Source organism: Spirochaetota bacterium, assembly GCA_017999915.1.
Taxonomy (GTDB): Bacteria; Spirochaetota; UBA4802; order UBA4802; family UBA5550; genus RBG-16-49-21.
In genome coordinates, this window is the sequence record JAGNKX010000016.1 from 57,672 (window position 1) to 115,342 (window position 57,671).

Sequence of the window (57,671 nt, forward strand, 5' to 3'; positions counted from 1 at the left end):
CCTCGATCTGGCCCTGATCCATGTAGAGCTTGGCGAGCTTCTTGCGAACGTCGCTCTCCTTAAACTGGTCGCCGTATTTCCCGTATTTGAAGACCTGGCGGTACTCGACGATGGCGAACTTGACATTGCCTTCCTTGAGGTAGGCCTCGGCCAGGAGATAGTGCGCGTAGGAATTGCGGTCGTCCTTTTCCAGTAAATCGGTAAGTTTTTTGATCGCCTGCCGTGTCTGGCCCGCCTCTATCATGCGGGCGATTTCCTCGATTTTCCGCGGGAGAACAAAGGAGTTGATAACGTACAGCATGATCCCCGCGAGGATTATAATGAAGAGAAAAACGATTACATAGGTCAGTATCATGAATACGCCAATCCGTAGAGTGACTTTTGTATATTGTAGTACCGGCTGGTCATTCTGTCAAGATTGTATTTTTCCATTGTTAATGGAAGACCCGGGCAATCCAGACAAAAATAACCTGACATTATTATCGGAGTATTGGGTCAGGATATGAATATCATTATATTACAATGAATATATTCAACCATGGAGCGTCAGAAAAAACCTCAAGGCCTGAGGAACTCAAACAATAATAATTACTGAAGGTGAAAAAATAATATTGACAAAAAAGGGCATTTCAAATAATTGAAAATTTCTGACCGGGGGCGTAGCTCAGTTGGGAGAGCGCTTGAATGGCATTCAAGAGGTCACGAGTTCGATTCTCGTCGTCTCCAATCTTCACAGCCGGCAGTTGACCGGCTTTTTTATTGCTAACCCTTATATTTTTCTTCCAGAATATTTCCGTGGATGGTGACTATCTTTTCAACGTAGTACTTCCTGGTCCCCGCGGGGATCACGGCCTCGACCGTTTCACCGACCTTCTTGTTCTGCATGGCGTTGCCGATGGGCGAAGATAGCGATATCTTCCCCGCCGAGGGGTCCACCTCGTTGGGCGCAACGAAAATGAATTCCATCCGGTCATCGCTGTCCAGGTCGATAACGCTGACCGTGGCGCCGAAGCCGATCCGGTCGTCCGCTATATCGTCGGGGTTAAGGGCCTTCAGCTGGCCGAGCTGGGCGTTTAGCTGGGATATCAAAGCCTGGACAAAGGACTGCCGCTCCCGGGCCGCGTGATACTCGGCATTTTCCTTCAGGTCGCCGTACGAGCGCGCCTCGGCTATCCTTTTGGGGATCTCCACCTTGAATTCATAATTCAGTTTATCCAATTCATCCCTGATGGATTGCCGTTTTGCTTCAATATCGTTTGCCATCTCGCTCACCTGCTTTTCTGCGAAACAATGCCCCGTGTCCCCCCCATCAGCGTGGGACACGGGGCATGTCTCTAGTCATTATTCGACAACTTGATAAGTATCTTAACGTTCCTGTTGTCGTCTTTCTTTACTTCAAAACCGTTCTCTTTTAACGTTTTTTCAATCCGATAGGTCATTAAATCAATTACTTTTTTACTCATGCGGTTCATCCTTGAACTAATTTTCCATATTGAGGGCTTCGCCCTCAACCCTCCTGCCGCAGGAGAGACCCTGCGGGGCTTTTAAGGGGCTTCGCCCCTTTGACCCTGTAAATATTTAAACGAAATACATAAGAAATACGCATTAGCACTATACACGATCCGTAGTAAGGGCTACGCCCTCAACCCTCCTACAGCAGGGTAGACCCTGCGGGGCTTTTTAGGGGCTTCGCCCCTTTTACCCTATAAATATTTAAACGAAATATATAAAAAATAAGGATTAGCACTATACACGCTCCGTAGTGAGGGCTACGCCCTCAACCCTCCTGCCGCAGGGGAGACCCTGCGGGGCTTTTAAGGGGCTTCGCCCCTTTGACCCTGTAAATATTTAAACGAAATACATAAGAAATACGCATTAGCACTATACACGATCCGTGCTTCCGCGCGCGTCTCTATTAATGTCGGAATATCGCCCTGCCGGATTAAGCTTTCAACCGCAATTAATTGACCCGCCCCTCCGCGTTATGTCTACCATCCGGGGTTCGGCGACTTTTTTTTTCTTCATTAGGGCTGACGCGGCCAGCGAAAAGAGGACTGAAAGGATCAGCCCCGCCGCGCCTCCCCCTATCAGAGGGAGATCGCCCTTAAGTCCGAAGGTTGCTCCCGCTGATGCCCCCAGTATGATGCCGCCAATGAGCATGGCAGCCGGGACAAGGTACACGACGACGGCGCTCATGACCACCGCCGCGCCGGCGATACGGAAGGCCACCTCATCGCCGACCCTGGCGCCTCCGTCATTGTCCATCCAGAGGCGCCGCTTCGCTCCGTCCGAGCCGATGAGGCAGGAATGGCCGGCTGCGCAGCCCTCGCAACTGGAAGAGACTCCGGTCTCCACCAGGGCCATGCCGTCCCGTATTTCAATTACGATGCCCTGTTCCATGTTATTGCTTTCATCATTATCCCCTCACCCCCTTGATCCCCCTCTCCCATTAAGAATTGAAGAAAGGCGAGGGGGGTTGGCATGATTAAATTTTATTTTTCAAAACCCTCTCCTTTTTTTCAAGCTTAATGGGAGAGGGTGCCCCGGAGGGGCGGGTGAGGGGCAGTAATTATTTAATGATAACAACTTCCCCGAATTTTTTCAAGTCCGGAATCACCGATTCGTTTCCAACTACAACAGTGACAAGGCCGGTATCGAAGAGCATCCCCGCCTCCGCGAGGACATCTTGCGCCGCCACCGCGTTGATCCTGCCGATGTAACCGGTGAAATAATCCTCCGGCAGGTTGTTGTAGGCGATATACATGTAATTGGAAAGAATATTCATCGGCGTATCGAACTGGAACACGAAGCTGTTGGTGGTCGATTTCCGCGCCCATTCCATCTCTTCACCGGAGATCTTCTCATGGGCGATCCTGTCTATGTTCTGGTTCAGGAGACCCAGGGCCTCGCCGAGGGTCTTGTTCTCCACCTGGGCGAAGGCGAGGAAGACCCCGGTTTTATAGCGAAACTTCATGATGGACTGCACCGCGTAGGCGAGGCCGCGCTTGACCCTGATCTCGGTCATAAGGCGGGAGTTGAATGACCCCCCTCCCAGGATAAAGTTCATGATCTCGAGGGCGTATCCGCCTGCGTAAGACACATCGGGCGCCACGGTGCCCACGATGACCATGGACTGGGGAATGTCCTTTTGATAGAAGAAAATCTTCCCACGGGAGGCCTTCACCCGGGCGAGGATGGCGGTCCGGTCCGCGTCGTAGGAACTCCCAAAGCCCGGCGCGACGGCGGAAAAATGCTCGCGGCAGAGGCTGTTCGCCTCGGCGCAATCCATCGACGACGATACGCCTATCATGATGTTGCGGCCGGCGCAATAGGTCCCCCAGAGACGCTTCACGTCCTCCACGGTGTAGGCGCCGACCTTCTCCGCCGTCGGCATCGATCCGTATCCCTCACCCCCGAATATGATGTCCCTGACCCTTTCGAAGCCGATCTCCGCCGGGTCATCGTACTTCCGCCTGATCGAATCGGCTACAAGGCCCTTGGCAGTATCCAGGGAGCGCTGGTCGAAGGCGGGATTGGCCACGAGGTCCGCGACGATGGCGAAGGCTTCCTTCTTGAAGCGCTCCAGCACTTTCAGGGAAATTACCGTTCCCTCCCATGACGACGCCACGGACAGGCGCCCTCCCATGGAATCGACGGCTTCATGGAGGGCCGGACCCGGATAGTTCTTCGATCCGCCCAGGGAAATGGCCCTGGCGATCACATCGGAGATCCCGGCGCTTTCCTTTTTTTCGTAGAGCTTGCCGAAGCCGATCGACGCGATCACCGTCACCTGGGGAAGCTCGTCCCTGATGCAGAAAACGCGGATGCCGTTTTTCAGGATGGACTTTTCCACCGGCGGGAGCTTGATCGCGTCAGGCGAAAACTGCGCCGAAGCGGGACGATCGGCGCCCCAGGACAGGACAAGCGCGAGCAGCACGGCTATCAATGGTATCCGTTTCATTTTTTACCTCCGGCGACGCGGCTGTCCACGAGTATGCCCACGGTCCTGTTTGATTCAGTAAAATACCTGTCCTTCATGGCTTTCACGTCCTTGATGGAGACTTTCTTTATCATGGCAAGATAATCGGCCGCGTATTTCCAGCTGCCGTATATGGTCTGGTAGTAGCTCAGGATGCCGGCGATACCCTTGTTCGTCTCGAGATCGAAGACGACCCCCGACTCGATGCCGTTGATCACCTTGCGCAGCTCCGCTTCCGAGACGTCCTCGAAGAAGCGGCCCATCTCGTCATAGATGGCCCGCTCGAGCTCCTCCGCCGTGTGGGGCTGCCGCGGCGTCGCGAAGATGGTGAAGAGATTGTCGTAGCGCGACCCCGGGGCGCCGTTCCAGGCGCTCACCGACGAGGCGATCTTCTTCTCCAGCACCAGGGCCCGGTAGAGGCGGGACGATTTCCCACCGGTGAGCATCTCGCCGATGACCTCGCAGGCCAGGTCGTCGGTCGACGGGAACGCGGGCTTGTGCCAGCCGATGATGAGATAGGGGTTCGCCTCGAAGGCCATGGTGAAGCGCCGCTCACCGGTCTGCCTCGGCTCCTTCACGGTCACCGGGGCCGGGGCGGGGCGCTCCTCAATGGCGCCGAAATATTTTTCCAGCACCTCGACGGTGCGCGCCGTGTCCTGCATCCCCACGATGGTGATGGTCATGCGGGACGGGACGTAGTTGTCGCGGTAAAATTTCCGCACATCCTCGATCGACAGAAAGGGAATATTGGACCGCCATCCGATGATGGGGTGCCGGTACGGATGGGCGACGAGCGCCGTGGCCATGAATCTTTCATAGATAAGACCGGTGCCGATGGAGTCGTAATGCATGAGCCGCTCCTGGAGCACGTTGTTTCGCTCCAGGTAGAATTCCCGCAGCACCGGGCTGATGAGGCGCTCCGATTCCATCTTCGCCCACATCTCCAGCTTCGACGCCGGCAGCTGGATATAATAACCGGTCTTGTCCTTGGAGGTCGAGGCGTTGAATCCGACTCCGCCGTTCTCCGCGTAGATGGCGTCGTAGGGCGTGCTCACGACCAGCGCCGCCTGTTCCTTCTGGAGGCGCTTCAGCTCGGATTCCAGGGCCGGCAGGCGCGCGTTCTTCGGGTCGGTGAGCTTCAGGCGGTCGATGGTCTCCCCAACGGCCTCCATCCTTCCCTGGATGGCCCGCTCCCTGCCCCAGTCCCTGGTGCCGATGGTCTCGGTCCCCTTGAAGAGCATGTGCTCCAGCAGGTGGGCGGCGCCCATGGTGCGGTAGCTTTCCTCCACCGATCCGACGCGAAAGGAAATCTCGAAAGCCAGTACCGGCGCATACCCGCGGTTGAGGAGAATCACGGTGATGCCGTTTGAGAGCTTTTTCGTCACCACGTTCTTTTTCAGGTATTCGCCGGCGTCCCGGATGGCGCCGTGGCCCGGGTCAGCGGCAATCATTGCGGCAAGTATGAACGCCGGTATCAGCATGGTCCTTTTCATGAAATACTCCTGGAGGGTATGATGAAACGAGTTCAATGGTGGCGGGATAGGGGAAGTTAAATCAAGAATAATTTTTCAGGGGATTGGATTGTAAAGCCGGATAGTTATCGGTGATCTGAGGGTGTCAGAGTAACGTCCAGGCCGGGCATCTCGGGGTCAGAGTAACGGCTAAACCTTATTTTCGGGGTCAGAGCAGTTTCAACGCCGATAGTTATCGGTAAACAAATGTTCAGATTTTCATGGGTCAGAGTAAATGATAACTGGATAGTTATCGGTAATATCGGGGGCTGGGCCTCCAATACGATAGTTATCGGTTCTTTAGGGTGTCGGAGCAAAATGCAGCACCCTCGTTCAGGGGTTTTCACTCTCTGCGATAAAATACTGGACAGGTTCAGCATAATCAATTATACGCGGAAACATGAAAACACGACATTCAACAACACGATATGCATCCATCTCTCTCTCCATCTTACTGCTGGTGATCGCGGGGAGCGGTGCCGTGCGGTCGAACGAAAAGAACGTGATACTGAAGCAATTTCCCACGAAGTACCACGTGAAAATGACCCTGAAGCTCGACAAAAACGCCTATGATTTCTCCGGGGCCGGGGACTTCAGGCTCTACCTGCTCAGCCCCGTGCCGACCACGAACCAGTACCACGACGTGGGACTGGTGTCATTCAACAAGGGGAAGCTCATTCCCTTCGACAACGATAACCAGCGCATACTGGTAAACCAGGGAGTAAACAGCCTCCCCGACGACATCCAGCTTGAATACGACATCACGGTGTACAGCGTCCATGTAGACTTCAATTCCATCGGCGAAATCTATCCCTACGATAAGACTACCGATGAATACAGGAAAAACACCCGCGATTACGGCTCCATTGAGATCAACCATCCGAAAATCAAGGAGATGGGGAATTCCCTGCGCAAGACATCGAAGAACGACCTGGAGTACGCGCGGAACGCCTTTCAGGCTTTGCAGAAGGCCCTGAAATGGAAAACCACGGGTAAGTACGGGAACCTCACCGACATATTCAACAACCGGGGCGGAGATTGCTGGGCCCTCTCCACCGTGTATATCTCCCTGCTGCGCCACCATGGCATCCCGGCCCGGTATGTCACCGGCGGATCGAAAAATGACAAAGCTGAGTTCAGCGGTCACGTGTGGCCCGAATTCTACCTGGAGCGCTACGGATGGATACCGGTGGACGTGTCCATGACTTCCGCGGTCCCCTATTTCGGCTACTTCAGCGGAACCCTGATCGGCTTCTACCGCGGCAACGATTTTCTCTACACCCTCGACGGGGTCCAGAGAAAAACCGACGAGGTCCAGACCTGGGGACGTGAGTTCAGGTGCGGCGGCCGCTGTCCCACGGGAACATATTCCTATAACGCCCGCTTCGATATTACGACTCTGAAGCAATCGAACATAGGGGATGAATACAACAGCGACGGAAACCGCCGCCGGAGAGCCGCCGCCCTGATGCAGATGGTGAACGCGGAAAGGCGCGGCAGGGGCCTCAAGGAATTCACCAGATCCGAGAACCTGGACAGTGCGTTAAAGCAGTATATAATCGAAAAAAACGTAAACGGAAGAGAGCCGGACATTTGGAAGGAAATGGCAAAGCAGCACTATGCCACACAGGGGCTATACTACCGGTGGAATGCATTATTTGACGCTGACCTTAACCTGGAGCCCTATATACTTAAGGATGTGAAGGATATAAAAGGCCTCTTTGATCCGGCGTTTACCGAGATAGGCATAGGCTACTTCTACGATCAAAATAAGGGCCTTCATAATTACATGGTTGCACTGACCATTCCCAAGGAACCCTGCGCGATTTCCGCGAAGGACCTGGGGGCCGCCCCTGGAGAAACCCTGACTTACGATTGTCCGGCAGGGTGCCGGGGCGGGTCCCTCTGGGGCACCGACACCTACACCGCGGACTCCTCGATCTGCGCCGCCGCGCGCCACAGCGGCGTCATCGGCGACAGGGGCGGCCGCGTCAGGATCAAGATCGTCCCCGGCCTGGAATCGTACAGCGGGAGCGAACGCAACGGCGTGAGGAGCGAAAGCTGGAAGGCCTTTGAAAAAAGCTTCACCGTGGAAAAGGACTGATATCGTCCCGCTCCGGTAAAAGCCTACAGAACCTTCGCCATCGCCCTGCGGACGCGTAATTCGATTTCCGCGATGCCGTCTATATCGATCGTCAGCGAGGGCCTGAACACCACGCTGTTCGCGGCCACCTCGCCCTGGACCGCCAGGAGACCGATTTTGCGGGCTTCGCGGCAGAACCGCGCCGCCGTGGCATCATCCCTAAACAGGAGCGCCTGCAGCAGGCCTATGCCGCTGACGGAAACCTTCCCGTGAGTTCCGGCGGCTATACCGGACAGGGCTGCGTGTAGCTTTTCGCCCATCAGGACCGCGCTCTCCCAGGGCTTCGTCTCCTCGTACAGGTCCAGGGCCTTCATGGCGACCCGGCACCCGATGTCGTGCCCGCCGAAGGTGCACATGTGAATCAGGGGGTGCGCGTCAAAAAACTTCCTGGTCTTGATGGTAAACATGAGGGCCGTCATGGGGAACACGCCGCCGCTCATGGCTTCACCAAGGATAAGGATGTCCGGCACGATATCGTAATGCTCGTAGGCGAACTTTTTTCCCGTCCTTCCGAAACCGGTCTGGGTCTCGTCGAATATCAGGAACGCTCCCTTTCTATCGCAGATCCTGCGCAGCTCACGGTAATATTCCGCGCCGGCCCGGCGGCAGCCATTCTCCGCCTGTACAGGCTCCATGATGACCGCCGCGGTCTTCCGCGAAACGGCCCTCTTCATGGCGCCAATGTCACCGAAGGGGACCGTCGCCACCGCGGGAATAAGCGCCCCGAACATTCCCTTACCGGTCCGCTCAGACAGGGTTACCGCGAAGCCGGTCTGCCCGTACCATCCTCCGTCGACCGTTACAAGCTCCGGCCGGCCGGTGTGTCCCCGGGCAAGCTTGCAGGCGGCATCGACCGGCTCGCCGCGCACCACCGTGTACAGGACCGACTCCAGGTTCCCGGGAACAAACCGGGCAAGTTTCTGACCGAGAAGCGCCTTCTCCTCGGAAAGCATGATGAAATTGCCCTGGTCGACCTTCCGGACCGAGGCCTCCAACTCCGAGCGCAGCTCTTCGTTATTGCGCCCCAGGTTGTAGATCCCGGCCGAGGTGTAGCAATCGATATAGCTCTTCCCGTCGGTATCGCACAGGATGACGCCCGCCCTTTCTCCTTCAAGTACATCAAGGCCTTTTTCGGCAAGGGCCGCCACCAGGCCCTTCGAGAAAACCTGCTCGGCCGTTCTCATCAGTGATTGTTTATTAACACGTTTCACATTCATTGCATGGCTCCTTTTTATGAGAATAACTCTTCGAGATCCCTCAGGAAATTGAACGCCTTTATCTGAACATGCATGTTGTCGAGCATCATCCTGATGAACGGGATTCTCGCCATGGGGAAAAAGATCACCAGGTACGGTTTCATCCTCCTCACCGCCTTGCGTATCCGCACCAGGAGGTCCTCGATCTCCTCCATGGTGACCATGATCGGGATCTGAAAGCGCATGACCTGGGGGGCGTTCCCGGAAAAGACCGCCCATACCCCTTCCCGCGCGAGGCAGTCCGCCATGAGAGCGCCGATAAATTCGTACTGATATTCAACGCCGATCATCAGGCCCTGGCCGCGGACCTCCTTCACGATCCTGGGGTTCTCGCTGGTGATCTCGTTCAGTCCATCCTTGAACCGCTTGCCGGCCCGCGCCGCGTTTTCCCAAACTTTGTTTTCTACCAGGTAATCGATGACCTTCGAGGATACGCGGCACCCGAGGTCCGTGCCCCCGCCCGAGGACACGTGGAAAAACGGGTTCTTGTTCACAAAACCGGTCAGGAGCGGGATATCGCGGTAGACAAGCGCGGCGTTCGGGTATACGCCGCCGCCTATCGACTTGGCCACCATCATGATGTCGGGCACGACGCCGGAGTGCTCGGAGCCCCAGAACTTCCCGGTACGGCAGAACCCGGTCTGCACCTCGTCGAAGAGCAGCATGATCCCGAGATCATCGCAGAGCCCACGCAGTCCCCTGAGATATTCGGCGGTCGCCACGTGGATCCCCCCCTCCCCCTGCACCGGCTCGAGAATGATCGCGGCCGTGTTCCGCGACGCTACCTTCTTCACCTCGCCGAGGTCGCCATGATGGACAAACCTGAAATCGGGCATGAGGGGCCGGAACATTTCCTTGTAATAGTCCTTGCCGTTCGCCGAAAGGGTAAAGCCGGAATGGCCGTGATAGGCCTTATCCATCGAGATGATCTCTTTCCGTCCGGTGGCGCCAAGGGCGAGCTTGAGGGCGCCCTCTATGGCGTCGGCCCCGCTGCCGGCATAGAGCATTTTATTCAGGTCGCCCGGGCAGATCGAAACCAGCTTTTTGGCGAATTCTATCTTCTCGGGGGAGAGCAGGAGCGCGCTCCCCATGTCATACTCCCTGGCGGCGCCGGCGAGCTCTTCGATGACATACGGGTTTCCCCTGCCGACGTTAAAGCATCCGGCGGAGGAAAACGCGTCGATGATCGGCCTTCCGGTCTCTTTTTCGATGAATTTGATCCCCGACCTGCGGTCCTCGTGCATGTCAAGGTGCGCGCATCTCAGATAGCGGACCTGTCCGTGCGAGATGTGCCTGCCGAACAGCTTCAGCTTTGCTTCCTTTTCAGCCCTGTTCTTCTTTTTGTATTCACGAAGGCTCATCGGCATCCTCCTCATTATGATGATTTAAATACGGCTTCTGCGGTGTTCGAGATAGATCGCGGCGCCGGACCCGTCCGGAATGCGGGCCGGCAAGATATTTTTTAGTTAGTCATCCAACTAATTTATAGCAGGACATCGCCGGAGGTCAATATCTTTTTCTATCTTCCCGGTTTTTTTCATTTGCTTTTCTTTATTTTTATTCTTTTCTTGACTATTTGTTTGCGATACGCGACAGAATGGATATATTAATAGCACAGAACCGCCGCCCGGAACACACCATCGCTGGCGCGGCGGAACAAGGTGACGGCCATGCCCCGGAAAAGCGTTCAGGAAGAGAGGCGGATACAGATTTACAAGGCGCTCACGAGATGCCTTCTTAAAAAATCATTCAGCGAAACATCCATCAAGGATATAGCGAAGACGGCCGGCGTCAACCACGGGGTCCTCCACTATTACTTCAAGAACAAGGAAGACATCTTGCTGAACTATATCGATTGGGTCGTGGTGCACTATCACGACATGTACCAGGAGTGGGTTGATTCGCACAGCAGGCGGAAGATCGACAAGAAGGCGTATTTGCGGGACTTCGCCGAGTTCATGATGGACCGCCTCTCCCTCGACGACACCCTGTCGCGCGTGTTCGTCGAGATATGGGAGATCGCCATGTACAATAAAAAGGTGCGCCTCAAGCTCCAGAACCTCTACCGGGAATGGTTCCGAACAATCAAGCAGGTGATCGACCATTCTTTTCCCCGTTCCGCCGAGGCCAAAAAAATCAGCCTTCTGCTCGTGCCTTTCAGCGAAGGCATGTCGCTCTTCTCGGTTCTGATGCCCAAGGACGAGATCAACCCGAAGGAACTCATGATGTGGATGCTCAATCTCATTATTGGCGTGATGAACAAGGAATGAATGCATAAAAATGTATTGACAAACCGGACCATATAGTTTAGTTGGTTGACTAACTAAACTATATGGAACCGCGCCGTTCGTTTCCAAGCGTCGATTCTCAAGCAAGGAGCGTGCGTATGAACTTTAAAGGCCTGATCGTAGGGATACCAAAAGAGATCATGGAACATGAATTCAGGGTGGCGGCCATCCCCGACACCGTGAAAAAGCTCGTCGCCCAGGACGCCCGGGTGGTGATCGAGTCGGGGGCCGGCGCCGGCGCTCACTTCTCCGACGATGAATACCGGTCGGCTGGCGCGGAGATAGAGCCCGATTGCGAAAAAATCTATGCCGCGGCGGACATCATACTGAAAGTCAAGGAGCCCGTCTTCAACGAGGCCAGGGGCCGGCACGAGGTCTCCATGATGAGGAAGGGCCAGGTCCTCATCAGCTTTCTCCACCCCGCGTCGCCGGTCAACCACCGGATGATCCGCGACCTCGCAAAGCAGGGCGTCACCGGGCTCACCCTCGACGGCATACCGCGGATAACGCGCGCCCAGGCCATGGACGCGCTCACCTCCATGAGCACCGTGGCGGGATATAAGAGCATCATCATGGCCGCCGGGGTCTTTACCCGGTTCCTCCCCATGATCGGCACCGCGGTCGGCGTGATACAGCCGGCCCAGGTCTTCGTGATCGGCGCCGGCGTTGCCGGTCTCCAGGCCATCGCCACCGCCAAGCGGCTCGGCGCCGTCGTTACCGCCGCGGACGTGCGGCCCGACGCCATCGAGCAGGCGAGGAGCCTGGGCGTGAAGGTGGTCGAAACCGGTGTTCCCCCCGAGGTCGCCATCGGCCGCGGCGGCTACGCCCAGCACCTGTCCGACGAATGGATCTCGAAGGAGCGGCAGGCGATCCGCGAGGCGGTGGCCGCATCCGATATCCTCATCCTCACCGCCCTCGTGCCGGGAAGGATCGCGCCCATGCTGGTGACAGGGGACATGGTAAAATCCATGCGTCCCGGCTCCGTGATTGTCGACATCTCCATCGACCAGGGAGGCAACTGCGAGCTGACGAAGTTCGGCGAGACCGCGGTGGAGCACGGCGTCACCATCTTCGGCACAAAGAACATCCCGGGCTCCGTGCCGACGAGCTCCACCTGGATGTTCGCGAACAACATACTCAATTTCGTGCAGTACGTCGTAAAAGACGGCGCCATCAGCCTCGACCGCTCGGACGAGATCATCGCGTCGTCTCTCACAGCCATCGACGGGGAGATCGTGCACGCGGGCGCCCTCGAGGCGATGGCCGAAGTAAAGTAACGCGGAAATGCCGGAACGGTTCCGCGTGAAAACCATACGACCGGAGGAAGTCCCATGACAGAACTGCTGATTATGATGTCCGTGCTCGCTTTCTCGTTCATCGTCGGGTACCTGTTCATATCCCGGGTCCCGCCCCTTCTCCACACGCCCCTCATGTCCATGACCAACGCCATTTCCGCCGTCACGATACTGGGAGGGCTCATACTCTTCTCGGTGGAGACGACCGCCGCGGAGAAAGCGGTGGCCGCCGTGGCCCTCGCCATGGCGGCCTTCAACCTGGTGGGCGGCTTCGTGATCACGGCACGCATGACGGCCATGTTCAGGAAAAAATAAAATACACCGCGGCACGGCTCCGGGGTTTGCGCGCGCTGCGAACGAACCGGACGCCCGATAACGGCGGGCCCGCCCGGTAGAGGCAGTATCACAAGGAGGACAGGATGACCGAACCGACCACCATCGCAAGCGATCTCATGATAATCGTGCTGCTCTTCGCCGGCATATACCAGTTCAGGTTTCCCCGGGCGGCGCGCTTCGGCAACCTGACGGCCGCCGTCGCCCTGGGGTGCGCCGCGGGCCTGGTGCTGTACCGGAACGGCGTGGAGGACCCGGCGATCGTGGCGGCAGCCGTGGCAGCCGGCTCGGCCGCGGGATGGATCGTGGCCGCGAAGGTCACCATGATACAGATACCGGCCATGGTCGCGTTCCAGCACGGGGCCGGCGGCGTCGCCGCCTTACTCATCTCGTACATCGAGCTCACGCGCGCCGGCGCTGCGGTCAGCTCCGTGGGGCAGGTGTCGGGCCTCCTGGGCATGGCCATCGGCGCGGCCACCTTCAGCGGCAGCATGGTGGCCGGCGGCAAGCTCGCCAATAAGATAAAGCAGACCCCCGTGGTGTTTCCGGCGCACAACCTGATGCTGGCGGGCCTGGCCCTCGCCGTCGCAGGCGCGGGATTCGGCGTTCATTACACCACCGATCCGCCCGCCCCCTTCGCCGTGGCCATGATCGCCCTTTCTATCGCCTTCGGAATCGTGTTCGCGGTGCGCATCGGCGGCGCCGACATGCCGGTCCTCATTTCGTTCCTCAACGCCGCTGCCGGGCTCGCTGCCGCCTTCTGCGGCGTCATCATGCAAAACAGGCTCCTGGTGGTCTGCGGCGCCACCGTGGCCGCTTCTGGCTCCATCCTTACCCAGGTCATGTGCCGGGCCATGAACCGGAGCCTCGGCAACATCTTTATCGGCATCCGCAATCAGGCGGCGGCAGCGCAGAGCGCCACCCCGGCTCCCCCGCCGAAAGCGCCCGCGGAGCAGGGCAATCGCGAAGACGCCATGGCAGGGGCAATCGGCGCCCTGGCTGAGGCGAAGAGCGTCATCATCATACCGGGCTACGGGATGGCCCTTGCGCAGGCGCAGCAGAAGGTAAAGGAGCTCTATGACCTGCTGGAAAGGCGGGGCGCCGAAGTGAAGTTCGCCATCCATCCGGTGGCGGGAAGAATGCCGGGGCACATGAATGTGCTGCTGGCCGAGGTGGACATTCCCTACGATCATCTCTGCGAGATGGAAGCGATCAATCCCGAATTCTCCGCGGCCGATGCGGTCCTGGTGGTGGGCGCCTGCGACGTGGTGAATCCGGCAGCCATTACCGCCGAAGGGACCCCCATCTATGGCATGCCGATCCTCAGGGCCGACGAGGCCCGGACCGTGATCGTGTGCAACCTCGATACCAGGCCCGGCTATTCAGGCGTTGAGAATACCCTTTACTCCAGGCCGAATGTAAACTTTCTGGCCGGCAATGCCGCCGAAACGATAGCCCGCATCATCGAGGGACTGAGGCAGTGATCGTGGAAGTATTCACTCCCGGCCGGGATTGAGGACGCAGTCATAATTGACGCAATTGGGACACCCGGTAATCCTGAGATGAAAAAACCAGTATGACACGAAGATCATCCCGTAGATGATTCCCCATGGCCATAGTTGATACTGGACAATTATGACCCAGGGCACGGCTATGCGGAGCATGTATGCGGCCGAAGCCCAGGCGAGCTGCATCATGCCAAAGGGCTTATCGGCGCGATTAAAGAACCTGTGCACCATCCCTCCTTCCAGGACGACCGGGCAGGGTTTGCCGTAATTGGCGCAGTAGCGGCAGGTGCCGGCGAATATGACCGGGTAAGATACAATCCAGAGCGCCAGGTATGCGCCGATGAGCCATGTTTCATAGGGATATATGACCGCAATGCCACCGGCGAAGAGCGCCATTAACAACAATGTCGAGACAAGCTTCCGCCGCAGGGGAAACTCGCCGAGATGATTTTTTCTTTTTGGCTTAACCATGATTATTCCTTTAATATTTTGCGACTGACCATTGTTGCCTGCCGGGCATATTGTACTCGACAGCCCCTTTCGACTCAATATAAAATGGTATCCGGCCGGCATCCACAACCGGATGTAACATCGGAGGTGAAATTTCAATGATACGACAATGGAGCGCCAATACTTTTTTTCTTTCAAGCATAATAACGGCATTACTGCTCCTTTTCACGCCGTCAGCACTCCCCACGGCAGGCTGGGGGACCTCGCAGATTCCCGCCGGAGGCCGGCACTGCGGAGATGCCATGGCGGCGACGGACCGCAGCGGCGGCAGTCTCAGGGTGGAGCTTGCCTTCACCAGGGGGGAAACCAGCAAGGACGGCCATCAGCACGTCTACTCGTGCCGGATATCCGGAGGCCGTGTGACCTATTACGGCCCGTACGGTAAATGCGAGCGCGGGGAATGCCCCCACAGGAAAACCGAGTTTGTCCTTACAGCCGACCAGGAAGCCGCGTTGATCAAGGGCGCTGAATCATGGGGGCTATTTAAAAATTATAATGAGACCCGACCCCGCAACAACATCGGCACATGGTTCAAGGTCTCCCTTTCCATTGCGGCGAAGGAGCGCGCAGGGGAGATACGCATCGAGGGTATGGATAATAACTGGAACATGAGCGGCATCAAATCTGCCGAAATCAGCGGCCCGGCAAAGGAGAAACTGGCGGCCGTGGACCGCCTCCGGAGGGCCATCATGGATATAGCCGTGAAACATTACCCGAGATATCATAGCTAGCCGGATATTTCCTCCGGCCCGCAGGCACCCTTAAGAATTGCAACCGAACGTTGTGGCGACTAAAGGGATCTACTTATTGAACTTCCCCTTCCCCTTGCCTGTTCCGGGTCCCTTGCCGGCGCAGAGCTCATCCATCGTGAGGTATCCATCGTTGTTTTTATCCTTTGCCTTGAAAACTTCCTTGGTATTGCCGTGGGGATGCTTCACCTTTTTGAATTCATCGAAAGTGACCTTTCCATCCTTGTTCACGTCCATGGCCTTGAATCGCTCCTGGCATTTCATATGGGGTCTATCCTTCTTTTGAGCAAAGGAAGAATCAATGCCAAAGAACATCACAAGAGCCACTACGACAGAGAAAACGATCTTGAACATTTTCATCATGGAACCTCCATTTTTTTTCAGTACGACTTAACGGCAACAGCCAGGGCTGATCAGGGAACAATGTAATAATGTTTTGAGTGGATTTCAATATATTCCCCATGATGTTTTGAAAAAAATCACTAATTGCAGGCCCTGTACCTTCCGGGAGACACCTCCCGTATTCTCCCGTCATCGGCGAGGCTGCGCAGGGACAGGTCGACCCAGCCGTCGGCCATGTAGCGCTTCATCATTCCCTCACCGCGGTAGATGGCGCGCAGCACATCATCCTTGGAGATGCCAGCGCCGCCGCCCTTCCTGACCGCCTCAAGGACATGGTCAAGGCGTTGCCTGCGCCATTGGATGATCTCATCGATGCGCTCCCGGGGATTGTCCACGGCGCTCCCGTGGGAGCCCAGGATGACGCTGAGGCGCGGCAGGTCCCGTATCGTCTCCAGGGTGCGGATGTAGTCGTCCAGGTCGGATTTTGGCGGGCCGAGCCAGGTGGTGACGCTCCTGAGCACGTTGTCGCCGCCCAGGAGAATACCCGACCCTTCGTCGTAAAGGGAGATGTGGTCCGGAGAATGTCCCGGCGACGCTTTGACGCGCCAGCTCCTGCCGCCGATGTCCAGCGCGGCGCCCTCGCCGACGATCTCATCGGGATCGGCTATGAACCGGGTCCCGTACAGGGCCTCGTAAAAACGCGACACCACGGGGCCGATGACGCGCTCGACGGCGATGCGAGCCAGGGCGTTGCGCCGCTCCTTATCGACCCGGTACGATTCCCGGTACATCTCCCGTGACCCGATGGTGTCCGTCATCATCCTCGTGAGCAGTATCTTCAGGCCGAGCTCGTACCTGAGGGCGCAGAGGCCGGAGAAATGGTCCGGGTGGGCATGGCTCGGCAGGACCCTGGTGATGGAGCAGGCCTCTCCCCGTCCACGACAGAGCTCCTCGATGCTCCGGATCTCACGGACGAGATATCGTACCGACCCGCCGGTGCCGTAACCGGCGTCGTAGACCAGGCCCTGTTCGCCGGTCAGGATATAGATATTCATTGGAGGCCGCATGGGCCCCCACCCGCCCCGTTCCGTGACCAGGAATATGCCGGGATACAGTTCCTTCATGGCGGCCATGAGACGATATCGCTTTGATGCTGGCAAGTAAAATGCGCCTCTTCGATCCGGTGATCCGGTTGCAGCGCCCTTCCATGCCTCACTTGTAGTATATCACGATATCATCCACCAGAAGCGGCGAGCTCGTTATGTTCATATCGGTATACACGATGGTGACGCTGTTGATAGTCCCCGGCTCCCCGAAATAAATCAAGTAACGGAGGAGCCACGACCCGCCAGGCTGGGTCTGGTTGAAAAACCTGATCCAGCCGGTGTCATCGGATGGATTGGTGTTATTGATATAAACACGCACCTCGCCGCCGCTCGCAATTTGCCGGTAGAACCGGAGGCTGACGCTGACATAGGACGCGGCAGTTGCAAAGTTCTTTGTCATAATGACCTGGTTGCCGAATCCGCATCCGGAGGGACATGTGGGCTCTGTCACCGACAGACCCCAGGTGCCTCCGTAACCGGAGCCGTTGACCACCGCGTAGGTTGTCGTACCGGCGCCTGTCACGGAAGTCCAGTCAGTGGAATAGGCTCCTGTTTCAAAATTATCGGTAAGAACATTGGTGGCGCCGGCGTACCCAATGTTCGCCTTGCTCAAGGGGCTCGTGATGGGGCCGTTCTTGGCGACCACTTTGTAATAATATATCGTGTCAGTGGTTACGCTGCTGTCCCGGTATCCGGTCCCGGTGATGGTGACGGCATTGACCGCCGTATAGGCCCCCGTCAGGGTGGCCGACCGCAACACGTCATATCCGGTGGCGTTGGTCACCGGGTCCCAGGTGACATCTATATAGAAGGGATCGACCCCTTTCGTGGCGTACACGTTCTGGGGAGAATTCAAAAAGCCGTTTTCGGCAATGATGCTCTGGATCTCGGCCTGGGAGAGCTCCCGTCCATACACTCGAACGTCGTCCAGGACACCTTCGAAATAGGTCACCGAGAGAGGATGCTTGAAGAAGTACATATCGTTCCCCGCGGTGGTGGTCGCCAGGGTTGCAAAGGTTCCTTCGCCGTCCTTGAAGCCGTCAACATACAGCGTGATCGTATTTCCGTTATTGGTGACCGCCACGTGGTACCACCGGCTGGCCTGCAGGTACGTGGTCCCTATGACATATTCGCTTCCCTCGCTGAAGATAAGCGTCTTTGTGAATTGTTCTACTAAGAGCATATATGCATTAAAAGCGGCGGCGTCACCGTACCCGAACAGGTATTCATTGGCGGCGTGATGGGCGTTGATATAAATCCATCCCATGATGGTCCTGTTGGCGCTCCCCGTGGGGAATCCGCCGGTGTTCGCCTGCACATAACTCGTTGCGTTTGCATTCTGGATGGCACCGGTCGGGTTAGCCGGGGTAAGCCTATCCACTGAATAGGATATGCCGGCGCCGTTGATGGATCCGCCATTACCACCCGGTCCAGAATCGACGGTATTGCCGTTGAATTCCCAACGGCTGATGAGGCCGATAGTCTGGGTATAAATCCTGAACCCCCCTGCCAATGTCGCGGACCCGGTATCGCTGTTTGTCACCGTCACCGACCAGTTACCAGCCGCATAGCCGGTGAGGTCAAAATAAGCGTCGATGGCAGTGCTGTTGATATAATTCACCGATGCCGCGGTGATGGTCGTCGAGCCGTCAAACAAGGTCACGACCGGCGCCGAGGGAGAGTTCTTGAAATTCGTCCCGGTGATGGATATTCTGTAAAAGCTGTCCGTATCGGGCCCGCTGTTGGGATTGACGTATCCGATCGTCGGCGCCAGCACATACTGTGCGGAGGCTTCCGCGGAGTCGTACAGGGGCGCCAGGTAGGCGTAGGCGCGGACCAGCATCGTATCAGGAACGGAAATGACGGTATCATTGGGCGTATCGGTTCCGAAAAACACGGGGTCCGATCCGTCGGTGGTGTAGCGGATTGTGGCGCCGGCCGTATCGGTATGTAGCGTCACCGATTGTGGCGTCGTGTAATGACCGCCGATGGGACTGAAGGAAGGCGCCGCCACCTGGTCATAATCAACGGTGGTGAAGCTCCACAGGAAAGGGGATGCCAGCGTTTTTCCGTTCGAATCAGTCACCCCATCCGTAAGGGTCACTGTGTAAGCGGCAAGATTGATCAGGGGCACGTCTGGCCTGAAGGTCACGCTGTTGGTCCCGAAGCTGAAATAGCCGCCCATGGCCGCGCCATTGACGAGAAATGTGGAGTCGTTAATCGAGAGAGGATCGATATTCTTGTTGAAGGTGACCGTGATGGTTGTGGATATGGAAATGCCGGTGCTGCCGTCATCCGGTGATACGCCGGTTACGGCCAGGGGTATTAAAGCATCCACCCCAACATAGGAAAGGGGAGTTGTCGAGGAGGTTTGTATCCCGTTGCCACAGTTTATTAACAAAACCGCGATCGCCGAAACCAGCAGTGATGCGCTTTTCATCAGTGTACTCATAGAAACTCCTTAATCAGCTCCAAAAAAAGGTATAGGATTGCCGGGTTGCTATTATAACTGTATTAACCTGAGCCAATTAAGGAATAATTAATTATTAAGCTTCATCAGCCTGATTCATCTTCCTCCTTTAATCTAATAATACTAAAATTGTACACAAAAGACAATAAATATTCTGTTAAATTACCAGCATGAGTTTTTTATTGATATTAACGCTAAAATAACTATTTTATTTTTATTATCGATTATCTAATACCGGCATGAATGACATAATTACCACGTCGACCGGAGCAGCTCCTTTTTCCCTGGGGTGATGGGGCCCTTGTCCCGCCATGCGCCGCCGGTAAAAATTTCAATGCCGGTTATGCGGGCCTCCACGCAGAGGTTGTCACGCATGACCTGGAAATGAAGATGCGGAAAATCCACGTACCGCCCCGACGAGCCCACCAGGGCGATCTGCTGCCCCTTTCTCACGGTGTCGCCCTTCTTGACGACGGACGATCCCTTCCTCAGATGGGCGTAATAGGACAGCTCGCCGTCGGGATGGCGGATCATGATCCTGTTGACCTCAAAGGGACCGTTCTTGCCCGGCTCCGTGTCGGGACTCCCGTCATAGACGCTGTCCACAATCCCATCCCGGGCCGCGTAAACCGGCTGGCCGAAGACAAGATGGTCCTCCTTCTTTTCCCAGGTTTTCCCGTAGGAATTGTCATCCCTGACCAGAACGAAATCCCAGGCGTACCCGGCGTCGATGCCCAGGTGCGTAATGGCCTCCATGTTCCCCTGGTGGATCATGATCCTCCCGGACTTGAGCGGCATCTGGTACGTCCCCAGGGCCTTCAGCTTTTCCTTCGGCACCAGGGTCAGAGCCTCCCGGGAGAGGCTTTCCCATTTTTTATGGTCCCGGCGGAAATAGGTCAGGGCCAAGGACTGAAGTATGAAGGGGTCACCGGGAAGCTCAGCCCTTGCCCGGGACAGAAGTGCCCGCGCCTTTTCCTCTTCGTTGTTGTCCGTGAGCCGGGCAGCCCACTCAACGCAGGTCCACCGTAAGTTTTCCGTAAAGTAGCGGTTCCCGGGAAATGATTTTTTTCCTTCGATGAAAAGCCGCATCGCCCCGTCAAAGTCCTTCTTTTCCCGCAGGGCGATGCCATGCCAGAGAAGCGCCCCCTCGTTGGCAGGATCAACGCCATGGGCCTTTGCGAACAGGTCCAGGGCCCTGTCCGCCTCTTTCTCTTCCCGGGCTCGCTGGCCCCATTCGATGTAGGTCCAGGCGAGGTTCGGTCTAAAATAGGCGCTGTAGGGATAGGCGGCCATCCCTTCTTTCAAAACACGCTCGGCCCCGGCGAACTCCCGGTTATGCCTGAGGCTGATGCCCAGCCAGAGCATGGTCCCCTCGGCTGGATGGAGGTTGTATCCCTCCCTGGCCAGTGGCAGGGGGTCCCTTGACAGTTTATTCTCGATGATATGGCCGGCGCAGATCGTCAGCGCCCATGCCAGGTTTTCCCGTATGCCCTTTGAATCGGGCCACTGCTTCATCGCCTTTCTGCCAAGGGCAATGGCCTCGTCAAACTGTTTCAACTCCCGGAGGCTCCAGATCGCGTACACGGTAAATCCTTCCTCATCGGGATATTCCCCCATGGCGCTCCGCGCGACGCCCAGGGCGGACTTGAAGTTCTTTTCTTCAGTCGATTTTTTTAATTTGCCATAATAGCCATCTTTGCTGTCCGGATAGGCGGGGAACCATGGCAGCAACTGAAAAAAAATTAAGACGCTTACAAGAAGATATTTCCACGATGGTAATGAAGTGGATTCGATTCTCATGTCTTATCTCCCTTTCATTGGAAATAAGCCGTTCCCCCGGTCGCGTGTTTCGCCGGTCATGGAGGGGCTTCTATAATAATACCGTCATTTTCGGCTATAATCGATTTTTTCTTTCTCACACCATAAAGAAATGACCGCCATAGAATCTTCATCCGATAATGAAAATGGAGCGGATTTCATGGCATTTTCCGGCACAAAACGCCCAATGACAGGCAATCGCGCATAGAACCTATGGTCAGGTCCCTATTTAACTATTTCATGGCTCCCTATCGGGACAAGGATTTTCTCCTTCAGCAGAAGGCGCTGAATCTTTTGATCCTTACCCTGGCGACCCTGATACTTATTCCGATCGTTATTATCTATTCCGTCGTTTTATCCGGCAACCGGACACCGGAGCTCCTCATTCCTTCGGTGTTCGCCTTCTTTTTCAATCTATTCTCGCTTATCATTTTCCGCAAAGGCCATTTTTTCCTGTTTGCCCATTCCATCGTCACCATGCTTAACGTCCTGCTCTGGATCATCGTCTTTCTTGACAAGTCGGAACCCCTGGCGCGGGGCGATTCCATCATTTATATTTACATCCTCCTCACCTTCACGCCCCTCATCGTGCTGACCAGGCGCCGCATGATCTTCTTCTATTACGCCGCGAACATAGCGGTGTTCCTGATTTTTGTTTTCTTCTCGGATTTCAGGACCACGGTGTCTGCATCCGCCTTCAATGACTATGTATCAGACATAACCGTCGGCATGTTCTTTTCCTATTTCATATCGTTCCAGATCTTCAACATCCATAAAAAGGCCGTGTCCAAAGCAAACGAGGCGGCGGCAAAGAACCGCGAGACCAATATCATCCTGGAAAAGACCGTTTCAATGCTCTCGTCCATCATTGAAAGCCCACCCAATATCGCGATCTATTCCATTGATCACCATTACAACCTGACCGCCTTCAATAACAACTTCAAAAATCTGGTCCACCGGCTTTATGGCACCGAGGCCGGCATCAACAAAAACCTGCGGGACCTGATCGGCGCCGACGTGTTCTCCCGGGCCAGGGAGCACATTGAAATAGCAATGGAGGGAAAACAGCTGACCATAGTCCAGGAAATACGCAGAAATGACACCGTCCATTTCTATGAATTCATGCTCAATCCCATCATCGACAGCAACCGGTCGATCGCGGGCCTGACGGTCTTCATGATGGAGATCACGGAGCGGAAGAAATCGGAAGAGGCCCTGCTCAAGGCGAGCAAGATCGAATCCCTGGGGATCTTCGCGGGGGGCATCGCCCACGATTTCAACAACCTCCTCATGGCCATCATGGGCGGCATTTCCCTTGCCAAGTACGATCTCGATCCCGGCAGCCCCGGTTTCTCCATACTCACGGACGCGGAAAATGCCTCGCTGCGTGCGAGGGAACTGACCCAGCAGCTCCTGACTTTCTCCAGGGGGGGCGATCCGATCAAGAAGGTGGCGTCGATATCGGAGCTCATCCGCTCCACGTCGAAATTCGTCCTCCACGGCTCCAACGTGAAATGCACCTACCGGATAGCCGATGACCTTCGCAACGCCTATGTCGACGCCGGCCAGATCGGCCAGGTCATTCAGAATGTCGTGATCAACGCGCGGCAGGCCATGCCCGGCGGGGGAGAACTGACTATCCTGGCGGAAAACTGCCGGGAAATACCGGGAGAGAGCCGGGAACGGTCCGACGGGTATATCCGCATCTCTGTCATCGACCAGGGACCGGGCATTCCCGAAGACACCATCGGAAAAATCTTCGATCCCTTTTTCACGACAAAAACCGACGGCAACGGGCTGGGCCTGGCCGTTTCCTATTCCATCGTGGAGAAACACGGCGGAAGGATAAAGGCCGGCCGCGGATCCACCGGCGGCACCAGCATAGACATATATCTCCCGGCCACCGGCGAGGAAATCGACGACATCAGCCCCAAGAAAAGAGCTCCGTCCACATTCAAAGGCCTGGTTCTCCTGATGGATGACGACGACATAGTGAGGGAAACGGCCATGAACATGCTGCTGCGCCTGGGCCTGGATGTTCTTGTCGCCAAAGAAGGGGGCGAGACCCTGGAGATTTACGGCCGCCACATGAACAGCGCCGCGCCGGTCAACCTGGTCATACTGGACCTTACCGTCCCCGGCGGAATGAACGGCATCGAGACGATCGTACGCCTCCGGGAGATGGACCCCGGCGTCAGGGCACTTGTCTCCAGCGGCTATTCCAACGACCAGATCATGGCGAACTATTCCGAGTACGGATTCATCGACATCATCACCAAGCCGTACCGGATGAAGGACATCCAGGAGGTCCTCAGGAAATACCTGGCAAGCTCCTGAAAGGATTTTTAGAATGGCGGATCGAGAAGATTTTCACTTTTTTTCCGCGGATATTCGCGCTTCGTTACTTTTCCCGCCGCACCGATACGCGCCCGGTCAGGAACCTTTTAATCGCCCCAAGCCTCATCGTGCTTATGCTGCGGGCTCTTCCATCCTTAAGCTTCAACTTCAGGCCGAAAAAGAAACCGGTTGAATAGGACGCCACATCATCCCACGGAATATTCAGGCTTTTCGCATTGAGCGATCCGCGGCCGGTCACTGTTCGCTCGAACTCCTCGATGGATGGTGATATAGATGCGTAATAGATGATTTCTTTTTTGCGCCTGCCGTATTCGCCGATGGCTTTGATATCCCTTTTGATCTTGCTGATCGAATCTTTAAGGGAGACAAGGCCGTCGCCATATTCGGACACCGGATCCACGGTCTGTATGACGTTCAGCATGATCCTGCCGGCGGTGACGACGAGGCAGCCGCTCTGCTGGATAGAGCCCTCATCGAAGTAGTAGGCGTTTTTCGACAGTATGAAATCCCGCGATTCAGTCAGCGGCATTGGGCCCCTTTTCCCCGGCCGTTTCGTTTCTTCGAAGGATCTCTTCAGCAAGGATCTTGAGCTTGGGGGACACTTTCAGGGGGGGGAGCTCGACTTTCTGCTTTGGAGGCTCCTTGCCCATGAGCTTGCCGAAGGCGAAGATCATGCGCTCGAAGATCTCGTTCACCTTGTCCTGGCGGTTGACCATGCGGTAATACTTGAGCGCCAGAAGGGGCTGTCTCTGGTCATAGAAGAGGTAATCGGCTATCCTGGTAATGCCGTCGCGGTACCCGGTCTTCACGAATATGGCCGCGGCCTTCGACATATCGCCGTTGTTGAATAACTCGTTCCCGCGGCGAATGAGCTCAACCCGTTCCTTGCTGTCCATGACTCGGTGGTTCCTCTCTTCGTCTCTTAGTATACTACAGGTATCGGCATAAAACAACAAAAATATCGCACCTTATTCTCTCACCAGTTTGGTTGCGACCCCTCACCCGCCCCTCCGGTGCACCCTCTCCCATTAAACTCGGAAAAAAGGAGAGGGTTTCTGTGGGAAAAAGTTTAGGGACAGGCTCCCCTCTCCTTTCATCAATTCTTAATGGGAGAGGGGCCGGGGGTGAGGGTATAAATATCGCACCTTAAAATATCTTGACAAATATCTTCGACTTCATGTTACATTGCGGGTACCATTAACGATATTTTTTCCAAAGGCGGACATCAATGTATCCCATACTGTTCAACTATAAATTCATAAACATCGGCTCCTACGGCCTGATGCTCGGCCTGGCCTTCTACCTTGCCTTTCTTCTCACCGAGCGCGAGCTCGTAATCCGGGGAAAGGACCCGGAGCTGGCCTACAAGCTCCTCCTGGTAATCATCCCCAGCGCCATTGTCGGCGCCAAGATATTCCACATATTCGAAAACATGGGCGAATTCCTCCGCGATCCGAAGGGAATGATCTTCTCGGGAGCGGGCCTTTCCGTTTACGGCGGCTTCATCCTGGCCTTTCTCCTCTCCATGATCCTGATACGGAAAAGCAAGGAAGGCATCCTGGAAATATTCGATATAACGGTCCCGGCCATGACCCTGGCCTACGGCGTCGGCAGGCTGGGCTGCCACGTATCGGGCGACGGCTGCTACGGCATCGCCACCTCGACGTTCCTGGGCACGCCATACCCCAACGGCATCGTGCCGGTCACGGCCGCGGTCTTTCCCACGCCCCTGTTCGAGTCCTTCTTCTCCTTCATGCTGTTCATTCTTTTCATGAAGCTGCGCAAGCGCGATCTCCCGGCGGGGTTCATATTCTTCCTGTACCTCATCCTGAACGGGACAGCGCGGTTCCTGGTGGAGTTCATCAGGCTCAACCCGAAGGTCTTTCTGGAAATGACCCAGGGACAGGTAATCGGCATTCTTTACGTCATCACAGGCGCCCTGGGACTGTTCCTGGTGCGGAAGCAGGCCGCGAAAACGGCGTAAGGCCAGCATCGGCACACGCAACAGCAGCACATGCCCCCCTGTCCCCCCGAGGGGGCATGTGGTCAAGTATTGATCTGCATGCAAATCAAATCAACGAGTCACATCCCTTCCTGGACGAGGAGAAATTTAGATCATACCCCATGAATCCTTTACTGAGCGTTCAGAAGAAATCCAAATAATATTGTTATTTTAATAATAAACCGCTTCTTCTCACACGCCCCCTACGGGGGTCGGGGGGTCATAAGAAACGCTCATAATCCAGGGAGCCGGAGGGTGAGGGGCAATTTCAGGAATATCTCTGGTTCTCGAGGAAATTAGAAAGCATCCGGGGCTTGAGATACCCCATCTCAACGAGGATGATTCCGAGCAGCCCCCCTTTCGACGACTGCACGGCCAGGGCTTCATTGAGCTGGTCATGGGTGATGATGCCCTTTTCCATGAGGATCTCGCCAAGTCTTTTAGATGCCATAGCAGATGTTCCTTCCCGGTCAGTGTTATTATAATATCGACATCACGGCGCCGTTCGTTTCAATCATTTATTCCATGGATATTAGACTTGTTGCGAAACTGCGTCTCCCGCTCGCAGGAGAGCCCCACTTCGACTTCGCTCAGTGCGGCGCCGCGGGGGGCTTATAAGGGGCTTCGCCCCTTAACCCCGATTAAAAGATTCAGATTTGCAAAAACCCTATTATAAATAAAAAACGACCGCCGCGGTGCGAGCCGCGCCGCCCTCTATACCGCATTAAGCAAAGAGACCGGTCCATTGGCCGGTCTCTTCATTATTATCAATGATATATCACGATTCTGATTACTTGATATTATATTTTTTCTTGAACTTCTCGACCCGGCCGGCGGTATCGACGATATTCTGTTTCCCCGTGTAAAATGGATGACAGTTGGAGCAGATTTCGACGTGGAGATCCTTCGACGTCGATTTCGTCTTGATCTCGTTGCCGCAGGCGCACTTGATGACTGTCTCTTTGTATTCCGGATGTATATTCGGTTTCATGATACGTTCCTTATATTTAAGAATTCATGGCCTTGAAGAAAGCCTTGTTGTTTTTCGTCGCCTTCATCTTCTCGACAAGGAGCTCCATCGCCTCCGTGGCGCTCATTGAGGATAGGGCCTTCCTGAGAACCCATAGTTTATTTAGCTCTTCCGTGTCAAGCAATAATTCTTCCTTGCGGGTGCCGGACCTGCTCATGTCGATGGCCGGGAAGATTCGCCGGTCCACCAGCTTGCGGTCCAGGTGCAGCTCGCTGTTGCCGGTTCCCTTGAATTCCTCGAAGATGACCTCGTCCATGCGGCTTCCGGTATCGATGAGGGCCGTCGCCAGGATGGTGAGGCTCCCTCCCTCCTCGATGTTCCGGGCGGCGCCGAAGAAGCGCTTGGGCCGGTGCAGGGCGTTGGAGTCGACCCCGCCGGAGAGGATCTTGCCGCTGGTCGGCACCACCTGGTTGTAGGCCCGGGCGAGCCTGGTGATGGAGTCGAGGAGTATCACCACGTCCATCTTGTGCTCCACCAGGCGCTTGGCCTTTTCTAGCACCATCTCGGTGACCTGGACGTGGCGGCTTGCCGGCTCGTCGAAGGTGGAGGATATGACCTCGCCCTTGACCGTGCGCTGCATGTCCGTCACCTCCTCAGGACGCTCGTCGATGAGGAGCACGATGAGGTAGATCTCCGGGTGGTTGGTGGTTATGGAATTGGCTATTTTCTGCAGCAGTATGGTTTTACCGGTGCGGGGAGGAGCCACGATGAGGGCCCGCTGCCCTTTGCCTATGGGCGTTATCAGGTTGACGATGCGCATATCCACGTTTTCGGTTTCGGTCTCGAGGTTGATGCGCTCCTGCGGATAGAGAGGCGTCAGGTTGTCGAAAAGGACCCGCTTCTGCAGCTGTTCCGGGTTCTCGAAGTTTACCGCCTCGATCCTGAGGAGGGCGTAAAATCGCTCGTTGTCCTTCGGCGGCCGGATCTGGCCCGCGATGGTGTCGCCGGTCTTCAGGCCGAAGAGGCGTATCTGCGACGGCGACACGTAGATGTCGTCCGGGCCGGGCAGGTAGTTGTAGTTGGTCGACCTCAGGAATCCGTACCCGTCGGCCAGGATCTCCAGGACGCCGCTCGAGAAAATAAGCCCTTTCTGCTCGGTCTGGGACTTGAGGATCTCCAGGATGAGGTCCTGCTTTTTCATCCCATAAATCCGCTCGATGCCCATCTCCTTGGCGATGTTGACCAGGTCGGTTATCTTTTTTGTCTTCAGCTCGGCCAGGTCAAGCCAGGTTTCCGAAGAGTGCTTGCCGTTGCCTGATCCGGCGGCAGGGGCCTCTGTTTCCTGTATTGCGGCCGCATCGACGGCTTCAGTCCCGTTAGACGGTTGATTTTCGGTCTTGTTCCTGGACTTCGCGGATTCCGTAGTTCGTGCCATAGAATTTCCTTCTAAATTGTTGATTTAAATTGATTTCAATTATAATGCCTCATTTCAGAACGATGAAATGGGCTATGGATCTCTTATTACTGGTTATCCCGCTAAAACAATTGTTGAATTGATAGATAAATGAATTTAAAATAGCGCGTTATTATTATTTGTTATTATGCAGGATTATATTATGCAACGTTATGTAATTATGCCCTTAACAAAAATATAGGGAAAATACCTAAATGATAGTTCGGAGGTGCCCACTTATTAACGACAAGGACAATGTACGGGTCAGTGGCTTTACGTCAACTATAATATCATCTTTTACGTTACAGAATATAATAAAATAATTATGTCCTTTCAAGTATTTTTTTCAGTTATGACAGAAATAAATTGGTCTTCCCCATGCAATGCCGTTATCACTCCGCCTCCGGCGGGATGAAGATACGATTTTATGAGTAATACATTTTTCATGGGTATAATAAGAATAACTTGGGGAATTACGCTTCTTTTTTCCAGTTGATCCCATGCTTTTTGATCTTATGCGCCAGGGATTTCTGGGTGATTTTCAGGGACTTGGCCACGGCGGCAAGGTCGTTTCTGTCTTTCAGCAGGTCCACCAGGACCAGGCGCTCCACGGCGTCCGAGATATGATCAAGGGACTTTGACTTGATATCGACGCTGGGTATGGGAGATGAGGCCTTGTTATCGCCATCGGGCGTGCAATACAATAAAAAGCCCACCTTCTTGCGCTTGCTCATCAGGGATATCTTCTCATAATGAATCTTGAGGTCGCGGTTGAAGAACATCAGGTCGTCGTTTTTTTTGCCTGAAACAAGCTCGTTTTTATCGCCGTCCGCGATGGATTGCTCGACGAACTCCACGTCGACGTCCTTCCTGAAATGCCTGCGGTACTGGTCCTCGAAATGGCTGTTGTAAAATATGGTCTTTCCGTTAATGTTGACCGCGTAGAGGGGGCGCGGGATATGCTCCAGGATGAGGTAGATCATCCACTCGAGGATCTGCTCTTCCTTCTGGATGTCCGATTCCCTGTCGGCGGCGGCCCCGGACCGCTCCGGCGTCTCGGAGGCGGTGAAGAGCTGGAGCCGCGACCACCGCCCCTGCACCTCGCCGAAGATATTGATGACGATGAATTCCTTGATCGAGCCGTAGGGAAGGAGCTCGTCGAGGGTGAGCTTTTTCGCGAGGCCGGTGACGATCTCGTCGATCTTCTGCCGTTGAACGCGCTCGAGGTCGGAAAGCTCGGAAACGAGGTCGTCCTTTTTCAGCACGCCGATCAGTATGCCCCGCTTGGACACGACCGGGAGGATCGGCACGTCATGGGTGTAGAAGAGCCTCGCGATGTCCTCCGGCCGCCTGTTCTCCGGGTTAAAGGGATTCTCCTCGAAGACCTGCTTTCCGTCGGGCGTTGTTTCATTGTTGCCGGACATTAAAACCCCAGTACGTCATACATGGTATAGAGGCCGGCGGGCTTCCCCGCCAGGAATTCCATTGCCGCCACCGCGCCCGCAGCCAGGGTCTCCCTGCTGGTGAGCCGGTGGGTAAGCTCGATGCGCTCGCCGATGGCGGTGAAGTACACCGTGTGCTCGCCGACGATATCGCCACCCCTCATGGCCAGGATGCCTATCTCGTTTTTCGAGCGCTCCCCCACGATGCCGTCACGGCCGGGAACCTCGCGGGCCCCCTTCAGGTCCCGCATGTTCTCCTTCACGATCTCGAGGAGTTTCCGCGCGGTGCCCGAGGGCGCGTCCTTCTTGAAGCGGTGGTGCGCCTCGAAAATCTCCACGTCATAGTCGGTCGAAAGGGCCCGCGCCGCGGTCTCGGTAAGCTTGAAGAGGAGATTTACCCCCAGGGACATGTTCGGCGAAAAAATCACCGGGATCTGCGCCGCGGCCTTTTTTATGGCGTCCCGCTCATCGTTGGAAAAGCCGGTCGTGCCGATCACCAGCGGCTTGCGGTTCGCGCGGGCCTCCTCCAGGAGCAGCATCGACGCCGCGGGGGAGGAAAAGTCGATTATGCCGTCGGTCTTGCTGATGTCATCCTGATTGATCCGCGACACCGTGACGTTCATCCGCTCGACGTTCACGAGGGCCCCGGCGTCGCGGCCGTAGAGGGGCGCGCCCTCGTGGTCGAAGGCCGCGGCCAGGGTATGCCTCCGCTCCAGCAGTATCTTCAGGACCGATACGCCCATCCTTCCGCAGATGCCGCAAATGCCCATTCTCATTTCAGCGTCACCCCGTAGTCGAGAAGGGCCTTCCTGAGCCTGGCCCTGTTGTCGTCCGACAGCGGCACCAGAGGGAGCCGCAGTTCCTCAGTGCAGTATCCGGCCATTGCCATCGCCGCCTTGACCGGGATGGGATTCGTCTCGAGGAACATGGCCCGGCAGAGCGGAAGGAGCCGGTAAAACTGCTTCCGCGCCTCGTCGATCTTCCCCTCGTTAAAGAAGGTTATCACCTTCTTCACATCGACCGGAAGAAGGTTCGAGAGCACGCTTATGACTCCCTTGCCGCCGATCGAGAGGAACGGCAGCAGGATATTGTCGTCGCCGGAGAGCAGGGTCAGCCGGTCACCGCACAGCTCGTATAGTTCCATCATCTGGTTGATGTCGCCGGAGGCCTCCTTCATGGCGACCACGTTGGAAGCGCGATCGCAGAGATCCTTCACGCCGGCAGGGAGAAAATTGACACCGGTGCGTCCCGGTATATTGTACAGCACAACAGGAATCTTTATCGATTTGGCGACGCTCTCAAAATGGGCCACGAGTCCCCGCTGGGTCGGCTTATTATAGTAGGGATTGACCTGGAGCACGCCGTCAACGCCGGCCTCTTCCGCTTCCCGGGAGAGGCAGATGGCCTCCTCGGTGGAATTGGCGCCGGTTCCGGCAATGACCTTTACCTTACCGCCCACCAGCTTTACCACGCGGCGGATGAACTCCTTGTGCTCGTCGAACGATACGGTCGGAGACTCCCCGGTGGTCCCCATCGGGACGATGCCATCGACCCCTTTCGCTATCTGCATCGCCACGATGTTTTCCAGGGCTTCGTAATCAATGGTGCCGTTCCTGAACGGCGTAATCAACGCGGTATACACACCTTCGAACATAGCCTTGTCCATATATTATTTTTTCTTCTTTTTTTCAGCTTTTTCAATTGCCGAAACATCGCCTCGGGCTGCGGCCACGGCACTCAGCTGTTCATTGAAAAAATCAATGTTAAACTTCTTGTTTTGAAAATCATCGTCGAAAAGATAGAGCAACAGCACGCGGTCCGCCTTCAGCTCGTTCTCACGGGCCGGAAAGGCGTGGACCTTTACCCATTCCTTGCCGGCTGAAACCACGATTCTGACTTCCTCGCCCTTTTTCAGCTTTTTCCCTTCAACATCCATGTCTTTCCTCAGGACATAGACCTTCTTTTCATAGGCCTTCAGCGCGTCCACGCTCCCCTTCTCGATGAAAAAGGAGTCGCAGGACACGAACACAAACAATACCGCCATAAAAGGCATAAACAGTCGTTTCAGCACGTTATTCTCCGCCATGTATAGTTCAGCACCAGTATAATTATACCGGGAAGGCCATTGTCAACAATTTATTGCTATCCCCGCCGAGGCGTCATTTATGATACGCGGTGCCGATCCCGGTGGCGATCAGCTTGTCTTTGGCGCCCCGGACCTGAATGCTCCATACGGATACCTTGCGGCCGACATTGACCGGGGTCGCCTCGGCGAATATCTTCTCGCCGTCGACGGCCGAGGAGAGGTAGTTGATATTGAAATTCACCGCAATGGCCATGACACCGGTGCTGTTGCAAGCCACGGCAAAGGCCTGGTCCGCCAGGGCATGAATGAAGGCCCCGTGGGCGCGCTCCACGGCGTTCATGTATTCCGGCCTGACCGTGATGCCGACGCGGCCGTAGCCTTCCCTCACCTCCTCAACCTCGATGCCGAGGTAAGTCGCGAAGGGATCGCGTCCCACGACATCACGGGCATATTCTATTGGGTTGTCGACAGTTTGCGGTTTCGTCATGAGGATTCCTCGTCGTATCAAGTTGGTGCACGGCATGCCGTGCCCCTATCTATAATGTGTACAGTTCCCGGATATCGGTGTCCTTCGTCACCGGTTGGCCTCCCGCCCCGATAACCTGGTTGCGGTATTTCACCACCGATATCACTTCCTGCGTCTCGATATGATGGATGGTCTTCAATTGCTTCATCTCGTTCAGGAGCTTCCGGTACTCGTCATAGTCGCTGACTATCACTTCGATGGTGAACGAATTTTCCCCCTGCACGTGGAGAACGGAATACACGATTGGACTCTTCGTAAGGAGCTTCAGCAGGGCATCATCATGGTGGGGGTTGTCGATCTTGACGAAAAAGTGATACCGCTGGTCCAGGGCGAGATAATCCCCCAGGGAATAATCGTCTTTCTTTTTATGCACATCGATGATCCGCTGCGTCTGCATGGATATGATCGCCGGGGTCCCCGATGCCAGCTTGATCGATTTCATCCGGTTCACCCAGCCGGAGAGCTGTTCCTTGCTGTCAAAATTCGCATCGATGAGGTAGCTGTATCGTCCCATGATATGGTATATGGACACGATATGCCTGTCGCTTTCAAGGGTCGCAACGATATCGCCGCTCTCTCCCCAGTTCTGTATAAGGACAAGCGCGTGAATGATGGAATCAGTCATGGCTCCCCTCCCCTGGTTCATTAATATTTTAAAACATACAAATAGCTGTTTCTTCATTTTTAGTCAAGATTATTTCTGTTTCAACAATTAAAATAAGGTAACCTCGGAAAATCAAATTCGGATATTCCTGTCAATTGCGGCATGCGGGACATTCTGTCCCTCTGGCGCCATTCTCCTGTTGTCAGAGCGACTAAAAATAAAAAAATCCTTGTATTTTTATTGAAAAGTGCCTCCTGATATTCATATTGTCCATAATCGCACCAGGTGAAGTTTTGAGACCCAACTTTGTTATCATTTTGCTGATATGCCTCGGAACATGGACGGCCGGATGTTTTGACCGGGTCCCCCGCAACGGGGCCGCCCCGGCGCAGCAGGGCGTCATGGACCTCTCCAGCCTTGACTTCTGCAAAGGGGAAACGGTCAAACTAGACGGTCAGTGGGAATTCTACTGGCACAGGCTCCTCGCCGCCGCAGACCTTCAGAAGACGCCCCCTCCTGAAAGGGACGGTTTTATCAACCTCCCCTCTGCCTGGAACGACTACGCCATCAAGGGGAAAAAACCGGGAGGAGACGGCTTCGCCACCTACTGGTTGACCGTCATCCTGCCCCCCGATACCGGGCCGATCTCCTTCAGGCTCCTTGACATGCGCACGGCCTATGCCCTCTTCGTCAATGGCGAGAGGATCGCCTCCAACGGGATCGTGGGAACTACACGGGGACAATCGAAACCGCAGTACCTCCCGGTCGTAGCGGATTACACGCCGAAAACGGACCGCATGGATATCATCCTCCAGGTATCGAACTATCACCATGGGAGGGGCGGCGCCTTTCATTCGATAACAATCGGCAATAAAAAAATGATTAACGCAGCGCGCGATGTGAGCCTGTCGTTCCAGATATTCATGCTTGGAAGCCTCCTCATCATGGCCTTTTACCATGTGGGATTGTACCTGCTCCGGAGGAAAGACCGGCTGCCCCTCTACCTGGGGCTTTTCTGCCTCCTCATCGGCATACGGCCCCTGGTGAACGGCGAGTTCTTCCTGATACAACTCGCGCCGGGTTTTCCCTGGGAGCTGATGCTGAAGATCGAGGTCCTGACCCTCTACCTGGGGCTCCCGCTGTTCAGCATGTTCATGAATTCACTGTTCCCCTTCGAATTCCCTGACAAGATACTGCGTCCCATACAGGTCATAGGCGCAATCTTCTCATTGGTGGTCATGGTTACGCCCGCGTACATTTACTCCAAGACCGTGGTGCCCTATGAAATCATCACCCTCATGGCCAGCATCTATTCCGTGTACGCAATCATGGTCGCGTTCAGCCGGAAGCGGGAGGGCTCGGGGATCTTCATCGCCGGCATCCTGGTGCTCTTCGTGACCGTGGTGAACGAGATACTCTACGACAACATGATCGTCAACACCGGCAATTTCTTTCCCTTCGGCCTGTTTATATTCGTCCTCTCCCAGGCGCTCCTCCTGTCGATGCGCTTTTCAAAGGCCTTCGTATCAGTGGAGCGGCTGTCCAGGGAGCTGGAAACCAACAACATGCAGCTCGTCAACATGGACAAGCTGAAGGACGAATTCCTGGCCAACACGTCCCACGAGCTCCGCACGCCGCTGAACGGCATCATCGGCATAGCGGAATCGCTCCTTGACGGAGCAGCGGGGCAGCTCCCGGAAATGGTGAGCTCCAACCTGGCCATGGTCATATCGAGCGGTCGCCGCCTCAGCAACCTCATCAGCGATCTCCTGGACTTTTCCAAGCTCCGCAACAAGGACATCACCCTCAAGATGAAGGCCGTAGACATTAAGACGCTGGCGGACGTCGCCGTCGACCTGACGGGCCACCTGAAGGGCGAGAAGGACATCCGCGTCATCAACTCGATACCGGCGGACATTCCCCTCATGATGGCGGATGAGGACAGGATGCAGCAGATCCTGATAAACCTGATCGGCAACGCCATCAAGTTCACGGACACGGGGAGCGTGGAGATATCCGCGCAGGTGCTGGTGGGCGAGAACCCGGAATACTCCCTGATGGAGGTCTCGGTGACCGACACCGGCATCGGCATTCCGGAGGACAAGTTACCGGTGATCTTCCAGCCCTTCGAGCAGGTCGACGGCTCCATCTCCCGGCTCTACAACGGGACCGGCATCGGCCTGTCCATCACCAAGGACCTCCTCAGGCTCCATGGCGGGTATATCGAGGTGGAATCCGAGCCCGGCAAGGGATCGTCCTTCATTTTCCGGATCCCGATCCGCAGGCCCCCCGAGACCCAGGAGCAGGTGCCGCAGTCGTCCGAGGCAAAGGCCCGGGTAAAGAAGAAAAACTGGAGGGAGAATATCCCGGCCGCCGCCGGCGCGCCCTTCGATCCCCTCGCCTTCGCGCCGATAATCGATCAGCCGACGATCCTTGTCGTGGACGACGATCCGGTGAACCTGCAGGTGCTGGAGAACCAGCTCTCGGTCCAGAGCTACACCGTGGTCAAATCGACCAGCGGCGCCGACGCCCTCGACAAGATCAACACCGGCCTGAACCCGGACCTGGTGATCCTCGACGTCATGATGCCGAAGATGTCAGGCCTGGACGTATCGCGCATCATCCGGGAGCGCTATTCGCTCCTGGACCTCCCCATCATGATGCTGACGGCGAAAAGCCGCGTATCCGACGTGACCACCGGCCTTGACGCCGGGGCCAATGACTACCTGTCAAAGCCCTTTGATAAGACCGAGCTCCTCGCCAGGGTTGAGACCCTGATACGCCTGAAAAAGACCGTCGACGAGAACAAGAAGCTCGCGTCGATCAAGCAGGAGATAGAGCTGGCCAGGAAGATCCATTTCGCCACCATCCCGGAGGAGCTCCCGAAGGTCCCGGGCCTCGACATAGTCGTGAAATACATACCCATGCAGATCATAGGCGGCGATTTTTACGATTTTCACAGGATCGACGAGCACCGGATCGGGGCCTTCATCTCAGATATTTCCGGCCACGGTATACCGGCCGCCATCATCGCGTCGATGGTCAAGATAGCCTTCTCCATGTTGAAGGATGTCGCGGACCAGCCGGGCCAGCTCATGAAAGAGATCAACAGGATCCTCACCGGCAACATCGAAAACGGCTTCGTCACTGCGGGCTACGCCCTCATCGATAAAAGCGCGATGAAGCTCTATTACATCAGGTCGGGCCACGAGCCCCTCATGATCTACCGAAAAAACAGCAATACCATCGAGGAGATAGCGCCGGCGGGGCGCCTCATAGGATACGCATGGGCCGATAACTATGAAATGAGCGAGTCCGCCATCGAGCCGGGCGACCGGGTCATCCTGTACACTGACGGACTCCTCGAGGTATATAACAAGGAGCGGGAAATAATCAGCATGAATTTCCTTAAAAACGCCATCATCCGCGGCAGGGAACTCTCCGCCACGGACCTTACGGACAGCCTGGCGGGCCTGCTCCGGCGGTGGCGCGGCCTCGATGAAGAGCTCGAGGACGACATCACCATCGTGGTAATCGATATTTTGTAATGCCGAATCACGGCGACCTCTCGTTGCAACCCCTAACCCGCGCTCCGCGCACCCTCTCCCATGTAGTTTGTAAAAAAGGAGAGGGTTTCCGTGGAATAAAGTTTATTCATAGCCCCCCCTCTCCTTTCTTCGGTTCTTAATGGGAGAGGGGGTAGGGGGGTGAGGGTTTAAAATCAGCGCAACGGAGGATTATAATAGCCCAAACGCATCGACGGGTATTTTTCTTTCAAGTATTCCACAAGCTTCCTCACTCCCACCGGCTCCGACTCGCGAAACCCGATCTGTTCGAAATAAAAATCCGGGTCCATGTTCAGGTTCCTGGTCTGGATCATGGTCACCGGAAAACGCCCCAGGAACTTCTCCAGCGCCGCCACCTCCGCTTCCGAGTCGGTGAATCCGGGAAGGAAGAAGAGGTTGATGGACACGAAAATCCCGGCTTCCAGTGCAACGTCTAGGGAGCGCAAAACATCATCGTAAGAGTAGTTCACCGGCCGGTGGTAGCGGCTGTAGTATTCTTCTGTCGGGGAATTGAGGCTGATCCGAATGGAATCGAGGCCCGCGCCGATGAGCTCCCTCACACCGTCGGGCCGCGATCCGTTGGTGTTGAGGTTTATGGTGCCCGCTCCGGTCTTTTCGCGCACCAGCCGTACCGCCGCGGCCAGGTCTTCGCTCCGCAGAAGGGGCTCACCCTCACATCCCTGGCCGAAGCTGGCCACTCCGCCCCTCACACGCGAGAAATGGCGCAGCACGACCTCGGCTATCTCCCCCGGTTCCGGGCTGAAATCAAGGCGCGGTTGAGACGGCGGAAAGGGCGAACCTTCCCCCTGCAGCGAGAGGCATCCGGCGCAGCGGGCGTTGCAGGGGATGGTTGTGGGAAGCGGCGCCTCGTGGCGGCCCAGGAAGAAATTCCTGGCGCAGAGGCACCGGTACGCGGTGGAGCACTTCGCCAGCTGCTTCACGAGGCGGTTTTCGGGAAAGAGCCTCTTCGTTTCACCGATGGCTGTCTTCAGGTCATCGTCATTCTCATGGATGGCGGGATCGGACCGGGGGTCATCGTCGATCCGCATCGCCGGAACGTAAAACTCCCCGTCGATGACCGCGACCCCGGCATAGGCCCAGAGGGGAAGCACCGGGGCGTCATCCTTCCTGATGAACGCGGGAAGATAGGTCCTGAGATATGCCGAAGCCAGAAAGGCCGACGCGGCGATTATGTCATCCCCGTCGGGAGAAACCGTCATGTGGCGGAAGTCGCCGGTTTTATGGCCGTAAAACACCGGAAAGCGCCCGGGCAGCGAGAAGAGATAGCTCCCGTAGGGGAGCGGTATCAGGTCATCCCGGTCGGCCCGGACAAAGCGCCTCCCGGTGCGAAAGGCGGGCTCAATTCCGGGAAAGTCCCAGACATTGCCATCATTGTCCGTATAGGCCAGGCACAGGGCCTTACTCTTCTTTTTCACGGGACCTCTTCCTGTTCATGGTACGCTCAAGGTGATTGATACGGACGGAATATCCGTGCTGCAGCTTCTTTAAGTCGCGGTAGAGGCGATCATGGCGCACGGATTCAATGTCATGGCCCTGGGACACGAGCTCGGCTTTTCTCAGGAGCTTCTTTTCCCTGGCCTGCCGCCATTCTTCACGGAGCGCAGTGATCGATTCATGGATTTCTTTTTTGTGCATAATGATAATTATGTATAGAAATTATGGGCCTCAACTTCTTCTGGAACAGATAGTTATCGGTTCAGCGATACTTATCAGTTACTCTGACCCCTGAGGATATTCTATCTCCATCAATATCCGATAGTTATCGGATCTTTGCAGAAGAAGAGTTGCTCTGACACCTGATTGGCACCGATAGTTATCGGTCAAATACAACAGATCAGATAACTCCTGGATCTTTCAGAGGTTATAATGTACCGATAACTATCGGCACATTCGCAATAAAGTCTATCTTGCCTCAACCCTTTTTTTCAACAAAGCATTCATCTCCCTGAAACCCTCCAGGGTCGAATCCAGGTTTATAAAAGGGACAAGGATCCCATTAAAGTCTTCTTTTTGAATGAACTTGGTTTTACCATTTTCTAACCTGACAAGGTGAAAGATATGCCTGCCGGTAAAAAGTCCCGGGATAAATAATTTCCCTTCCCATTGGACAGTGCTTTTTTCATCGTATCTTATTAGCGTAGGATTGAAGTCCACCGGTTTGTGCCCTTTGGGCTGGATGGTAATCTGAATTGAGCCGCCTGTTTTCATCTCACCGGAAACTTTTCTTATAAAAGGATTCCACCGGGGATATTCAGGAAAATCGGCAAATTCTTTCCATACCTTATCCACCGGGGCGTTGATGATTATATCCGTATAGAGACTCTTCTTCCCAATGACCAGGAGAACGATGATCACTAACATTACCGACACAATAACCAAAATGGCTTTTTTCATGACATACCCCTCCCCTTGAAAAAAATATATAATACCGATAACTATCGGCACATGAATCAACTATCCCATACTTCCTTTCATACCGGAACAGCGGCGATCGCACCCGCCATTGCCCGGCAGTTCTCTTCTATCTTATCATCAATATACAGATAAGATGCCGCCGCAATGGAATCCGCGCCCGCGGCAATTGCGCTGCCCGCGCCTTTCGGTGTGATGCCGCCGATGGCGACGATGGGAATGGATACCAATCCCCTGGCACGGGAGATCACTTCCACTCCGGCCCCCTTGAGCGTCATAGGTCCGGAGGCGGATTTGTACACGGTATCGTACACCGGCCCCACCGCGATATAGTCAGCGCCCTCTCCTTCGGCCCGCGCCGGATCTTCCGCCGTATAGGCAGTGATGCCGATGATCATGTCATGGGGGATGAGCTTCCTGGCATCATTAGCGCGAAGGTCGTTCAGGCCAAGGTGGACGCCGTCGGCGCCGGCGAGCATGGCGATATCCACATGGTCATTGACGATAAATAGCGCTTTCCCTTCCCTGCAGAGCGTCGCTATATCACGGGCCGCGGTAAGGATATCCCCCTTGCCGGACGTTTTCATGCGAAGCTGGATTACGGACGCACCGCCGCGGATCATCTTTGCGGCAGTATCATTGAAAGCGTCACGGTGCACATATGCCGAATCGAGAATGGCGTACAGGGAACGGTTTAGCCGCTCCATTTTCTCACCGCGCTTTATCAGCGGCGCCGCCGCCCCCTCGATGTCATAGAGGGTAAAACGTATCCCCTGGAAGGGATTGTCCGGCCGGTCCGGGAGAGCAAGCTTGCCGAACTCCTCAAGTGAGCGGACCGCCTCGGTGGCTCGGTGAAGGTTCGCCGAGAAAAGGTCAGCCAGGGAGCCCCTGGTCCCCTCAGCGCCAAGGTCGACGAACTTCTGTGCGTCTGCCTCGACATCCCGACCGTAAAGCGTCATGCCGGCGGGGAACCGCCACGACGCCTCGACGATTCCATGCCTGACTTCCTTGAGACGCGTTGACAGGTCGGCCCGGCGCAGGCAAAAGCGCATAACATCCTCGCAGACGCGGACACCCTCCAGGGCGCGGTTCAGGTTCGCGTCGATGGCTGCATAGATGCGGCGTTCCATAGGCCTAGTCCCCCCACTCATACATGATGATGCCGCACAGGACCGGGGCTGCGGTCTCTGCCCGGAGCTGCGAAAACCCAAAACCGGCCGCGACCCAGCCGGCGGCGGCCGCCGCGTCCAGTTCAGCGGGACTGAACCCGCCCTCGGGGCCCACCAGGAGAGTCACGGCGCCCGGCTCGGTGCTGCGCAAGAACTCCTTCAGGGTCAGCGGGGAACCCGGATGGGCGATGATGCGCGCCCGATCGCGGTCCCCGGCAAGGACTTCATCGAAGGTGCGGATACCTTCGACCGGCGGCACGCGCTCCCGCAGCGACTGCTTGGCCGCCTCTTCGGCCTTCCTGTTCCACCGGCGCAACTTCGAATCGATATCCGACGGCCGGGGCACCGTGCGCTCCGACGCAACCGCTATGATCCTGGACACCCCCACCTCGACGGCCTTTTCCACCGCCAGGTCGAAGTTCCCTCCCTTGAGAAGGCACATGCACAGGGTGATATCAACGGGGCTATGGGGCGCGTCGCTTTCGCTGATAATCACCGCTGTCAGGCGGTCAGCGGTGATGCTCTCTATCCGCGCCGAGAGGGAAGCGCCCTTGTCATCGCGAAGCCTGATGGTGTCGCCGGTCCTGACACGGCGCACGCCGACGAGGTGATGAAAATCATCGCCCCCTATGGTACAGCGGCCGTTGCTGATGCTCGATGATGTCACAAAGAATTGAGGCATGGGCCGTTCCCGGTTACTCGCCCAGTTTCTCCGACCTGAATATCTGCTTGTCGAAGGTGGCTCCCTCGTCGATATCGCTGAAGTATACGATGCTGACCGTCCCCTGCCGTATGTTCATCATGTCATAGCGGAGCGGGACGATGCGGTTGCCGTTTTCCTTAACCTTGACCAGCGTCATGAACTTGAAAATGGCCTTGTCACGGTCATGGTAATCGATGCGAATCGGAATAAATTTGTCCTTGCTCACGTAAAGGGTGAGCAGACCGTACTCTCCACCCTTGGTGATGGGCTTCAATGACAGCTTCCACACATCGACGCCCTTGACGAAAGCGTCCCCGTCGATGGTGGCGGTATAGTTGCTCTGGAAATCGGCATTGGACAGGTCCATGAAGGTAAAGTTCGTTGACAAGATCTCGTCATATTTATCGATGGCCAGCTTGTGAAACAGCTTCAGGGCATGGATATTATAGACCCAGATATCCTCACCGCCCAGATTGTAGAGGACCTTGAGCTGGTCTCCGCGCTCCCTGCTGCTGAACGTAAAAAGAAAGTCCTCCTGGGAAACGCAGGCGGTGAAATTCAGGGTCGCGGCGGTGCCGTCCGGCTTGATGTGTTTCAGCATTCCCTTGAGCAATCCCCGGGGATACTCGAAAATCTTATCCACCCGCGCAAGGATACCCTGGGCGTTAAGTTCTATTTTTCTGTCTTCCTGCGGCGCCGTGGTTCCGTACAGGGCAAACACCAGGGAGACGACACCAATGCCTGTAAAAATTTTTTTCATTTGATATCGATGATGAAAGAAAAATTTTCAGATTTGTCTTTTTGTATTTTGATTATATCCTTTCTCGCCATCAAGACAGGAAGAAAAACCTTTTTTATATAGAGTCTTCTATAAAAGTAACAACTGATGAAAAAAAAGCAATATTGATACAGGCATATACTTTTAGAGGTAAAAAAAATTCAATTTATTTTTATATGTTTCCTTCACCCGCCTTACTGTTATCCCTGCGGTATTACACATTTTTAGGCGATAACAATCCCTAAATCTTGAGATCCATATTTAAAAGTAAACAAAAATATGAATTTAAATGTACTAAATTTTATATAATTTCGGATAATTATTTTCACTATAAATTAACCGTCCGGTCAGATTTTATTATTGACATGTTTCATATTTATTATTAACAACAATAAAAAAATATACATACCACATTTTGAATAAAAAAAGATAGGGAGGGATCATGGGGTTATCAAAAATAACAATTTTTGTTATCGTAGCTTTTACTGTCTTCTCCAGCTTGAACTGTCAAAATGAAAAAAGCAAATCATCGATTCCCTTTTTAGGCTTTCTAGGGGGATCATCCGCCTCTGATACTCCGCCAACCACAACGAGCGCTGTCGTGGATGCCAAACACTACATCGAACCGGCCGGCGATGATTCCTGTTCCGGCTGCGAGGGACAGCTAACAGAAGCCACCGCGGCCAGCATAAAGAGCCAGCTCGCCTCCAATAACATACTCAATGCGAAGATAGACCTGAACGTCAGGGTCACCGTGCCGAAATCGGAAAATCCATATAGTGATTCGGATTTGGATCTCTGGGCCACGGTCGTCAGGCCCGGCGGAAGCGAAAAGCTCCCCACTATCCTCATGGCGACGCCGTACCGCCGTGAATCCATGATCATGATGGTGGTTCCGCTCATCACGAGCCGCTATAACGTCATGGTCATCGACATACGTGGCACCGGTTCATCATCGGGCACATGGGAGTCCTTCGACCTGGTGGAGCAGTATGACATCAAGTACGTGGTCGACAGGTTCATACCGTCCCGCGTCTGGTCCGACGGCACGGTCGGCATGATGGGACAGTCCTACATGGGCATCATTCAGCTCCTTACCGCCGGACTCGTGGAAAAGGACCCCGCCACGGGAGAGCCGGTCCACCTGAAAGCGATCTACCCCGGCGTCCCCATGGCGGACACCTACCGCGACATCGTCATGCACGGCGGCACCTGCGACCTTCTCTTCATCCCGATGTGGCTCGGCATGGTCGATATCATGTCCATCATGCCGTCGCTCCTGAACCTCGGCGTTGACGGCACCTTCACCAAAGAGGATATGGCACAAGCGCAGGCCATGTGGCTCGAGCACTTGAACCAAATTCCCGCTACCGTTGGATGGATCATGGACGCGTCCCACATGAACAAGACCGACTTCTACGAGAAGAAATCGACGATGATCTACTGGCCCGTGAAGCCGAAAGCAGGGTGGAGCTTCCCCGAAGGCAATAATAATACCATTTCGAGCAAGCTCCCGGTGTTCGAGGTCGGCGGCTGGTTCGACATATTCACGCGGGGGACCTGCAACTACTACCAGTACGGCCTGAGCCGACACGCCGCCACGGACAAGAAGATGATCATCGGCGAATGGTACCACCTGTCCGGCGCCATGGCCATGGGACTCAATTCCGTCGTCATGGGCAGCCTCCCGGCGCGCTGGTTCGACTGGAAGATCAAGAAGAAGAACGATCCCTTCATGGAAGAATACCCGGTCCTCCTCTATATCATGGGCGAGAACAAATGGAGGGCCGAAAAATCGTGGCCGCTGCCTGATAGCAGGCTCGACCACAGGACCCTCTACCTGACCAAGCACGCGCCAACCCCCATCGACGGCGACTGGTACACCCAAGACACATACCAGATATACAAGAATAACAATTACGGCCTGAGCGAAGTCCAGGATTTTACCGGGGACAATCCCGTTCTGAAGCATGATGTCTTCTCCCTCACGCAGATGGCGCTGAACCTCCATGGCGGCAATTCCCGTTCCAGCACCCGGTGGCTCATGGGCATGGAGGCGATGATCTCTGACATGTCGAAGTTCTACCTTGGCCTTAACATAGATTCGTCTCAGTGGTTCGAGGACGAGCGCCACGACGAGAAGGAGTGCCTCACCTTCACCACCGAGCCGCTCGATGAAGACATGGAGATCACGGGCCCCCTGACCATCACCTTCTGGGCAAAGACCAAATTCAGCGATCCCCTTCTCCAGTGGGTCGTAAATATCGCCACAACCCTTGTCAAGGAAAAGTACAATATCGACACCAACCTGGTCCTCGATACCATGAACAGGAAGGACGTGCAGTGGACAGCGGAGATGACCGATGTCTTCCCGTCTGGCAGGGCGCGGAACGTGGCGTCCGGCTGGCTCTCAGCCTGGCATCGTCAATATGATCCCACGGGAAAAACATCCACAGTCGTGCTTGACGGCGACAGGGTGGCGCAGCATGGCCTTGACCCGGCCTACATCCCCTTCGATCCCTTCTATGATAATCCGGATAAAAACCCGAAGGCGATCAATGAGGGCGAGCTCTACCAGTACTGCATCGAGCTGTGGCCGACATCCAACGTATTCAAGGCGGGACACCGTATCCGGGTGAGCCTGTCCGGATCCGATTTCCCGCACCTCCTGCCTGTACTGCGGCCTTCCAACAACACCATCGTTATTGATGCTGACCATGAGGCCAGGGTTGACTTTACGGCGGTCAACGACGCCAATGAGGGCGCGACCTGGAAATGGATCGGCAGCAACGCGGACGCCGACAAGTACCTGATGGAAGGCGGTTCCTCTTCCGGATGCGGAACATCGGCCTCGGCAGCCTCCCAGAAGGGCACGGTTGCCGGCCTTATAGCGGAGATCATGGGCCTCCTGGGCATCATGGTGTTGCCGATGTCCCTCATCATGATGCAGAGACACCTCCGGAAGAAAAATAAGCCATAAAGATACGATAATGTGCAATTGAACCGATAGTTATCGGTAACTAAGAGCGCATCCCAAAACCCTGGATGCGCTCTGAATAAAAAACGACGATCCATATCGTCGTTTTTTATTGGTGTCAGAGTAAAAAAGGGGTCAGAGCAAACTTTTTTTACTGGATTAGTATCAAAAGTTGTTAATACCATTGACAACCGGTCGGACGGTCCCTATTTCTGATTATGATTTCGGAGGAATCTATGAGATATTTTAATCTATTGATCATGTTCATTTTGCTAGCTGGATGCTCGTCAATTAAATACACCACTGACGATGTAAAAAAGGAGATCCAGCAGGAAAAAATCGGCACATCCCACTTCGTGAAAATCGGCGGCCAAACCCTTCATTACCTGGAAGACGGTCAGGGCGAGCCCATGATCCTGATCCACGGATGGCTCTGCTGGGGCGCCTACTGGAAAAAGATCATACCCCGGGTGAAGAGCACATATCACGTGTTCGCCCCCGATCTCCTGGGCCATGGTATTTCAGACAAGCCCCTTGACAAGACCTGCAGTTACGGCACCGACGCCCAGGCAGAGAGGATTTTAGCCTTCATGGACGCCCTTTCCATAAAAAAGGCATATCTGGTGGGACACAGTATGGGAGGCGAAATAGCGGCATAAGTCACGCTCAAGGCCCCGGAAAGAGTTAAAGGGTTAGTGCTTATCTGCGCGGCAGGCATGGAGGAGACGCCCAAGCATCTCCCCGGCTTTATCAAATTCGGCCGCGCCCTCGGCATTGAGGGCCTTGCCGCGGACATGATGGATGAGGCGATGATACGGCGCCATGTGCCGGCCCTCATGTTCTACAAGGAAAACCCGATGCCCGATGAATTCGTCAAGGATATCATGATGAGCAACCTGAGAAACAAAGAGGACCGGAAAGCCATGGCCAAGGTTACCAGGGAAGGCCTGTTCCAGAATTTCCTCGACAAGCAATGCCCGGAGATCAAGACGCCGACCCTTGTCATATCTGCCAAGTACGATCGTGTGATACATCCCACCATGGGCGAAAGGTATCATTCCCTGATCCCCAACTCCAAGTTTATCCTTATAGACCTGGCTGCTCACATGGCGCCCTGGGAAAAAGCTGAGGAGATTGCGGCAACTATTACCCAATTTTGCCGGTAATCCTCTCCCTCGAAAACCGATAACTATCGCTGATATTCCTGGAAAATCCATCCCCTTGGATATTCCAGGAATCCATTGAATTCAGATTCATGAATCTGAATTTTGATTTAACAGCATATTTATAATTCCGGAAGATTAATAAAATCCCTTATGATATGTTTATAACCATAGTAATGACACTCCCATTAAAATTATATTGATATTTAGATGGGATTTTTATTATTTTTAAAAAAACTGACCGGCCAGTCGGTTTTTGATTGCATTTTAATTTTACATTTGTTTAAATGGTACAGGTAAACAACTACCGTAGTGATGTATTTTACAGTGGAGGAAGATGTATGATTCGGTCCAGGATGCTAATGCTTTTCTTCATCGGTTTAACCCTCACCTTTAGTCTCAATTGTCAGGACAAGAATGGAAAATCGTTTTTCCCCTTTTTAGGAGCATCAAGCAATTCAGGGATAACTGATAATTCCGGGAGTACGGATGATTCCACTTCACAAGTCGATTCTGGTACAACCGGCAATTCAAGTAATGAAAATACATCAGGATCCACAACAACAGGAGGCGCTACCGATACGGACAGCTCCGCAGATGTTTGCAAGGAAACGACCGGTGATGATTCCTGCGCTGGGTGCAGCGGCCAGCTCACCGAAGCCGATAAAGAGACTATCTCCGACAAGCTTACATCAAGCAACATACTTGATGTTAAAATCGATTTGAACGTACGCGTAACCGTTCCGAAATCCGCCAATCCCCATAGCTCGGCCGATACCGAACTATGGGCCACGGTGATAAAGCATGGTGACTGCAACAAGCTCCCCACGATCCTTGTCGTTACCCCCTATCGCCGGGAGATAATGATGATGCTCCACCTGCCCCTCATCGCGAGCGGCTACAATCTCATGGGAATCGACATCCGGGGAACCGGCTCGTCCGCCGGCGACTGGAGCTCCTTTGACCTGGTTGAACAATATGACATTAAATACGTTGTTGATAATTTCATTCCTTCAAAATCATGGTCCGACGGAAAGGTCGGCATGATCGGAGGCTCCTATGAGGCGATCATCCAGCTCCTTACCGCCGGGCTGGTCGACAAGGACCCGGCAACGGGAGAACCGGTCCACCTGAAAGCGATATTTCCCATGGTCCCCATGGCCGACGCCTACCGCGACATCGTCATGCACGGCGGCAACTGTGACCTTCTTTTCATTCCCATGTGGCTCGGCATCGTGGACCTCCTGGGTGTCCTTCCCTCGATGGTCAATCTGGGAGTCGATGGATCATTCACGAAGGAAGACCTCGCCAATGCCCGGACAGTCTGGACCGAACATATGAGCCACATATCCACCACCATAGGCTGGATCATGGACGCATCCAACATGACCAAGGGCCCCTTCTACGAAAAGAAATCATCCATGATCTACTGGCCGGTGAAGCCGAAAAAAGGCTGGGGCTTTACCGAAGGCGACAACAACACCATATCAAGCAAACTGCCGGTCTTTGAAGTGGGAGGCTGGTACGATATATTCACCAGGGGAACCTGCAACTGGTATCAATACGGCCTGAGCCAGCATGCCACAACCGATAAAAGAATGATCATCGGCCCCTACTACCACCTGGAAGGCGCCATGGGCATGGGCCTCAATTCCGTCATGAGCGGCAAGGTTGCGGCGAGGTGGTTTGACTGGAAGATCAAGAAGAAGAGCGATCCCTTCATGGAGGAGTTCCCGGTCATGCTCTACATCATGGGCGAAGACAAGTGGCGGGCTGAGAAAGCCTGGCCCCTGCCGGAAAGCAGGGTCGACCACAAAACGCTCTACCTGACCAAGCACGCCCCGACCCCCATCGACGGCGACTGGTACACCGACGATCCGGACCCGTTGAATTGGCATATCTACAAAAACAACAACTACGGCCTGAGCGAAACCAAGGACACCTCCGGCGACAACCCGGTGCTGAAGCATGATGTCTTCAATCTGATAGAGAGGCTGAACCTCCACGGCGGTAATTCCCGTTCCAGCGTGCGATGGTTGATGGGAATGGAGGCGCTGATCCCTGAAATGTCCAAGTTCTTCCTCGGCGTGAACGTCGACGCGGAGCAATGGTATGAGGATGAGCGCCACGATGAGAAGCAATGTCTCACCTTTACCACGGAAGAGCTGGACGAAGACGTGGAGATCACAGGTCCCCTGACAGTAACCTTCTGGGCGAAGACAAAGTTCTCCGGCTCCCTTACACAGTCCACGATAGACCTGATATTCAGTGTAATCAAAAACAAATTCAATATCGACGCAAACCTGATGCTTGACAGCATGAACAAGCTCGATGTCCAGTGGATAGGCGAATTGAACGACGTGTTCCCGGACGGAAGGGCCCGCAACATAACCTCCGGCTGGCTCTCCGCGTGGCACCGCCCCTACGATCCGACGGGCGCGACCAGCACCGGTCTCGTCGACGACGTGAAGGTGGTCCAGCACGCCCTTGATCCGGCCTATGTTCCCTTTGATCCCTTCTACGACAATCCGGACAAGAACCCGAAGGCGATCAAGGAGGGCGAGCTCTACCAGTACTGCATCGAGCTGTGGCCGACCAGCAACATCTTCAAGAAGGGTCACCGAATACGGGTAAGCCTGTCCGCGTCCGATTTCCCGCACCTGCTGCCGATCATACAGCCTTCGAACAACACGATCGTGATCGACGACGCCCATGAGGCGCGGGTAGATTTTACATCGCCCAACACCGGCAGCGAGGGAAGCGACTGGAAATGGATCGGCGACAACAAGGATGCCGATGAATACCTGCTTTCCGGCGGCTCCACCGGCTGCGGGTCCACGGCAACCGCGGCATCTTCACAGGGAACGCCGGCCGGCATTGCGGCCGAGATCATGGGCCTCCTGGGCATCATGATACTCCCGATGTCGGTCATCATGATGCAGCGTTACTTACGAAGGAGAAGAAGAGCATAACCGGCAGATAGTATTCCAAATAACCGATAGTTATCGGTAGCAACTGCAAAACGACGATACATACATATCGTCGTTTTTTTGTCATGAAATAATAATGCCGAATACAAGCCGCTGCGGCTAATTCACGGCCAATTTTTTATTGACACCACATTCAGTTACATTGCACAAATAATAGGGGGACCATAAAGTCAAGATAGGATATGCCCATATCGTATCGAACTATTTGACCCGGCGTAATACATTTTCCAGAGATTGCATCCATTATGACAGATATGATCGTCGTCTTCCTTATCTTTTTCGGAGGGGCCATGTCCTGGACCATGGCGCTGGGCCAGTTGATGGATAGGGACAAAAGCACCCTGACCTACATGCTGGCCGCGTTCCTCTTTTGCGCCGGTGCATGCATGATGTACAACGGCCTCAGGGTTTCAAGCCTCATCTACACGTATCCCCACTGTGCCTTCACGTATATCCCTTTTCTCTATTTTACCGGGCCCACGTTCTTCTTCTGTTTCAAGTCCCTTACCGGGGAACATTACCGGCTGCAGTGGAGGGATGCCCTCCACATAATTCCTCTCGCAATCATCATGATAGCGCTGATCCCCTATTACGCCCTGGACGTAAACTCCAAGCTGGAAATCCTGAAAACGCCGGCCCGGTTCAATGTTAACAACCCGCAGCAGTCATTCTATGCGGTTATCGTATTTATTGTGGTGGCGGCCAATATCTCATACCTGGCAGTTTTTGTGAGAAACAGCTCCTTTCTGTGGGACATCAAATATCTAAAAATGAAGAAAATATCCTCGCTGTATGCGGTCATCATGACACTGTCATATATGGTCGCGCTGATCTTCACCATCGGACTGATCATATATAATCTCTGGCTGACCGATCACTGGTTTTATCTCCTGATAATCAAGACCATGTCGGTCATGTCTTTTACCGTCATCCTGCTGATATACCTGGCGAGCAGGCGGGACCCGCATTTCTTCCAGTTCATGCAGCAGCAGGTCAAGAAGATCCGCTACGAACGGTCCAAGATCGACAAGTTGAACCTCGAGCAGGTCTTGGAGCGCATGAATTACCTCATGAAAGAGGAGAAGATTTTCTTCGACGAGGACCTCAATCTCAACAAGCTCGCGGGGGAACTGGCCATAGAGCCATATCAGCTTTCACAGATACTGAACGAGAAGATCGGAAAAAACTTCAATATGTACATCAACGAGTTCCGCATCGAGGAAGCCAAAAGCCTGCTCCTGGAAGAGCCTGACAGATCGATCGTATCGGTTTCCTATGCCGTGGGCTTCAATTCACCCACTTCCTTTTACGACTGGTTCTTCAAAATGACAGGACTATCACCTTCGAAATTCCGCAAAAAACAACATCTTGAATAATCTTGCAGGAACTCCCATGTTTAACCTTAACCACACGTCCATACGTTAGCGATGATCATGGCGATGACAAGCACCGGTAATGCAAATTTAGTTTGACAATTGGGCCGGAATACATTTAAAAAGTAGTAAAATACAACAATCATGATGCGAAAAAGACTTGCCGGTCATATTATTTCGAAGAAACACGCTGCTGCAATGTTAAAACGGGCGCGATTATATTTTATTCCTATAATAATGGATATTAATGCCTTTCAGGCGTTAAATATTATCTCAGGAGGAAATGATGCTGCAAAAAAACATACTGGCAATAGCATGGGTGGCGCTAACGCTATTCACGGCATCAAGAGCAATGGCCTTCGGCATTGGCGCCTATGCCACTGTTGGCGGAGGAGGATCTACCTATAAAACAACCACAGAGGATTACCTGCCGAACATCACCGGCACCTCATCTGATCTGACCGCAGGAGCCGGATTGATACTGGATACCACCCTTGCCCAGGACAGCCTCTTCAACTACCGCCTCAAAATAGGCGGCGGCAGGAATTGGATCGACAGGGAAAAACATATTATATTAGCACGGCTGCAGATGAGCAATATTTTTGGCTTTGGTATAATTCGGACCGATATTATCCGGTGGTGGATTGGCCCCCAGTTAGGCGGGACCTACTCGTGGGGGGATCGGGGCAAAAGAAATTATGCGGGTATTGCCAAAGAATCATCGGAATACCAGGCATTGCGGTATGGCGTCTTTTCAATCAATGATATAAACCTGCTCGCCCCGTACCATGACACTATCAGAGAAATTAATTACGGTGGGCTCAACGTGGGTCTTTCCACCGGCCTCAACATTAACATCGGCAGTCTTTTTACAATATCACTTGAAACAGGCTTCAAATATAATCTGAACTGGGGCAATCAACAACGAAAAATTTACGAAACTTTGTGGCCGCTCTATGAAATAAATCACTTCACCGAAAACCTTTTTGTCCATGGCTGGGAGCTATACGGAGAAATTGCCTTCCTATTCCGGATTCCCGGCGACAACTACAGGGGGTAGCGAGGGAAGATCCGGGAACTGACTTTTATGCGTATCTGAGCTATCCGACTACCAGATAAACATCAGCGGATCGATGTCCCAGCCGTGCTTCATGACCGTGAAATGCAGGTGCGGGCCCGTCGACCAGCCGGTGGATCCGACCCTGCCGATCATGTCCTTCTTCGTGACCCATTCGCCGCATTTCACGTTGATGGAATCCAGATGCCCATAGAGAGTGGTATATCCCTCGTAGTGCTGGACCATGATGGTATTCCCGAAGCCGCCGCGCCAGCCGGTGAAGATAACGATCCCGTCCCGGGCCGGATGCACGGGAGTGCGCCAGCCCGAAATAATGTCTACGCCGTTATGGTAGCGCATCTCCCCGTCCTGCATGAACGGGTGGACCCTGTCGCCGAAAAGCGAGGTGAAATTTCCCCGCGCTATGGGCGATTGGAAAATATTCTTGATCCGGTATAATTTTTCCAGGGAGTTGTTCACGATCATGGGCTTCACGCCCTTGAAGAAGACAAGCCTGATATCGTCGGACGAGATTATTTTAAAGGGCGTGGGCAGGTAATCGCCCCGCACCTCTCCGCTGTATGCCAGGAGATTCCGCATGCGCCGCACGTCCAGAAGATCGTCAAAGGCAAGAAGGACGCCGTCTGATGCGGGCACCACCACCTCGATGCCGTCCTTCGGCACGAGGGACGTTATGAAGGGATTTGCCGCAATAAGGGTGTCGATGTTGACGTGATATTGATAGGCCACATCCCAGTATGACTCGCCTCCGGCGAGGCGGTGCGTTATGAGCCTGACGCCGGCGTTGTGGGGATAGCGCTTGACCATGCGTATATATTCTTTCGCGTCGATGAAGAGCGGAAAACCGTTCTTGAGCACATAGCTTCCCTTCTTGACCGTGACGTGATCGCACACCAGTGCTGCGATGATGTTCCCCAGGACAAGGACGGAAACGAGAACGATCCCCCCGATCGTGGAATAGAATTTAATCTGACGTACCTGATACCTGCTGAAAGGCGGCCAGTGTAACATCACTTTTCTCCTAATCGTTGAGATTTTTGGGCTGCTTTTTCAACGGCATCCATGACGATACCGGAAAAGCCGCTCCGCTCCAGGACGTGGATCCCCTCGATGGTGGTGCCGCCGGGCGAAGTCACCTTCCCCCGCAGCGCCATGGGATCTTCCCCGCTCTCCAGAAGGTACCTGGCTGAGCCCATCACCGTCTGCGCGGCAAGGACAAGGGCCTTGTCGCGGGGAATGCCGAGCTTTACGCCGCCATCGGCCAGCGCCTGGATGAACGTGAACACATAGGCCGGGCCGCTGCCCGACAGGCCCGTTACCGCATCCATGAGCTTCTCCGGCAGGACCAGGACCCTGCCAATCGCCGAAAATATTCGCTCCACTTCAATCAGCGAATTTTCATCCACGCTGTCGTTAGGCGACAGGACCGACATCCCCTCCCCCACCATGGCCGGCGTATTGGGCATCACCCTAACGATCTTACGCGACGGACCCACGATCTTTTCCATTGCCGTTATGGAAATGCCGGCGGCGATGGAAACGATAATACAATCGGCAGCGATTGCGCCCTTTATGGCATCAAGTGACGCCGCGACCGTGTCGGGCTTCACCGCGATTATCAGTATCTCCGACGCACGGGCCAGTTCTTCCGGCGACTTCGCGGCGTTTATGCCGGTGCCATGCGCCAGGGCTTCAGCCTTGGCCGCTGCAATATCATAAACCGAAAGGGAGGATGGATCGCCTGCGGCGGCAAGGCGGGACAGGATCGCCCCGCCCATGTTGCCCGCTCCGATGCATCCAATCCTTCGTGTAGCTGTTGTCATTCTCAATCCCTGTGTCCGAAAATTGCCGTTCCGATCCGCACCATCGTCGCTCCCTCTTCCACGGCAATGCGATAATCAGAGGACATTCCCATGGAAAGCTCTTCAAGGGAAATGTCGAGGGAGTCGTTGATGTCCTCCATGAGCTCCCGCGCAGCCTTGAAAGTTTCCCGGATGACGCCCTCATCGTCGGTGAAAGGCGCCATGGTCATCACTCCCCTCAGTTCGAGGTTCTTCATGTCCAGGATGCGCTTCACCAGGTCCGTCGCGTCAGCGGGACCTGTCCCGCTTTTGCTTTCCTCTCCGGAGGTGTTCACCTGGACCAGTACTTTCTGTATCTTGCCTGTCCTGGCCGCCTCCCGGTCCACTGCCGCCGCGGTATCGGCCTTGTCAATGGAATGGATCAGGTCAAAGAGCAAAACGGCGTCTCGGGCCTTGTTCGACTGGAGGTGCCCGATCATGTGAAATGCGAATTCGCCTTTCAGGTTCGGGATCTTCCGCTTGGCCTCCTGGATCTTATTTTCGCCGAACACCCTGATCCCCGCGTTTATGGCCTCCTGCACGACCGATTCATCGAAAGTTTTACTAACGCATATTATGCGAGTTCCCCGGGGATCCCTTCCGGATGACGCGGCAATATCCGCAATCTCCGCTTCAATCCTCTTATAGTTCTCGATAATACTCATTAATCTATATCATTCCGCTGCGCGGGTCCGCGCAGCCTTCAGGTTATCGCGGTCTGATATCCGCCCGACCGGGCGGATAAAAAATACACGACCACAATTATTAATCTTGTATACCATACATCAAACTAAAATGCAAGCCTTTTTATTTCCTGTTCACACAGTGCCTATCATGCTACATCTTACCCAACAAATCCAGATCAAGGGGCTCTCCTTTCTCCGGATCCTTCCTCAGACGAATTCCATCCATGGCGCAGGAATCCTGACATACGCCACACCCCATGCAGAACTTATTATCCACAGCCACCCTGCCGGCGGATTCATCCATCGTGATGGCGTTGAAGGGGCATATGTCAACACAATTCCCGCAGGCGGTGCATCCCTCTTTCACTTCGGCGACATAGCCCGACGGTGCGAGAAACGGCACGGCTCCCTTCAGCTTATTCCACATGACCATGCCCATGCAGCAGCAACTGCAACAGTTGCATATGGCTATGAGGCGGTTTCCCATTTCCTTTTTAAAATATGCCGTATGGACATCGCCCCTGGCATGGGCCTTTTCGAGCACCACCAGGGCTTCTTCCCTGGAGCATTTCCTGAAGCGCGGGTTGTTCGCCGCGATGAAGGACGCGAAGGGGTCACCCATTATCAGGCACGCCTCCATTTCCGATTCCGGAACGCAGGGATTGGTCTGGTTTTGCCTGCATGCGCAGATGCCCACGGCCATGGCTCCGGGATTCTCAAGGATGACATCGCGGGCGATCTTGAAGGGAACAACCCGCTCCGGCACGCGATAGCTCACCGGCACATCAAGCGAAACCAGCTTGCGAGCGTCCTCATGCTTTACCACCTTCCCATGGTAAATGTTGGTCTCCCTGTCGGGAGCGAGCATCGCGATCTGCTTCACATAGGACCTGAGCATGGCGTCGACCGTTGGGCCGGGATGGTTTTTCGGCTCGGCCGTGGGGATGCCCAGGGTTTGCAGCACAGTGTATGCGAAATGATCCGTGTGCTTGAGGTACAAATAAGCAATGAAAAAATTCTGCTTATCCTCCGGGGAATAGAAATCGAACATATCATCAACAGTCTTATCCAGCATGGCAGTCTCCAGGTAATACGTATAGTTATCGTTCATGCTTTATGTATATCTGCATGATGAACCCAAATATCCATCTTTTTGTTTTTTATTCAAGGACAATTCATTTAGTCGTTTCCAGCGGACCAGGGAAAGCATGGTGCAAATAATTGTAGTTGCGATATATGTATTGACGGATTATTATCGAATGATTTAACCTGTGATTCTGAAAACAATTGTCACATACAAGGATCTCCATGCATCTGGGCATACATTATCTGGCTGAATTCTTTGACTGTGATCGGAAAAAGATCGATGATGCGGCATTTGTTGAAAAGGTCATGATAGAAGCGACAAATCTCTCGAGCGCCACGATCATCCGGCCCTTTTTCCATCAGTTCAGTCCACAGGGAGTAAGTGGCGTGATAGTTATCGCCGAATCCCATTTCGCGATTCACACCTGGCCGGAACATGGCTATACGGCCGTCGATCTATTCAGCTGCTCTGATTTTGACTACAAGGCTGCATTAAATCATATCCGGATAACTATTGGGGCGAAACATTATACCGTGGGACAGGTCCGTCGGGGAATACTTGCCGATAGTGGTGTTGCTATGCCGGCGGAATGGGACGATATTGATTTGTAAATAAAGACTAAATATGGCTACCACATAAGCTTGGTGAAATACTAATACGATAGTTATCGGTTTAATGTTGAGGTCTGTTCTAGGTGGTAAACAATGTCATTAAAGTTAGCATTCCTTGGCACAGGAACCTGCAACTCCACACCGCGCAATCCATCGGCCCTGGCACTTTCAGACGGAAATGAGATTCTTCTGATTGACTGCGGCGGCGGGTGCTATCACCAGTTAGCCAGACTGAATGATAATCATTTCAGATATAATACTATCAGCACTATACTGCTCACGCATTTTCATATTGATCATGTATCGGGTCTTGCTGATATCCTGTGGGGTGAAATGTGGGATAAACGAAGCCAGAGAATCGAACCGATAACTATCGCAGGGCCACCGGGACTTGTCCGATTTATGAATAATCATATTCTTCCTTTAATTGGGAATTATTCAATACCCTTCAAGATTATTTCGATAGATCTTGAAGATGGAGCGATATTCAAAGGATCATATTTCTCTGCACAATCATTCAAGGTGGTGCATGGTGATGCTGCATGCGGTTATCTTATCGATACCGGTATCAAAAAACTCGCCATTACCGGCGATACTGGTTTTTGTGACAACCTGGTTAATCTCTTATCAGCTTCTGATATTGCTGTCATGGAATGGAGCATGGCAGATTATTGCGATCATCCTTCGCATATTTCCCGGACTGATATTGAACGACTTCTCAATCTTAAAATTTTTCCATCAAAAACTTATTTTACCCATATCTACCCCTCCCCTGGAACATCTTTCTATGAACAGGTTCGGTTCAATAGAAAAATTTTGAATGGATATAAAAAATCATTCTTTTTCCCACAGGATTTGGAGACGACAATTATCGATTGATCAACTGCCGCGCAATGGAACGTTATTATTTACAGGCAACAGCAAACCAGAAATCGCATGCGAACCTCGTGGCATACCCCAATATTGTGCCCAGCAAATAACCCCACCCATCTCAAATCTTGAAAAGATATAACATGAAAATCGATAGTTATCATTTTTCATGTTCTTAATATCTAGCAGTTTAACAATATATATCTCAACAGCATATGCAATAATCCCCGAAGCTGACAACTTATACACCTTTCTCATATCAAGAAGCAATTCATATTCCGCAGGGGAAAGTGTAACATGCACACGTTTCCACCTTTCTTTCCTGTCACGATCCTGATAGCGAACCCTTGAAAAGGGTACGGCAGAGATCAAATCTGCTCCGGCCATTTTACAAATCAACCATGATATAATTTCACGCCTGGATAAACAGGTTTTCCGGGATATATCAGCTATCTTTCTCAAGGTATTAACATGGATATAGATGGTTGTATCAATAAACATATGCACTCTCGAAAATATCGATATATATCCAGGTATACGATTATCCTGAAAGATTATTAAAATTTTTTTCATTATATTCAGCCCCGATAACTATCAATGCATACCTGTCACCAATGATCTATATGATGCTATGAAATAATGGAGAAAATGACCCAATTAATTAAGAGAGATTTCCAAAACTTTCTTTACTTTTGAATAGCTACTTTTCATCCTGTAAAAAAATCTCTGGAGAGGTGTTTTTATGAATATTCTCATATTCGGGCCCAATGGAAGCGGTAAAGGTACGCAGGGCGCTGTAGTTCAAAAAAAGTATACTGTAACGCATATCGAATCTGGCGTGATTTTCCGGGAAAACATAAAAGGCGGCACCGAGCTTGGTAAAAAAGCCAAAGCATATATCGACAAGGGTGACCTGGTTCCCGATGATATCACCATCCCCATGATACTGGACAGACTTCAGAAAGACGACTGCAAAAAAGGCTGGCTCCTGGATGGATTTCCCCGCAATGACGAGCAGGCCAAAGCCCTTGATGAGGCATTGAAAAAAGCCGGCATGAAACTGGACTGCGTTATCGAAATATTACTGGATAGGGATATAGCGAAAAACAGGATCATGGGACGCAGGCTGTGCGCCACCGACAACAACCACCCCAACAATATCTTTATCGATGCAATCAAACCTGCCGAAAAAGGCGGCGAAATGGTATGCCGCGTATGCGGCGGCAAGCTCTCGGCCCGCTCCGACGACCAGGATGAGACCGCCATCGGCAAGCGTCACGATATTTACTACAACAAAAATAACGGCACCCTCGCGGCGGTTGATTACTTCAAAAAGCTGTCCAAGGCCAACGGCGGCGTTCCGCGGATCATTGAGCTGGATGGCAAACCGGGTGTCAAAGAAGTAAGCGAAGATCTGATGAAAAAACTAGGATAGAAAGACCTGCGCACTTATGCACAAATAGTCTTGACATAACACCAGAATCATGCAACGCTGGTGTTGTTCTAGTAGCCAGGAGTGCCCGGTATGGAATCCGCAACGTTCTAGTACCGAACATCTAAGCTGCCGTGCAAGGAAAGAGTATAGCAACAAAGGGGA

52 protein-coding genes and 1 tRNA gene (1 of these 53 only partly in view) are annotated in these 57,671 nt (G+C 54.1%); 19 read left to right on the top strand and 34 right to left on the bottom strand.

Annotation, left to right across the window (positions count from 1 at the left end):
* Nucleotides 1-355: the 5' end (the start) of a tetratricopeptide repeat protein gene (locus KA369_20050; protein MBP7738278.1), read on the bottom strand. The gene continues 998 nt to the left of window position 1, outside the view; only the first 355 of its 1,353 coding nucleotides appear in the window; its start codon is at nucleotides 353-355; its stop codon lies beyond the left edge, outside the window.
* 298 nt (nucleotides 356-653) lie between these two features.
* Between KA369_20050 and KA369_20055 the strand changes: the two genes are divergently transcribed.
* A tRNA-Ala gene (locus KA369_20055) sits at nucleotides 654-726 on the top strand.
* Between the two features lie 36 nt (nucleotides 727-762).
* Here KA369_20055 and KA369_20060 read toward each other — a convergent pair.
* From KA369_20060 to KA369_20075, 4 genes are all read right to left on the bottom strand, one after another.
* The gene (locus KA369_20060; protein ID MBP7738279.1) at nucleotides 763-1,263 is read right to left on the bottom strand and encodes a transcription elongation factor GreA; all 501 of its coding nucleotides are present in this window, start codon (nucleotides 1,261-1,263) and stop codon (nucleotides 763-765) included.
* Nucleotides 1,264-1,950: 687 nt separating this feature from the next.
* Entirely contained in the window at nucleotides 1,951-2,400 is a 450-nt protein-coding gene (locus KA369_20065) for a SoxR reducing system RseC family protein (protein MBP7738280.1), read from the bottom strand.
* A gap of 169 nt (nucleotides 2,401-2,569) precedes the next feature.
* Nucleotides 2,570-3,961, bottom strand: coding sequence for an insulinase family protein (locus tag KA369_20070; protein ID MBP7738281.1), 1,392 nt, complete (start codon nucleotides 3,959-3,961; stop codon nucleotides 2,570-2,572).
* Nucleotides 3,958-5,472 carry an insulinase family protein gene (locus tag KA369_20075; protein ID MBP7738282.1) on the bottom strand — a complete coding sequence of 505 codons (1,515 nt, stop codon included), beginning with the start codon at nucleotides 5,470-5,472 and terminating at the stop codon, nucleotides 3,958-3,960. The genes KA369_20070 and KA369_20075 overlap by 4 nt, the downstream gene beginning before the upstream one ends.
* Before the next feature lie 418 nt (nucleotides 5,473-5,890).
* Between KA369_20075 and KA369_20080 the strand changes: the two genes are divergently transcribed.
* Nucleotides 5,891-7,594, top strand: coding sequence for a hypothetical protein (locus tag KA369_20080; GenBank protein MBP7738283.1), 1,704 nt, complete (start codon nucleotides 5,891-5,893; stop codon nucleotides 7,592-7,594).
* Between the two features lie 23 nt (nucleotides 7,595-7,617).
* On the opposite strand, the gene KA369_20085 is transcribed toward KA369_20080, so the two are convergent.
* Together KA369_20085 and KA369_20090 are read right to left on the bottom strand one after the other, a co-directional pair.
* The gene (locus KA369_20085; protein MBP7738284.1) at nucleotides 7,618-8,850 is read right to left on the bottom strand and encodes an aspartate aminotransferase family protein; all 1,233 of its coding nucleotides are present in this window, start codon (nucleotides 8,848-8,850) and stop codon (nucleotides 7,618-7,620) included.
* Between the two features lie 14 nt (nucleotides 8,851-8,864).
* Nucleotides 8,865-10,250, bottom strand: a complete 1,386-nt coding sequence (locus KA369_20090) for an aspartate aminotransferase family protein (GenBank protein ID MBP7738285.1) — start codon at nucleotides 10,248-10,250, stop codon at nucleotides 8,865-8,867.
* 309 nt (nucleotides 10,251-10,559) lie between these two features.
* Between KA369_20090 and KA369_20095 the strand changes: the two genes are divergently transcribed.
* From KA369_20095 to KA369_20110, 4 genes are all read left to right on the top strand, one after another.
* Nucleotides 10,560-11,159 carry a TetR/AcrR family transcriptional regulator gene (locus KA369_20095; GenBank protein ID MBP7738286.1) on the top strand — a complete coding sequence of 200 codons (600 nt, stop codon included), beginning with the start codon at nucleotides 10,560-10,562 and terminating at the stop codon, nucleotides 11,157-11,159.
* Nucleotides 11,160-11,275: 116 nt separating this feature from the next.
* Complete coding sequence (locus KA369_20100; GenBank protein ID MBP7738287.1) at nucleotides 11,276-12,454, top strand: NAD(P) transhydrogenase subunit alpha; 1,179 nt, start codon at nucleotides 11,276-11,278, stop codon at nucleotides 12,452-12,454.
* A 54-nt stretch (nucleotides 12,455-12,508) separates the two neighbouring features.
* Entirely contained in the window at nucleotides 12,509-12,787 is a 279-nt protein-coding gene (locus tag KA369_20105; protein ID MBP7738288.1) for an NAD(P) transhydrogenase subunit alpha, read from the top strand.
* Between the two features lie 104 nt (nucleotides 12,788-12,891).
* The gene (locus tag KA369_20110) at nucleotides 12,892-14,289 is read left to right on the top strand and encodes an NAD(P)(+) transhydrogenase (Re/Si-specific) subunit beta (GenBank protein ID MBP7738289.1); all 1,398 of its coding nucleotides are present in this window, start codon (nucleotides 12,892-12,894) and stop codon (nucleotides 14,287-14,289) included.
* A gap of 12 nt (nucleotides 14,290-14,301) precedes the next feature.
* On the opposite strand, the gene KA369_20115 is transcribed toward KA369_20110, so the two are convergent.
* The gene (locus KA369_20115) at nucleotides 14,302-14,784 is read right to left on the bottom strand and encodes a hypothetical protein (protein MBP7738290.1); all 483 of its coding nucleotides are present in this window, start codon (nucleotides 14,782-14,784) and stop codon (nucleotides 14,302-14,304) included.
* 137 nt (nucleotides 14,785-14,921) lie between these two features.
* Here KA369_20115 and KA369_20120 point away from each other — a divergent pair, with 137 nt between their 5' ends.
* Nucleotides 14,922-15,554: a hypothetical protein gene (locus KA369_20120; GenBank protein MBP7738291.1), complete on the top strand. Its 633-nt coding sequence runs from the start codon at nucleotides 14,922-14,924 to the stop codon at nucleotides 15,552-15,554.
* Between the two features lie 69 nt (nucleotides 15,555-15,623).
* Here KA369_20120 and KA369_20125 read toward each other — a convergent pair whose 3' ends face one another.
* From KA369_20125 to KA369_20140, 4 genes are all read right to left on the bottom strand, one after another.
* The gene (locus KA369_20125) at nucleotides 15,624-15,935 is read right to left on the bottom strand and encodes an EF-hand domain-containing protein (protein ID MBP7738292.1); all 312 of its coding nucleotides are present in this window, start codon (nucleotides 15,933-15,935) and stop codon (nucleotides 15,624-15,626) included.
* Between the two features lie 119 nt (nucleotides 15,936-16,054).
* A complete protein-coding gene (locus KA369_20130; protein MBP7738293.1) occupies nucleotides 16,055-17,074 on the bottom strand; it encodes an MBL fold metallo-hydrolase in 1,020 nt (339 codons plus the stop codon).
* Nucleotides 17,075-17,126: 52 nt separating this feature from the next.
* The gene (locus KA369_20135; GenBank protein ID MBP7738294.1) at nucleotides 17,127-19,460 is read right to left on the bottom strand and encodes an Ig-like domain-containing protein; all 2,334 of its coding nucleotides are present in this window, start codon (nucleotides 19,458-19,460) and stop codon (nucleotides 17,127-17,129) included.
* 282 nt (nucleotides 19,461-19,742) lie between these two features.
* On the bottom strand, nucleotides 19,743-21,290 hold the full coding sequence (locus KA369_20140) for a peptidoglycan DD-metalloendopeptidase family protein (GenBank protein ID MBP7738295.1): 1,548 nt from the start codon (nucleotides 21,288-21,290) through the stop codon (nucleotides 19,743-19,745).
* Between the two features lie 231 nt (nucleotides 21,291-21,521).
* Here KA369_20140 and KA369_20145 point away from each other — a divergent pair, with 231 nt between their 5' ends.
* On the top strand, nucleotides 21,522-23,645 hold the full coding sequence (locus KA369_20145) for a response regulator (GenBank protein ID MBP7738296.1): 2,124 nt from the start codon (nucleotides 21,522-21,524) through the stop codon (nucleotides 23,643-23,645).
* Between the two features lie 64 nt (nucleotides 23,646-23,709).
* On the opposite strand, the gene KA369_20150 is transcribed toward KA369_20145, so the two are convergent.
* Nucleotides 23,710-24,195 (bottom strand): hypothetical protein, encoded by a 486-nt coding sequence (locus KA369_20150; protein MBP7738297.1) that lies wholly within the window; start codon nucleotides 24,193-24,195, stop codon nucleotides 23,710-23,712.
* Nucleotides 24,182-24,562 (bottom strand): hypothetical protein, encoded by a 381-nt coding sequence (locus tag KA369_20155; GenBank protein MBP7738298.1) that lies wholly within the window; start codon nucleotides 24,560-24,562, stop codon nucleotides 24,182-24,184. Before KA369_20155 ends, KA369_20150 begins: the two co-directional genes overlap by 14 nt.
* A gap of 332 nt (nucleotides 24,563-24,894) precedes the next feature.
* On the opposite strand from KA369_20155, the gene KA369_20160 reads away from it, so the two are divergent.
* Nucleotides 24,895-25,650: a prolipoprotein diacylglyceryl transferase gene (locus tag KA369_20160; GenBank protein MBP7738299.1), complete on the top strand. Its 756-nt coding sequence runs from the start codon at nucleotides 24,895-24,897 to the stop codon at nucleotides 25,648-25,650.
* Between the two features lie 286 nt (nucleotides 25,651-25,936).
* On the opposite strand, the gene KA369_20165 is transcribed toward KA369_20160, so the two are convergent.
* The 9 genes from KA369_20165 to KA369_20205 form a co-directional block, all read right to left on the bottom strand.
* Nucleotides 25,937-26,119, bottom strand: a complete 183-nt coding sequence (locus tag KA369_20165) for a hypothetical protein (GenBank protein ID MBP7738300.1) — start codon at nucleotides 26,117-26,119, stop codon at nucleotides 25,937-25,939.
* A 339-nt stretch (nucleotides 26,120-26,458) separates the two neighbouring features.
* Nucleotides 26,459-26,659: a 50S ribosomal protein L31 gene (gene rpmE / locus KA369_20170; protein ID MBP7738301.1), complete on the bottom strand. Its 201-nt coding sequence runs from the start codon at nucleotides 26,657-26,659 to the stop codon at nucleotides 26,459-26,461.
* A 16-nt stretch (nucleotides 26,660-26,675) separates the two neighbouring features.
* A complete protein-coding gene (rho, locus tag KA369_20175) occupies nucleotides 26,676-28,073 on the bottom strand; it encodes a transcription termination factor Rho (protein ID MBP7738302.1) in 1,398 nt (465 codons plus the stop codon).
* 491 nt (nucleotides 28,074-28,564) lie between these two features.
* Nucleotides 28,565-29,515, bottom strand: a complete 951-nt coding sequence (locus KA369_20180) for a hypothetical protein (protein ID MBP7738303.1) — start codon at nucleotides 29,513-29,515, stop codon at nucleotides 28,565-28,567.
* Entirely contained in the window at nucleotides 29,515-30,309 is a 795-nt protein-coding gene (locus tag KA369_20185) for a 4-hydroxy-tetrahydrodipicolinate reductase (GenBank protein MBP7738304.1), read from the bottom strand. The genes KA369_20180 and KA369_20185 overlap by 1 nt, the downstream gene beginning before the upstream one ends.
* Nucleotides 30,306-31,187, bottom strand: coding sequence for a 4-hydroxy-tetrahydrodipicolinate synthase (locus KA369_20190; GenBank protein MBP7738305.1), 882 nt, complete (start codon nucleotides 31,185-31,187; stop codon nucleotides 30,306-30,308). Before KA369_20190 ends, KA369_20185 begins: the two co-directional genes overlap by 4 nt.
* 15 nt (nucleotides 31,188-31,202) lie before the next feature.
* Entirely contained in the window at nucleotides 31,203-31,604 is a 402-nt protein-coding gene (locus tag KA369_20195) for a type II secretion system-associated lipoprotein (GenBank protein ID MBP7738306.1), read from the bottom strand.
* An 88-nt stretch (nucleotides 31,605-31,692) separates the two neighbouring features.
* On the bottom strand, nucleotides 31,693-32,106 hold the full coding sequence (locus KA369_20200) for a PaaI family thioesterase (GenBank protein ID MBP7738307.1): 414 nt from the start codon (nucleotides 32,104-32,106) through the stop codon (nucleotides 31,693-31,695).
* Nucleotides 32,107-32,155: 49 nt separating this feature from the next.
* Nucleotides 32,156-32,770, bottom strand: coding sequence for an Lrp/AsnC family transcriptional regulator (locus tag KA369_20205; protein ID MBP7738308.1), 615 nt, complete (start codon nucleotides 32,768-32,770; stop codon nucleotides 32,156-32,158).
* A gap of 272 nt (nucleotides 32,771-33,042) precedes the next feature.
* Here KA369_20205 and KA369_20210 point away from each other — a divergent pair, with 272 nt between their 5' ends.
* Nucleotides 33,043-36,297 (top strand): SpoIIE family protein phosphatase, encoded by a 3,255-nt coding sequence (locus tag KA369_20210; protein MBP7738309.1) that lies wholly within the window; start codon nucleotides 33,043-33,045, stop codon nucleotides 36,295-36,297.
* Nucleotides 36,298-36,470: 173 nt separating this feature from the next.
* Here the strand turns inward: KA369_20210 and KA369_20215 are convergent, their stop codons facing one another.
* The 6 genes from KA369_20215 to KA369_20240 all read right to left on the bottom strand — a co-directional run bounded on the left by KA369_20215 (nucleotide 36,471) and on the right by KA369_20240 (nucleotide 41,380).
* Nucleotides 36,471-37,751: a radical SAM protein gene (locus KA369_20215; GenBank protein MBP7738310.1), complete on the bottom strand. Its 1,281-nt coding sequence runs from the start codon at nucleotides 37,749-37,751 to the stop codon at nucleotides 36,471-36,473.
* A complete protein-coding gene (locus KA369_20220) occupies nucleotides 37,735-37,971 on the bottom strand; it encodes a hypothetical protein (GenBank protein MBP7738311.1) in 237 nt (78 codons plus the stop codon). The genes KA369_20215 and KA369_20220 overlap by 17 nt, the downstream gene beginning before the upstream one ends.
* Before the next feature lie 267 nt (nucleotides 37,972-38,238).
* Complete coding sequence (locus tag KA369_20225; protein MBP7738312.1) at nucleotides 38,239-38,730, bottom strand: SRPBCC domain-containing protein; 492 nt, start codon at nucleotides 38,728-38,730, stop codon at nucleotides 38,239-38,241.
* Nucleotides 38,731-38,807: 77 nt separating this feature from the next.
* Nucleotides 38,808-39,878 carry a thiamine phosphate synthase gene (gene thiE, locus KA369_20230; protein ID MBP7738313.1) on the bottom strand — a complete coding sequence of 357 codons (1,071 nt, stop codon included), beginning with the start codon at nucleotides 39,876-39,878 and terminating at the stop codon, nucleotides 38,808-38,810.
* A 4-nt stretch (nucleotides 39,879-39,882) separates the two neighbouring features.
* Nucleotides 39,883-40,599 carry a 16S rRNA (uracil(1498)-N(3))-methyltransferase gene (locus KA369_20235; GenBank protein MBP7738314.1) on the bottom strand — a complete coding sequence of 239 codons (717 nt, stop codon included), beginning with the start codon at nucleotides 40,597-40,599 and terminating at the stop codon, nucleotides 39,883-39,885.
* A 13-nt stretch (nucleotides 40,600-40,612) separates the two neighbouring features.
* Nucleotides 40,613-41,380 carry an outer membrane lipoprotein-sorting protein gene (locus KA369_20240; GenBank protein MBP7738315.1) on the bottom strand — a complete coding sequence of 256 codons (768 nt, stop codon included), beginning with the start codon at nucleotides 41,378-41,380 and terminating at the stop codon, nucleotides 40,613-40,615.
* 619 nt (nucleotides 41,381-41,999) lie between these two features.
* Here KA369_20240 and KA369_20245 point away from each other — a divergent pair.
* From KA369_20245 to KA369_20270, 6 genes are all read left to right on the top strand, one after another.
* On the top strand, nucleotides 42,000-44,378 hold the full coding sequence (locus tag KA369_20245) for a CocE/NonD family hydrolase (protein ID MBP7738316.1): 2,379 nt from the start codon (nucleotides 42,000-42,002) through the stop codon (nucleotides 44,376-44,378).
* Nucleotides 44,379-44,611: 233 nt separating this feature from the next.
* On the top strand, nucleotides 44,612-45,034 hold the full coding sequence (locus tag KA369_20250) for an alpha/beta hydrolase (GenBank protein ID MBP7738317.1): 423 nt from the start codon (nucleotides 44,612-44,614) through the stop codon (nucleotides 45,032-45,034).
* A gap of 36 nt (nucleotides 45,035-45,070) precedes the next feature.
* A complete protein-coding gene (locus KA369_20255; protein ID MBP7738318.1) occupies nucleotides 45,071-45,541 on the top strand; it encodes an alpha/beta hydrolase in 471 nt (156 codons plus the stop codon).
* A 719-nt stretch (nucleotides 45,542-46,260) separates the two neighbouring features.
* Nucleotides 46,261-48,510 carry a CocE/NonD family hydrolase gene (locus tag KA369_20260; GenBank protein MBP7738319.1) on the top strand — a complete coding sequence of 750 codons (2,250 nt, stop codon included), beginning with the start codon at nucleotides 46,261-46,263 and terminating at the stop codon, nucleotides 48,508-48,510.
* Between the two features lie 263 nt (nucleotides 48,511-48,773).
* The gene (locus KA369_20265) at nucleotides 48,774-49,904 is read left to right on the top strand and encodes an AraC family transcriptional regulator (protein ID MBP7738320.1); all 1,131 of its coding nucleotides are present in this window, start codon (nucleotides 48,774-48,776) and stop codon (nucleotides 49,902-49,904) included.
* A gap of 283 nt (nucleotides 49,905-50,187) precedes the next feature.
* Nucleotides 50,188-50,961, top strand: a complete 774-nt coding sequence (locus tag KA369_20270; protein MBP7738321.1) for a hypothetical protein — start codon at nucleotides 50,188-50,190, stop codon at nucleotides 50,959-50,961.
* Nucleotides 50,962-51,009: 48 nt separating this feature from the next.
* Here the strand turns inward: KA369_20270 and KA369_20275 are convergent, their stop codons facing one another.
* From KA369_20275 to KA369_20290, 4 genes are all read right to left on the bottom strand, one after another.
* A complete protein-coding gene (locus tag KA369_20275; GenBank protein ID MBP7738322.1) occupies nucleotides 51,010-51,990 on the bottom strand; it encodes a M23 family metallopeptidase in 981 nt (326 codons plus the stop codon).
* Nucleotides 51,990-52,802: a pyrroline-5-carboxylate reductase gene (gene proC / locus KA369_20280; protein ID MBP7738323.1), complete on the bottom strand. Its 813-nt coding sequence runs from the start codon at nucleotides 52,800-52,802 to the stop codon at nucleotides 51,990-51,992. The genes KA369_20275 and proC overlap by 1 nt, the downstream gene beginning before the upstream one ends.
* Before the next feature lie 2 nt (nucleotides 52,803-52,804).
* On the bottom strand, nucleotides 52,805-53,485 hold the full coding sequence (locus tag KA369_20285) for a YggS family pyridoxal phosphate-dependent enzyme (GenBank protein ID MBP7738324.1): 681 nt from the start codon (nucleotides 53,483-53,485) through the stop codon (nucleotides 52,805-52,807).
* A gap of 172 nt (nucleotides 53,486-53,657) precedes the next feature.
* On the bottom strand, nucleotides 53,658-54,581 hold the full coding sequence (locus tag KA369_20290) for a 4Fe-4S binding protein (GenBank protein MBP7738325.1): 924 nt from the start codon (nucleotides 54,579-54,581) through the stop codon (nucleotides 53,658-53,660).
* A gap of 233 nt (nucleotides 54,582-54,814) precedes the next feature.
* On the opposite strand from KA369_20290, the gene speD reads away from it, so the two are divergent.
* Together speD and KA369_20300 are read left to right on the top strand one after the other, a co-directional pair.
* Nucleotides 54,815-55,204 (top strand): adenosylmethionine decarboxylase, encoded by a 390-nt coding sequence (speD, locus tag KA369_20295; protein ID MBP7738326.1) that lies wholly within the window; start codon nucleotides 54,815-54,817, stop codon nucleotides 55,202-55,204.
* A 93-nt stretch (nucleotides 55,205-55,297) separates the two neighbouring features.
* A complete protein-coding gene (locus KA369_20300) occupies nucleotides 55,298-56,083 on the top strand; it encodes an MBL fold metallo-hydrolase (protein MBP7738327.1) in 786 nt (261 codons plus the stop codon).
* On the opposite strand, the gene KA369_20305 is transcribed toward KA369_20300, so the two are convergent.
* The gene (locus KA369_20305; GenBank protein MBP7738328.1) at nucleotides 56,084-56,575 is read right to left on the bottom strand and encodes a hypothetical protein; all 492 of its coding nucleotides are present in this window, start codon (nucleotides 56,573-56,575) and stop codon (nucleotides 56,084-56,086) included. It lies immediately after the preceding gene.
* Between the two features lie 241 nt (nucleotides 56,576-56,816).
* Here KA369_20305 and KA369_20310 point away from each other — a divergent pair, with 241 nt between their 5' ends.
* On the top strand, nucleotides 56,817-57,509 hold the full coding sequence (locus KA369_20310; protein MBP7738329.1) for an adenylate kinase: 693 nt from the start codon (nucleotides 56,817-56,819) through the stop codon (nucleotides 57,507-57,509).
* Nucleotides 57,510-57,671 lie beyond the last annotated feature (162 nt).

What these genes read in the sequence shown, in the direction of transcription:
- KA369_20065 (MBP7738280.1), bottom strand. Translation starts at nt 2,400, where the DNA reads ATGGAACAGGGCATCGTAATTGAAATACGGGACGGCATGGCCCTGGTG.
- proC (MBP7738323.1), bottom strand. Translation starts at nt 52,802, where the DNA reads ATGACAACAGCTACACGAAGGATTGGATGCATCGGAGCGGGCAACATG.
- speD (MBP7738326.1), top strand. Translation starts at nt 54,815, where the DNA reads ATGCATCTGGGCATACATTATCTGGCTGAATTCTTTGACTGTGATCGG.
- thiE (MBP7738313.1), bottom strand. Translation starts at nt 39,878, where the DNA reads ATGGAACGCCGCATCTATGCAGCCATCGACGCGAACCTGAACCGCGCC.
- KA369_20250 (MBP7738317.1), top strand. Translation starts at nt 44,612, where the DNA reads ATGAGATATTTTAATCTATTGATCATGTTCATTTTGCTAGCTGGATGC.
- KA369_20265 (MBP7738320.1), top strand. Translation starts at nt 48,774, where the DNA reads ATGACAGATATGATCGTCGTCTTCCTTATCTTTTTCGGAGGGGCCATG.
- KA369_20100 (MBP7738287.1), top strand. Translation starts at nt 11,276, where the DNA reads ATGAACTTTAAAGGCCTGATCGTAGGGATACCAAAAGAGATCATGGAA.
- KA369_20300 (MBP7738327.1), top strand. Translation starts at nt 55,298, where the DNA reads ATGTCATTAAAGTTAGCATTCCTTGGCACAGGAACCTGCAACTCCACA.
- KA369_20135 (MBP7738294.1), bottom strand. Translation starts at nt 19,460, where the DNA reads ATGAAAAGCGCATCACTGCTGGTTTCGGCGATCGCGGTTTTGTTAATA.
- KA369_20180 (MBP7738303.1), bottom strand. Translation starts at nt 29,515, where the DNA reads ATGTCCGGCAACAATGAAACAACGCCCGACGGAAAGCAGGTCTTCGAG.
- KA369_20225 (MBP7738312.1), bottom strand. Translation starts at nt 38,730, where the DNA reads ATGAAAAAAGCCATTTTGGTTATTGTGTCGGTAATGTTAGTGATCATC.
- KA369_20110 (MBP7738289.1), top strand. Translation starts at nt 12,892, where the DNA reads ATGACCGAACCGACCACCATCGCAAGCGATCTCATGATAATCGTGCTG.
- KA369_20285 (MBP7738324.1), bottom strand. Translation starts at nt 53,485, where the DNA reads ATGAGTATTATCGAGAACTATAAGAGGATTGAAGCGGAGATTGCGGAT.
- KA369_20270 (MBP7738321.1), top strand. Translation starts at nt 50,188, where the DNA reads ATGCTGCAAAAAAACATACTGGCAATAGCATGGGTGGCGCTAACGCTA.
- KA369_20160 (MBP7738299.1), top strand. Translation starts at nt 24,895, where the DNA reads ATGTATCCCATACTGTTCAACTATAAATTCATAAACATCGGCTCCTAC.
- KA369_20165 (MBP7738300.1), bottom strand. Translation starts at nt 26,119, where the DNA reads ATGGCATCTAAAAGACTTGGCGAGATCCTCATGGAAAAGGGCATCATC.
- KA369_20120 (MBP7738291.1), top strand. Translation starts at nt 14,922, where the DNA reads ATGATACGACAATGGAGCGCCAATACTTTTTTTCTTTCAAGCATAATA.
- KA369_20220 (MBP7738311.1), bottom strand. Translation starts at nt 37,971, where the DNA reads ATGCACAAAAAAGAAATCCATGAATCGATCACTGCGCTCCGTGAAGAA.
- KA369_20115 (MBP7738290.1), bottom strand. Translation starts at nt 14,784, where the DNA reads ATGGTTAAGCCAAAAAGAAAAAATCATCTCGGCGAGTTTCCCCTGCGG.
- KA369_20200 (MBP7738307.1), bottom strand. Translation starts at nt 32,106, where the DNA reads ATGACGAAACCGCAAACTGTCGACAACCCAATAGAATATGCCCGTGAT.
- KA369_20090 (MBP7738285.1), bottom strand. Translation starts at nt 10,250, where the DNA reads ATGAGCCTTCGTGAATACAAAAAGAAGAACAGGGCTGAAAAGGAAGCA.
- KA369_20305 (MBP7738328.1), bottom strand. Translation starts at nt 56,575, where the DNA reads ATGTTTATTGATACAACCATCTATATCCATGTTAATACCTTGAGAAAG.
- KA369_20095 (MBP7738286.1), top strand. Translation starts at nt 10,560, where the DNA reads ATGCCCCGGAAAAGCGTTCAGGAAGAGAGGCGGATACAGATTTACAAG.
- KA369_20290 (MBP7738325.1), bottom strand. Translation starts at nt 54,581, where the DNA reads ATGCTGGATAAGACTGTTGATGATATGTTCGATTTCTATTCCCCGGAG.
- KA369_20060 (MBP7738279.1), bottom strand. Translation starts at nt 1,263, where the DNA reads ATGGCAAACGATATTGAAGCAAAACGGCAATCCATCAGGGATGAATTG.
- KA369_20070 (MBP7738281.1), bottom strand. Translation starts at nt 3,961, where the DNA reads ATGAAACGGATACCATTGATAGCCGTGCTGCTCGCGCTTGTCCTGTCC.
- KA369_20310 (MBP7738329.1), top strand. Translation starts at nt 56,817, where the DNA reads ATGAATATTCTCATATTCGGGCCCAATGGAAGCGGTAAAGGTACGCAG.
- KA369_20190 (MBP7738305.1), bottom strand. Translation starts at nt 31,187, where the DNA reads ATGTTCGAAGGTGTGTATACCGCGTTGATTACGCCGTTCAGGAACGGC.
- KA369_20125 (MBP7738292.1), bottom strand. Translation starts at nt 15,935, where the DNA reads ATGATGAAAATGTTCAAGATCGTTTTCTCTGTCGTAGTGGCTCTTGTG.
- rho (MBP7738302.1), bottom strand. Translation starts at nt 28,073, where the DNA reads ATGGCACGAACTACGGAATCCGCGAAGTCCAGGAACAAGACCGAAAAT.
- KA369_20150 (MBP7738297.1), bottom strand. Translation starts at nt 24,195, where the DNA reads ATGCCGCTGACTGAATCGCGGGATTTCATACTGTCGAAAAACGCCTAC.
- KA369_20155 (MBP7738298.1), bottom strand. Translation starts at nt 24,562, where the DNA reads ATGGACAGCAAGGAACGGGTTGAGCTCATTCGCCGCGGGAACGAGTTA.
- KA369_20080 (MBP7738283.1), top strand. Translation starts at nt 5,891, where the DNA reads ATGAAAACACGACATTCAACAACACGATATGCATCCATCTCTCTCTCC.
- rpmE (MBP7738301.1), bottom strand. Translation starts at nt 26,659, where the DNA reads ATGAAACCGAATATACATCCGGAATACAAAGAGACAGTCATCAAGTGC.
- KA369_20140 (MBP7738295.1), bottom strand. Translation starts at nt 21,290, where the DNA reads ATGAGAATCGAATCCACTTCATTACCATCGTGGAAATATCTTCTTGTA.
- KA369_20085 (MBP7738284.1), bottom strand. Translation starts at nt 8,850, where the DNA reads ATGAATGTGAAACGTGTTAATAAACAATCACTGATGAGAACGGCCGAG.
- KA369_20185 (MBP7738304.1), bottom strand. Translation starts at nt 30,309, where the DNA reads ATGAGAATGGGCATTTGCGGCATCTGCGGAAGGATGGGCGTATCGGTC.
- KA369_20145 (MBP7738296.1), top strand. Translation starts at nt 21,522, where the DNA reads ATGGTCAGGTCCCTATTTAACTATTTCATGGCTCCCTATCGGGACAAG.
- KA369_20240 (MBP7738315.1), bottom strand. Translation starts at nt 41,380, where the DNA reads ATGAAAAAAATTTTTACAGGCATTGGTGTCGTCTCCCTGGTGTTTGCC.
- KA369_20235 (MBP7738314.1), bottom strand. Translation starts at nt 40,599, where the DNA reads ATGCCTCAATTCTTTGTGACATCATCGAGCATCAGCAACGGCCGCTGT.
- KA369_20205 (MBP7738308.1), bottom strand. Translation starts at nt 32,770, where the DNA reads ATGACTGATTCCATCATTCACGCGCTTGTCCTTATACAGAACTGGGGA.
- KA369_20275 (MBP7738322.1), bottom strand. Translation starts at nt 51,990, where the DNA reads ATGTTACACTGGCCGCCTTTCAGCAGGTATCAGGTACGTCAGATTAAA.
- KA369_20075 (MBP7738282.1), bottom strand. Translation starts at nt 5,472, where the DNA reads ATGAAAAGGACCATGCTGATACCGGCGTTCATACTTGCCGCAATGATT.
- KA369_20105 (MBP7738288.1), top strand. Translation starts at nt 12,509, where the DNA reads ATGACAGAACTGCTGATTATGATGTCCGTGCTCGCTTTCTCGTTCATC.